Origin of the sequence: Clostridium sp. ATCC 25772 (genome assembly GCF_001573875.1) — a bacterium.
Taxonomy (GTDB): Bacteria; Bacillota; Clostridia; order Clostridiales; family Clostridiaceae; genus Clostridium_J; species Clostridium_J senegalense.
This window is the reverse complement of the sequence record NZ_LFRG01000024.1, coordinates 1-55,195: the sequence shown is the minus strand read 5'-3', so window position 1 is coordinate 55,195 and position 55,195 is coordinate 1. Positions and strand designations below refer to the sequence as shown.

Here is a 55,195-nt window from a genome sequence, read left to right as displayed (position 1 = left end):
AAGTCATTAAAAATAGCTTAAGAATCTGTTTTTTTATTCAACTGTAAAATTATTCAAGTAAAAACGCACTATTATAGAAAATACTTACATCCACAGGCACAAGGCACAGTGGTTTTACTCATTGCTCTATAAATTTTCATAATAAAAAAAACCTTCATCACTTAAATGAAAGTTTTTTAGAAATCAATATTCTATTTTTTACATTAAATAATAAATAGCATCAGAAAAGCTCAAATTTTCTGGTGACCAATTTCTTTTAGGACAATCTACAATTTTATATGGTACTTTTAATTCATCTATAAATTCTTTAAAATCCTCATCAAACCAAGGTGGCGTCCACGCACCTGACCTACAAATGTGTAATGAAGGAACATAAATGTCCTTTTCTAAGTCATCTATATCTATAAAATTAACATTGTATTTATTTTTTATTTCCTTGAAACATTCTGGTTTTTCTGTAGTATACGGACTATATATAATATTTGCTTTATTAATTATATTATTTTTTAAAAGTTTTCCTAACCAATTTGCACAATTAACTTCAAAATTAAGCGAAGATAGTCCACCATACCCTAAATCAGAATGAGCATCAAAAAGATACACCTCATTACAATCATATTTTTTAGCTATGTCATAAGACAACACATGGGAATCAGAAATGTAAACCTTTAAATTTTTATCGAATTTAAAATTTCTTTTTATTTTATTCCAAAAAATATTTGCATTTCTAGAAAGCCCAAATGATTTTTCAATACTTTTGCCTCTATTTCTGCATTGAATATAACGCTTGTACCATAAATTTATAATATTCCTATTATTCTCAATATACGAACCCCAATTTTCCTTCTGAGTATAAACAAAATAATCCCAATCAACTGATAACAAACATTTTTTCATTATAATATACCCCCTCCTCAATAACAAAATATATAAACATAATATGAGATTGAAATATTGAGGTGTATATACTCTTCCTAACTATTATTTTAATACTTTACAAATTATAGTCAAAGTTACCAAATCAAGATTAAGCTTAATAAATAGTTATATATATGGAACAACCTATAAAGCAGTATCTTTCTTTAGAAAAGCTATTCTTTCTTTTATATTACTATGCTTTGCAGATATCTTCCTTCTCCTTCTTTAAACTTCGGAGTTGCCACAAACTCATTTTTAACTAAATACTCATTAGTATAACCAAATATTTGATGCCACAATTCATTACCAATATCTTTAATTGAAACCTTATGTTTTATTGAAGTTAACTTGTCCATGCTTCTTTTTAATTCCATAAAAATTTTTTCAACACAAGGTAATATATCTAAAAGAATTATCTCCCCTATTCTCTGAATAATATCTCTTTCACTGTTTAAAAACACTGGCACATCTATATTTAAATATCCATTATCTTTATCTAGATTTAAATAATTTAACTCTATTAAAAAATTTGCTAATTTTCTTTCATTATTATTTAAATCAACATATTTTCTATTGTTTGTAAATATATTTTTTATTAAGCTACCACACTCTTTAGTAATTATATTATTAAAATCATCTAGAATATCCATATATGCGATATTTAAACTGTGAAATTCAATTCCTTCCTCAATACTTTTAGGAATCATTCTAAAATATCTATACATATCCTTTCTAAAACCATTTCCATCACCAAAACTATTAAATAAAACATCATCAGCCCTATAATTATTACTACTACATAACAATTTATTACTATGATATTCTATTTTTTCACTTTTTTCATATGCAACTATAATGTAATCTCTTTCCCCTGGTTGTGATTTTGATACAGAAAAAATATTTTTATTTGCAAAAAATTCAAAAGCCACTCCATCAAAAATCTCATCACAAATTATATGATATAGAACTCTTTCCACTGAATTAGACTTAATACAATTTAACTTTAAAATTTCATTTTCAATTTTATCACTTAAACTTATTACTCTATCTCCAATAATTTTTCCTACATCTTTTAAAAACACATCTAATATTTTTATATCCTCTTCTAAAAATACAGGAAAATTAATACTATATCCTCTATTTCTTTCATCTATAGCTCTAATTTTCTTTAGACTTAAAATTATATTTTCAACCTTTTCAACATTAATTTTTAATCTATTGCTAATTTTAAACATATCCATAGAATAAGGTTCAGACGCTGATATTATATATAATATTTCTGCTGCATATTTCTTATTGCATACATAAGAAGGGTTAAATTCATCAAATTTCCCCTCATCACCAAAATAATAAAACTCTAACTTTTTATTTACCATAATTAATCCTCCATTAAAACATAGTTTATTATTATTTTTCTTAACATTTATATCCTTTTGTATATTTAATTTCCCTACCTACATTTAAATCTATCAAATATTCGAATTATAATTTTACTACATATTAATCCTAAAATTATTCCACCTAATATATCTGTAGGATAATGAACATATAAATATAACCTTGAAAAAGCTATTAAAATTGCTATAGCAAAAAGTTCAAATGTATAATTCTTAAAATATCTATATAGTACTCCTACTACAGCAAAGGAAGATGTAGTATGTCCTGATGGAAAAGAATATGACAATGGTTTTTTAATTAAAAGATTTATAGGTGATATATCTACACATGGTCTTGGACGCTTAATTATATGTTTTAATATTCCTTCTCCTAATATTGTACTTAATATTAAAGCTCCTAATGCCATAAGACCTATATTTCTATACTTTTTATTTATAATTAATAAGCAAGAAATTACAATCCATATCATACCCAAATTACCTAAAGACGTTATTATAACCATAATTTTATCCATAATATGTACATGCATATTATCTTTTATATAATTCAGAATTAAATTATCAACCTTTTGTATGAAAAATATAATATTCATAATTAAAGTCATTTCATTCCTCCATCAATTACAGTTTAATTTATTTATATTATATAAAAAATAAAGACACTCTCTAATCAGTGTCTTTTAATAAATTATATTTAAGTATATCTATATATTATATAGCTATCATCATATATAATTTTTTATAACTTTATATTTTATACAATTTTTATCCATCTATCCTCAAAACACTTTTCCATAAATTCCGGTTTAGATAAATATGTTCTTAGTGTATCCCTTGTATATTCTGTATTATATTTTTCATTTTTATTATTTGCTAAAGATGAGTAACCTGTACCTCGTTGTAAATAATCTGATGTAGCTACTCTATATAACTTTTCTTCTTCTAATTCTCCATTTTTTAGTATTATTCTTATAATATTTTTCCCATCGTGAGCTATTACTGCACCTGATACATGCAATCTTCCTAGGTATTTACCTCTAAACCCTGCTCCCTTTCCATCTAACATACATATTTCTGATTTAAGAGATTGTTCCAGTGCTTCTTTTATATATTTCCCCTTAATTTCCATGTAAGTTGGATTTAATGGTGATGGACTTATTTCTAAAAGTTTTTTTTCTGAAACTGCACCCCTTTTTATTCCACCATTTATTATTCCACTATTTATTATGCTAAGATCACATGGTATTACATCTCTTAGACCATCTGCTAAAAGATTTGTTATGGGATTTTCATTAACTACATCATGCCAAACGTCTCTATTTATTTCATAAAGAGCCCCTCTTAAGTTTTCAACCGCTAGATCATATTCGACCTTAAGTTGGTCTTTAATTTCACTATCTTCTATTTCATTTATGATTTCTATATTTTGTCCATCAAATTCTTTTATAACATTGTCTTCAATATCTATATCTAAAACTCCTAAGTGGGTTCCATAGCAACCTGATTGATGAACTATTGTTTTATTTAATTTTTCTACTTTATCCATTAAAATATGACTATGTCCACCAATTATAATATCTATGCCTTCAATACTTTCGCAAAACTCTCTATCTTCTCTCATTCCTGCATGACTTAATAATATACATATATCATAATTTCCTTTGTTATCTTTAATTTCTTTTTTTATCTCATCTTTTTGACTTGAAGCATATAAATTATTTAATTCAAAAAATCCATTATATTCAGGTGTTACACCTATTATTAAAAATTTTACATTGCCTTTATTAACTATAATACTTCGCTTTAACCCTTTAATATTTTCTTTATTATATTTATACAAATTACTAGATAAAAAAGATACAGAAGTGGAACCAATCATAGTTTCCATGATTTCTATCCCTGAAAACCCCTCATTATTTCCAACTGAAATGGCATCATATCCTGCCGTTTCTAACAACCTTGATCCAGCTTCACCATTTGTACCTTGAAGTTCAATCCTCATAAAATCATTAAAATCTCCTGCATCTAAAAGTAGTGTATTTTCATCCCTTAGCTCTTTGATTTTAGTTACAGCCTTAGAGAAATTCTCAAATCTACTATGAATATCATTAGTGTGCAATATTCGTACTCTCATAAGATCCCCCTTAAATTTCAAATTATCTATTATGCTCAAACTACTCATTTACTAAAAAATATTACTATCACAATTAATCCTCTAATTTTTTTAACATCTTAAATTACTTTATAACACATATATAGATTTTCGTTCATTATAATTTTTCTACAAATTTTTCCCAAATCCTTTGTATTTTTATATTTTGTTTCATTATTTATATATATCACTTTAAAGTGCAAAATTTAAAACATATAAAAAAACAGTGTTTTAAATGCTTAAATCACTGTTTTTCTATTTAATATATTAAATTTATTTTCTACTTCCATAAACTAAATGAAAATGTAAATGCTTAGAATCTTGATATTTTCCTAAGTTCATTATAACTCTACATGCACCCTCTTCATCTACAACCTCTGCTGCAACTTTTTTTACTACACTTAATAATTCTAACAACAAATCATCTTCATTATCAGTAAGTGTAATTAATGATGATATATGCCTTTTAGGTATAACAACTATATGTTTCTCATATGCTGGCTTAGTATGATAATATGCTAATACATTCTCTGTTTCATACACTTTCTTAACTTCTATTTTATTACTCAATACTTGTTCACAATAAAAATCATTTCCCAATTATCTTCCCCCCATTTTTAAGTTATTTAATGCAAAATAAATTTGTTATTTTAAGTATTTCTACAATTGTTTAATAATACCTGTTATTTTCTATACTTATTATTTTTCATATACTTATTTAAAATTTTGTTATATGTAATTTATTTGATAAAATATACATAACTTATATTGATTTATAAAAAAATTGGAGGTTTAAAGATTTGTTATGATAACTAAAAAACAAAGTAATATATTTAAAGTAGTTACTACAGTGATAGCTTTAGCTTTATATATTTTTCTAAAAATAAAAACTTCTTTTAACCCTGTAATAGGTATTCTTATACCAGTATACTCATATTTTTTAATAATTTATTTTCTCAATAAAAAACATAAGACTTCATAACTATATTAATTTGAATTTTACATTTTATAAAATATATTATACTGTATAGTTTTTAATTTATTTTTTTAAATTAACGTATAAAATTCATATAAATATTATTGTTTTAACTCTATTTCCATTTCTAAAATAGAAAGTTCACTTTCATCTATAATTTCCACTGAAATTTTGTTCACTACTGTATTGAAAACTTCTTGTATATTACAAGTCTCTTTATATGCATTTTCTAAACTCTTCTTATTGTTAAAGCTACCAATAGTCATATGTGGTATAAATTCAACGTTATTTAACCACTCAGGTTTATGCTCTTTTAATATATTTTTATATAAATTATTATGAATCCCTATTAAATCTTCTTTACCGTCTATCACTTTTAAAAATAAATAATTCCCTGATTTATCCTGAACTTTAACTATTCCATATAAACTAATTTTAAAAGCTTTTGTCTCCTTTAATGTTTCTAATAGATAATTTTTTAATTCTTCTGTATTTAGATAACTTTCAAAAGGAAATACTAAAGTTATATGTGGTCTAACCTTATGATATAATGGATCATATACTTTTCTAATTTTATTAATAGCATCTACATTTTCAAACTCTGGAAATATCAATATACATCTTTTTTTCAAAACTATCCCCTTCTATCTATATACTATACATCCCTTTTTTTCTAACTCATCTAACCATTCTATTTCTTCTAATTCTCTATTCCATCTCAAATCTAATCTTTCTAAGTTTTCTATGTTTAGCAACTCTTTGGGTAATTTTTTTAATTTATTTCCTCTTAAATCTAATTCTAATAAATTTTCCATTTTACCTATATCTTTAGGTAAAATATTAATATTGTTATTTCTAAGATTTAAACGTCTCATTTTCTTGCACATACCAATCTCTTCTGGTATCTCTTTTAACATATTATTACTTAAATCTAAAACTCTTAAAAACTTTAAATTTCCAATAGAGTTTGGTATATATTTTAGTTTATTTTCTTTTAAATGAATCTCTTTTAAATTTGTCATATCACCAATAGAATCTGGTAAATCTTCTAATTTATTATCAATTAATCTTAATTCTATTAAATTTACTAAATTTCCAATATTATTAGGAATACTTTTTAACAGGTTTTCACTTGCATTTAAGTATTTTAACTTATGCAAAGTAAAAATTTCTGTAGGTATTTCTACAATTCTATTTCCATGTATATATAAATAATCTTCTAGTTCAGTTAAATATTTAAATTCTATAGGTATTTCAGTTATTTCATTATATCCTAAATCTAGCATCTTTAATTTTGATAATTTTTTTATATTTGCGCTTATACAATTTATTTTATTCACTGATATATTTAAAACCTGTAAATTTTTCATTTGAAAAATTTCATCTGGAATAATATCTATATTATTATCATAAAGACTTAATTCTTTTAACTCATCAAATTTATATTCTATATTAGGTAATTTTTTTAATCCTAAACTATTTAAATTTACTTTCATATTTTTCTCCAATCTATTAAAAACATTTTTATCAAATGAATACTTTTCACATTAATCCAAATCACATAATTGTATTATATAGTTGCTAAAAAATCGATAATGATTTTAAATCATCATCGATTTTTATTTAAATAATTATTTACTAATTTATTTATTTCTTAAACTATCATATAAAATTCTACTACTATTTGAAAAATTTATTTTTTATTAATTCAAAAATAGCAGGAAGCAATGAAATCATAATTATAGCTATAATCACTATGGAAAAATTCTTTTCTACAAAAGGTATGTTTCCAAAAGAATAACCTATTAACGATATTCCACTTACCCAAACTATTCCCCCTATTGCATTAAAGGTTATAAATTTTTTATAATCCATTTTTCCTACACCAGCAACAAAAGGTGCAAATGTACGTATAATGGGCATAAACCTTGCTAATATTATTGTTTTTCCACCATAAGTTTCATAAAACTTATTTGTTTTATCTATATATTCCTTTTTCAAAAATTTATTATCATCTTTTAATACTTTAGGCCCTAGATATCTTCCTATATGATAATTTACAGTATCACCTAAAATTGCTGCTAGTCCTAAAAATATAATTAATATTACTATATTTAAATTACCTAACGCAGCAAAAGCTCCTGCAGCAAATAAAAGATAATCTCCTGGCAAAAAAGGAATTATAACTAATCCTGTTTCACAAAATATTATTATAAATAATATTAAATATATAAATAATCCATATTCACCTATAAAGGCTCCTAAAAATTTATCAATATGTAAAAATACATAAAAGAAATTACTTATTAAATCCATTACTTATACTCCTTATCATAGCTATAACTTATTTAATTATTTTTCCTTCTAATTTTAAATATAAATTAGCTACTTTTTTACTAAGAAATTTTGAATATAAATAGTTAGTAATAAAAACTAATATGTATGCTCCAATAACATCTAAAGGATAGTGATGACCAACATAAAGTCTAGATACTCCTACAATACATGATAAAGTTATAAGAATAACACCATAAACTTTACTATATTTATTTATACCTAAAGCTATACTCATTGTAAAAGTTGAATGATCACTAGGGAAAGATGCGTTAGGACTATGTGGAAATAATAAGTTTACATCATGTGAAACAAATGGTCTAGGATGGTAATAAACTATTCCTATCATGGCACTTAAAAATAAATTTAACACTGTAAAAACGCCTGTATTGATTGCAATAGTTCTAGTATTTTTATCTTTTTTAATAAATCCATAAATATACAAAACTAGAAGTGCTATAGCAAAAATTATAGGTACATATTTTGAAAATATTATCATAATATTATCCATAAGCTTGCTTTTACCAGCTAACTGATTTACTAAATCAAAGAGCTTAAAATTCATAAAAATCACCTCAATTTTTCTTTAGTTAATTTTATAGGGCTTAAAATTTAAATTTTAATCTTATCTTATACCCCCTATGCTTATTAACTATTTAAGTTTAAATTTATAAAAATGTCAATATAATTTTTATTTCTTATCATTTTTAGGCTTAACTAAACTACCTGTTTACATTTCACCTTGAAAATAAATCATTCCTGTTATCACTAAAAGTTCATTACATATTCTTTTTCTTTCACCATATGTTACCATAGTGTTCAAAGAAAATATATTAACTTTAAAAACTGTCTTTAATTTCAATCGAATATTTAAATTTCACTATAAAAATTAACATTAAAAATTTATAATCATTTATATTTTTTAATATAAATAGTATAAGTTAGTAATTTTTTAAATTGAGGAGGATATGATTTTGGAATCAAATCAATCTATAACTGCTAGAGGGGTTCTTAAGTTCATTATTCCATCATTATTAGGAATTTTTCTTTTTATGATACCTATACCTTTTAATGTACAAATAACCATACCTGTAGCAATATTTGCAAAGGTTATAACTACAAACCTTGAATTATATTTACCCACGATTGCTGCTATAATAATATGTTCCAGTGTATTATTTACTATCTATGCTAAAATTGCAAAGCCTAAATTTTTAGAAAAAAATAAATTTCTTAAAGGATTATTTAATGTAAAACCTATATGGTTTTGGATTAGAATAATAGGTATGACCTTAGTTGTATTAACATTATTTGAACTAGGTCCTGAATGGATTTTCTCTGAAAATACTGGTGGATTACTTCTAAATAGCCTACTCCCTGTACTGTTTGCTGTATTTTTATTTGCAGGTCTACTGCTACCACTTCTATTAAACTTTGGCCTACTTGAGTTTGTTGGAACCTTACTTACAAAAATAATGAGACCTATCTTTAATCTTCCTGGACGTTCATCAATAGATTGTATAACCTCATGGTTAGGTGATGGTACTATAGGTGTGTTGCTTACAAGTAAGCAATATGAAGAAGGGTATTATACCAAAAGAGAAGCAGCTGTTATAGGTACTACTTTTTCAGCAGTTTCTATAACCTTTAGTTTAGTTGTATTGCAAACTGTAGGATTAGAAGAATATTTTCTTCCATACTACCTAACTATTTGTTTAGCAGGAATAGTTGCTGCTATTATACTACCAAGAATACCTCCACTATCAAGAAAGGAAGACACTTATTGCACTCCTCCAAAGGATAAAGGAGAGGTTATTCCAAACGGATATAGTAAATCTCAATGGGGTTTAAGATTAGCAGTTCAAAAAGCTAAAAGTAATAATATAAAAGATATATTTAAAGAAGGAACTCAAAATGTTTTAGAAATGTGGCTTGGCGTTATGCCTGTAGTTATGGCTATTGGAACAATTGCTGTAATTATTGCAGAATATACATCTGTTTTCAAATTTTTAGGATTGCCATTCTATCCAATACTTAAATTATTCCAAGTACCTGAAGCCTTAAGTGCTTCTCAAACATTTGTAGTTGGCTTTGCAGATATGTTTTTACCTTCAGTTATAGCTGCTGCCACAATAGAAAGTGAAATGACAAAATTTATAGTAGCTGCTGTATCTGTAACACAACTTATATATATGTCAGAAGTAGGTGGACTTTTAATAGGTTCTAAAATTCCTGTTAACATGAAAGACTTGTTGATTCTTTTTATAGAACGTACTTTAGTCACACTCCCTGTCATTGTAATTGTAGCTCACATATTATTTTAAACTTATAAACAAAAGGATATATTAAGGCATTAACTTGCTTTAATATATCCTACATTTTAAATATGTAAGTTAACCCATCTATAAATTTTAAATACTATCTAATGAAAATCACCTTCAACTAAATCAAGAATTTCATAAATCTCAGGATATTTAAATAACCTTCCTTCTTCAAGCATTTCTTTAAACTCATTAACTGTAATCCACTTAGCTTCAGCAACTTCATTTTCTTGTAAAACTAACTCTTCTAAATCAATATCTTTTCTTACTAAATATAAATCCCAAATTAAATCTGTTCTAAAAATTCTTCGCATAAATTCCACTTCATCTTCAGAAATTTTTATTCCTAATTCTTCGTTGACTTCACGAATACACCCATCTATAGAATTTTCTCCTGATATCATTCTTCCTGTTGTTAATCCCCACACCCCTGGTAGTATCTCACAACTGTTAGAACGTTTTTGTACTAATATTTTAGAATCTGAATTTATAATCCATGCCTCCATAGCTAAATGATACTCACCACTGTTTAATTTTTCCCCTTTTTCTTTTACTTTTCCTGTTTTATAACCATCTTTATCATATATATCCCAAACTTCCACAATTACCCCTCCTAATTCTAACTTTATATTCTCTCTACTACCTTACAGGGATTCCCATAGGCAACACAATTACTTGAAATAGATTTAGTTACTACACTTCCAGCCCCAATAACTGTATTATCGCCAATAGTAACTCCTGGACAAATAATCGCTCCTCCTCCAATCCAAGAATTATTACCTATACTTACTGGTTTGGTAAATGTTGTATATGCTGCTTCATTTGAAGAATTTGTTTTAATTCTTTCTAATGGATTTATAGGATGAGTTGCCGTATATATTTGAACAGTTGGCCCAATAAGAACATTTTCTCCGATTGTTATAAAGTTATCATCTATAAAAACACAATTATAATTAATAAATGTATTCTTTCCAATAGATATATTTTTTCCATAATCACAGGAAAAATATTTTTCTATCCAAACCCCATCCCCTACAAATTTAAATAAATTCTTTAAAACATTAAATTTAAATTCCGCCTCTGTAGATGAAGCATTATTAAACTCTTCTAAAAGATTTTTAGCATTATGATACATACCAATAAGTTCAGAATCCCTTGAATCATAAATCTCTCCTGCCAACATTTTTTCTCTTTCAGTTAACATAACTCATATATTCCCTTCTTATTTAATAACTTATTTTTTAAAACTTACAATATTTCCAGCTTGTTTTCCTATATTATACAATTTTTTTGTTTTACTATCAAAAATTCATTCCAAACTATAACTTTTCCTTTAACTAAAAAAATCAAGGCTTAACCTTGATTTTTTCTATATTGTTATACTTTTTTAAGCGCCATTTTAACACCAAAATAAATCAGTAAAACTCCGACAATTATATTTAATATTTGAATTACATATGCTGGTAAAAATATTTTCGTAAAAGTACCTAATACTACAACTAACGTTAAAAAACTTAATGTAGCCATTAAAGCACCAATTCCAAAAATATAAATATCTTTTCTTTTCATATTTTCTTCAATAATTTTAGTAGAAAATACCCCTGCCCAAAATACTATTGTAAGTGGATTAGATGCAGTAAGTATTATAGATTTTAAAAATACGCTATTTGAATTTCCTGCCCCTTGAAGACTTAAGCTTGGTATAAAGTTAATACCAAATTGACCTAAAACTGTACTTAATCCAAAAATAATTAGTATAATTGCTCCAAAAATTTTCAGTCCTACTTTTACTTTCCTTTTTTCTATTATAGATGCTATTCCTAAAATAGCCGCAAAAATATAAAGACCATCAACTATAGTAACACCTAACACTCCAGTTTCTGCTACGTAAAAACCTTTTAATGAAGCCATCTGCAATATAAAAATACAAACAGGGCCTATTGCTAACTGCAATAACATTCCAAATTTTAAACCTTTTAAAAACATCCTATAACTCCTTTTAGGCATATAAGCTAATTTATTCAAACTTAATGCTTAAAAACAAATGAATAAATTATCCTTTATTAATTAAATAAATATGCCTTAAACATTAATATCTTCTTTTAGTGATGATAGAGTGATTATTGTATTTGATTGAACTACACCTTTTATTTTTTTTAGTTTATTAGATATAAAATTTTCTAAAACGTTGGTATCTTCTACAAGTATTTTTAGCAAATAATCATATTTACCGACAACGTGATGACATTCTAATACAGAATTATATTTAACTATAGCTTTTCTAAATCCTTCTATATTTTCAGTTTTATCAATATTAACAAAAATAAATGCTAAAAGTTTATAATTAATTTTATCTCTATTAATCCTTACTGTGTATTTCTCAATTATACCGGCAGATTCTATTTTTCTTATTCTTTCTGATACAGCTGGTACAGAAAGCTTCACTCTTTTACTTATCTCTGAAGTAGTTGATCTACTATTTTCTTTTAATATATTAATAATTTCGAAATCAATAGCATCTATGATTAATCACCCCTAACTTTTCTAAAGTAATTTTATTTTATAATATTAAATTAATATAAGTAAATATTTTTGAAAAAATCAATAAATTTTTAAGTAAAATATAACTTTTAGTTTAAATTTTTAATTTGTAATATTACATATACGTCTAATACTTTAAATTATTAAAGTGTTTTTTAGCAAATATTCAAAAAAAGCACATGGAATAAACATATTAAACCATGTGCTCTTTATTGTTAGGTATATTCAATTATCATATATATTATTTAATTATTTCTTTTTTTATCCCTCTTTTTAATGTGCTTTCGTAGTCAATGAATTCATAAATATCTTCATCAAATGCATCACTAAATTTTTTAAGTTCTTTTAAATTTAAGCTTTCTATTGTAGTACAATATTCTTCGCAATAAAGTACTATCTCACCTATTATTCTATGAGCATCCCTAAATGGAATTCCTTTAGTAACTAAATAGTCTGCACCTTCTGTAGCATTTAAAAAACCTTTTTTAACTGCATTTTTAGTAACTTCTTCATTTACTTTTAAACTTGAAAGCATTCCACTCATTATTTTAAGACAACTTATAACATTGTTAGTACCGCTAAAAAATCCTTCTTTATCTTCTTGCATATCTTTATTATAAGCTAAAGGTATACCTTTCATAGTAGTAAGTAATGCCATTAAGTTTCCATAAACACCACCAGTTTTGCCTCTAATTAATTCTGCTGCATCTGGGTTTTTCTTTTGAGGCATTATAGAACTTCCTGTAGAAAATTCATCACTAATCTCTATAAAATCAAACTCTTTACTGCTCCAAATTATAATCTCTTCACTCAATCTACTTAAATGCATCATTATTATTGAACATGCACTTAAAATTTCAATAGCAAAATCCCTATCACTAACTCCATCTAAAAAATTATCTACTGGCTTTTTAAAACCTAATTCCTTTGCAGTAAAATCTCTATCTGTATTATAAGTAGTACCTGCTAATGCACAACAACCTAATGGGCTTTCATCCATTACTTCTATTGCATTTAGCATCCTTTTTTCGTCTCTTACAAGCATATTATAATATGCCATAATATGATACTTAAAAGTAACTACTTGAGCTCTTTGAAGATGAGTATATCCTGGCATAAGTACATTATTTTCATCACCAAGTTCTACTATGGCTTCTTTAAGATTCACAATTTCTTCTATAATTTCTTTAGCTCTATCTTTTGCATAAAGCCTAAAGTCTAATGCAACTTGATCATTTCTACTTCTTGCAGTATGAAGCTTTTTGCCTATTTCTCCAATTCTTGAAATTAAGTTCATTTCCACAAAACTATGAATGTCTTCATATTCTCCTTCAATTAAAAGTTTTCCTTCATCAATATCTTTTAAAATAGAAATTAGCCCTTTAATTATTTCATCTTTTTCTTCATCAGTTAAAATGTTACATTTCGCTAACATCTTTACATGTGCTATGCTACCTTGTATATCATATTTATATAGCTTTTTGTCAAATCTTAATGAACTATTAAAATCTTCCATAAGCTTGCTTTCTTTCTCTTTAAATCTTCCTCCCCACAGCTTCATATAAGATCTCCTCCAATTCAAAATTTTTATTTCTTTAATGCTTTTATTCTTGATGGAAGACTAAATAATCTTATAAATCCGCCGGCATCCTTATGACTATATAAATCACTTTCACCAAAAGAAGATATGCCTTTATCATAAAGTGCATTTTCTGTAAACACTCCTGCATTTGTTACATTACCTTTATATAATTTTACTTTAACTGTACCTGTAACATTTTCTTGTGTTTTCTCTACAAAAGCATCTAAAGATTCCCTTAAAGTAGTAAACCACAATCCATCATAAACAAGCTCTCCATATTTTAAAGCTAATCCTTGTTTATAGTGATATGTTATTTTATCTAAAGTCAATCTTTCAAGTTCTCTGTGCGCCTCATAAAGAATTGTTCCACCAGGGGTTTCATATACACCTCTAGATTTCATTCCAACAAGTCTATTTTCAACTATATCAATTATACCTATACCATTTTCTGAACCAAACTTATTTAAAGTAGTTATTAAATTCACTCCATTTAACTCTACTCCGTCTACTTTTTTAGGCTCACCCTTTTCAAAGTAAATTTCTACATAAGTAGGTTCATCTTTTGCATTTTCTGGTGCTGTTATTGAAGAGTATAACTCCAACTTATGCTGATTTTCTGGATCTTCTAAATCGCCACCTTCATGACTAATATGCCATAAATTTTTATCAACAGAATATATTTTCTCTTTTGTTACAGGCACGTCTACACCTTTGCTTAAAGCATAATCTATAGCATCTTCTCTTGAAGAAATATCCCACATTCTCCAAGGTGCTATAATTTCTATAAGTGGATCACAGGATGCAATTGCTACTTCAAATCTAACTTGGTCATTTCCTTTTCCCGTACATCCATGACATATGTATTTTGCACCCTCCATTTTTGCTATTTCTACTAATCTCTTAGCCATAAGTGGTCTTGCAAGAGAAGTTCCAAGAAGATATTTATCCTCATAAACTGCTCCAGCTTTTAATGCTTTATATACATATTCCTTCACAAATTCTTCTCTTACATCTTCTATATAAACCTTCTTGGCACCAGTTCTTATTGCTTTTTTCTCCACTTCTTTCATATCATCATCTTGTCCAACATCTACACATACCGCTATAACTTCTAAATCATAATTTTCTTGTAACCAAGGAATTATGATTGATGTATCTAACCCTCCTGAGTATGCTAATATCACTTTTTCTTTATTCATAAATTAATCCCCCTTATTTTTAGTCAAAATTTTATATCTTTATTTTTTATTTTTAGCAATTATAGAAATGCACTCTATAACTTAAATTTATATATTATTTTTTGTTATCAGTTGAGAAAAATAAGTACAAATATAGTTAGTTGAGAATTAAAAATCATTGATGAAACTGAACATCAGTTTCTTAATTGTAAAAATACGTTGAGAATTACTAGGAGCAAAGTAAGTAGTAATAACCATAACTGTTCACTATTCACTCTTAACTAAAATAATCTGTTAGTCATTAAAAATAAACTTTAATACTCCTGTCCTTCTTGTCACGGCTGTAAACTTTGGATATAACTTCAGTTAATTTCATATCCTAAATTCAACTTTTATTTTCTCAATTGATAATATAAATCTAATAAATTAATTTAAACTGGAACTTGTTTCCCTATATTACTTTCTTTAAAAATTCTTTTGTTCTTTCCTCTTTTGGAGAAGTAAAAATCTCACTTGGTTTACCTTCCTCTATAATTTTCCCACCATCCATAAATATCACTCTATGTCCTACATCTTTAGCAAAACTCATCTCGTGAGTTACTACTACCATAGTCATACCTTCACTTGCTAAATCTTTCATAACATTTAAAACTTCACCAACTAATTCTGGATCTAATGCAGAAGTTGGTTCATCAAAAAGCATTATATCTGGTTCCATAGCAAGTGCTCTGGCTATTGCTACCCTTTGTTTTTGACCACCTGAAAGTTTTGATGGATAATAATCCATTTTATTTTCTAATCCAACCTTTTTTAATAAATTTTCTGCTTTTACTCTTACCTCATTTTTTTCTTGTTTTTTTACTATAATAGGCGCTTCCATAACGTTTTCTAATGCCGTCTTATGTGGAAACAAATTAAAATTTTGAAATACCATCCCCATTTTAGTAGTTACTTTTCTTAACAAATGTTTATTTTTCTCATTCAATTCTTCATTTTCTATTATTATCTTACCTTCATCTATAGTTTCTAGATGGTTTAAGCATCTTAAAAAAGTACTTTTTCCTGACCCTGAAGCTCCAATTATAACGAGAACTTCTCCTTTTTTAACCTTTATATTTAAATTTTCGAATACTGTTAATTCCCCAAATTTTTTAGTAATGTTTATACCTTCTATCATATACATAGTCATTCCCCCCAATTAATATTTAGCTAGTTTTTTCTCCCATTTGGAGAACATACCTGTAAATATCGTAGTTAAAACTAAATAAATACATGCTGCAATAAAAAATGGTTCTATTGGTCTAAAATTAGATGAATATATCTGCTGTGCAGTTCTCATCAATTCTTCCATAGCTATGATAGAAACTAATGAAGTATCCTTTAAAATCGTTATAAATTCATTACCTACCGGCGGTATTATAACTTTAAAAGTTTGTGGAAGTACTACTCGCTTCATAGTTTGGCCATAAGTAAATCCTAAAACCTTACAAGCCTCAAACTGTCCCTTATCAACAGCTAAAATGCCACCTCTAATTATTTCTGACATATAAGCTCCTGAATTTAAACTTAAACCAATTATAGCCGCTGACATAGGTTCTAATTTTATTCCTAAAAAAGGTAACCCATAGTATAAAAAGAATAATTGCAATAGCATAGGTGTACCCCTAACTATCCATGTATAAAATGAAGCTAAGGAATATATTAATTTGTTCTTTGACATTTTTAATAATGACACTGCTATCCCAATTAAAGTTCCTAAAACTACAGAAATTATTGTTAAGAATATAGTCATACCTGTTGATTGTAGTAGTATAGGAAATATCTGCTTTAGTATATCAATATCCATAGCTTCTTCACCCCCTCTTTATCTTAAGTATTTTTTTAAAGCTAATTATTTATAAAAATCATAGCCAAACCATTTCTCTGACAGTTTGGATAAAGTACCATCTGCCTTTAATTCATCAAGTGCCTTTTGGACTTGATCTTTTAAATCTGTATCTTCTTTTCTAAACCCAGCACCTACATTTTCCTCTGAAAGCTTAGCATCAAGAAGAATTAAATCCCCATCTCTTTGGGTTAGATAATATCCTCCAACTTGTCCATCTGCTATAACTGCATCAAGTCTTCCAATAGATAAATCATTAAAAGCTTCTGTTATCCCATCATATTTCTTAATTTCTTTTAACCCATCAATTTTTTGTGCAGCCATATCACCAGTAGTTCCTAGTTGCACTCCTATAACCTTATCCTTTAAGTCTTCTACATCATTTATAGATGCATTATCCTTTTTTACAATTAACTTTTGTCCCCCTACTATGTACGGCTGTGAAAAATCAATTTCTTTTTTTCTTTCATCAGTTATAGTCATTGTTGAAAGTATCATGTCATATTTTTTAGCTTTAAATGATAAAATAATTCCCTTCCAGTCATTATTTATAAACTCTGCTTCAACCCCAAGTTTTTTAGCTATCTCATTTCCTAAGTCAACATCAAACCCTACTAAGTTATGATTTTCATCCCTAAATTCCATAGGCGGATATGTATCATTAAGCCCAATTAATAACTTACCTTCTTCTTTAACCTTTTCTAAAGAATTAATATTTTCATCTCTAACTTTTTCATTGCCACATCCAACAAAAGCAAAAAAACTTATTAATATAATTCCAATCAACATAAGAATTTTCTTCATAGTATCATCTCCTTTCCCTTAAATTTTTGTTATTATAGATAATACATCCTTTCTCATAATTATGCAAGTATATTTTTATATTTTTTTAAAATATTTTTCCTTTTGTCTTTAAAAGCCTTTAAATAAAGGATTCTTTTAAAAGCAAAAACCATACATTAAACTCATTTTTTCTATTTTTATTCTACATCTGCATATTTATTCATGTATATACATCGCTTCATTTTTATTTTTATTTTATTTTTTAAAACAAAAGGCTATCTTAAAATAGATTTTTAACTCTATTTCAAGATAGCCTTTTGTTTATTTAATAAGTATTATTTAGAACAATACACCTTATTATTTATATATTATTATATTAAGATTTAGTTAATGTAATAATTATTTTTCTTATTATAGTTTTTATAATCAAGAAATTATATATCTAAGTTTTATCACTTATTATTCAAGAACCAACCTCTTGTATTATTAGCAATTTTAACAAGTGTTAGCATTATAGGCACTTCTGTTAGAACACCTACCACTGTAGCAAGAGTCGCTCCAGATTTAAGCCCAAATAGTGATATTGCCACTGCAACTGCTAGTTCAAAGAAATTACTTGCACCAATCATACCTGCCGGAGCAGCAACACTATGAGGAAGTTTCCATAACTTTGCCCAACCATAAGCAATAGTAAAAATTAAAAATGTTTGAATTGTTAACGGTACTGCAATTAACAATATGTGAAGTGGATTATTTAATATAATTTCTCCTTGGAATGAAAAAATTATAATTAAAGTTAAAAGTAATCCGATAATAGTTATATTATCAAATTTCTTTAAAAATATATTATTAAAATATTCTATTCCCTTATTTCTTACAACATATTTTCTTGTCAAATATCCTGCTGTAAGTGGTATGACAACAAATAGTATTGTTGATAAGATTAATGTTCCATAAGGTACTGTAACATCACTTACCCCTAATAAAAATGCTACAATAGGTGCAAATGCTATTAATATAATTAAATCATTTACAGCTACTTGAACTAATGTATATGCAGGATCCCCTTTAGTAAGATAACTCCACACAAATACCATAGCTGTACATGGTGCTGCTCCTAACAATACTGCACCTGCTAAATACTCTGTAGCAAGATTTTCTGGAATAAATCCCTTAAATACAACTTTCAAGAAAAAAGCTGCTATAAAATACATGGTAAATGGTTTTATAAGCCAGTTAGTAACACATGTAACCACTAATCCCTTAGGTTTTTTAGTTACATCAACTATACTATTAAAATCAATTTTCAACATCATTGGGTATATCATAAGCCAAATTAAAATAGCTACTGGTATAGATACATTATAATATTCAAATTTATTTAATGTCTCAGGTATAACAGGAATAAATTGACCTATAAGTATTCCTACTACAATACAAAGTGCCACCCATATAGTAAGATATCTTTCAAAAAATCCTATACCTTTATTCTTTTCTTGTGACATCTTTTTTCCTCCTATACTTCATTATTTTTAATTTTTTCAACTAAGCCTTTAACTTTCTTTTCTATATCTTTTGCAGTTTTAATAAACTCCTCATCACCTTTTCCTGTAGGATCTTCTAATCCCCAATCCTCCACATGCTTTCCAGGTAAATATGGACATTGTACATTACATCCCATTTTTATAACTATGTCTACCTGTGGCAAGTCAGCTAAAAGCTTAGACTTTTGAGATATATTCATATCTATATCATATAAATCCTTTATTATTCTTACAGCATCTTCATTAATATTTTGTACTAATTCTGTTCCTGCTGAATAACTTTCAAAAAACTCATAACCATATAACTTACCTAAAGCTTCAGCCATTTGTGACCTGCAAGAATTATGAACACATATAAAAGCTACTTTCTTTTTCATTAATTTTTCCTCCTATAATTTTAGTCATACTTACATTTGCATTTAGATTTTTCTTTACAAATACATTCATCAGTATCTGTTATAAGATTCATAAGAAATAAAATAAGCTTATTACAGTTAGAATTATTAAGAGCATAATAACTCCATAATCCATCTTTTCTAGATTGTACAATTCCACAATCTATCAACACCTTCATATGGTGTGAAAGTGTTGGCTGTGTAAAATCAAAATGTTCCAATATATCACAAGCACACATTTCTCCACAGGATAATATATCAATTATTTTTAATCTATTAGCCTCTGATAATGCCTTTATTATTTTTGCATTTTCATCATAACATTTCAAATGTTTTTCACCCCTTTATATTTATAGTTATCTATATACATATATTAAACTTTCATTTTTCTTTTGTCAATACAGCATTCTAGCCTTTGAATTTATTACATACATTTATTTATATCTATATGTTTATATTTTCATAAAATGTACAAACTAACATTTTTCGCTTTTCCATAGACTCCAAAAACCAATTTCTATAAATCCAATATTTTTATAAATTTTACCTGCTATTGGATTATCATAAAACAAACATACTGTTTTCCCTTCTAAAAGTAAATCTATACACAATTTAGAAACTAAAGCCGTTGCATATCCACACCCTCTATAATCTATATGTGTACAAACCCCAACAATCATTGCAGAATAACTGTTTTCAGCTGTAGTTTCAGCGCTACACACAACTTTATTTTTGTTATTTAATAAGTAATATCCTCTTCCTGTCTTATCAATAAATTTTTTTTGAAATCTTTTAACATCTTCTATAATTTTTCCATCATTTATAATTTCATGAAGTTCCAAAATTTTCACTGCATCTTTCACTTCAATTTTTATTGCTTTTTTTAATAATTCACCTTTATACAAATTATCATTTTTATCTAATTTTGCAAAATACATATTTCGCTTTTCCTTTGCATTTATATATTTACCAAACTTCTCTACAGCTTTTCTTTCTCCACCTAACAATTTAAAATTATATTTTTTTATAATTTTAGAAAACCCTAAGACATCAAATTCTTCTTTAGAATAAATAGTAAAATCTTCATAAAATCTCATCAAGACAGCTATTAATTTATAATTCTCATCAAATTCTACCCAATACTCTAGAAAATCTTTATTAAGCCCATAATTCTCTAGATCACCTATCATAAATAAATTCAACTCTTTTTTCACTTTAAGAAAATTTAATAACTCTATATTATGTGAATCATCTAACTTTAAAATCATATCTTCCCCTCCATTTTTTCAATATATGGCTTATTTCAATTTTTTTCTTTATATACCTTCTATAAATTTATTTGAGTAAGCTCTTATTTAAATTTATTACTTTTCAACACTATAATTTTGGAATTTTAGGCTTAAATTTACGCTTATACTCATTCTCCTATAGTGCATCAGTATAATATAATATTTTTCTCAAATAATACTTTAAGATAATTAAACTACATGTAAATACTTTTTTTTAAAGAGTATAATTATTATAATCGTTATATATTAAATTTAAGATAGGAGGATATTCTATGAACAAATTAAATAATTTTATTAATATTTTAGCAGGAAGTTTTGATAACTCTGAACAATTTAAAGAATTGGAAAGTAGAGGAATTACAAATTTTCCATTTGCCAAACATGTAAATACTATATGCAATGATAAAATAACAAATCTCCCTAAAGATTTTCAGGGTATTTTTCTTGTAGAAGAAAGTTATTATACTTCCGATGGAAAAACCCATTCATCTCCTCATTTATTTCTATTTACAGAAGAAAATGAAGGAATTAAATTAACTTCTTATGAACTTCCAAAAGGATATGATAAAAATACTTTTACATATACACAATTAGAATCAATAGATTATAATAGTTTAAAAATATCAGAAAAATTCACACCAGCAATATATACTTTGAAAGACAATGTATGGGAAGGTGGAAGTGTAAGCATGTTCTCTCCAGTTCTTAAATTTACACTATTTGAACGCTTTTCAGAAGGAACATTAGAAGTATCTGAATCAATGGAGGTTAACGGGAAAAGAACCTTCGGATATGACCAACCAATTATATATAAAAAAATTCATAAGTAAAGATATAAATGAAGACATCTGTCTAACAAAAGGCATATGTCTTTTTTATTTTAGAAGGAAAAAACGTAAATGATATTGAATCTAAAAAATAAAGCATACAGTTTTTTTATTTTATTGTGGATTGTAAAAATTTAAAATTATATATTAAGTAGGTGATATAAATGTTTTTTTATATTTTAATTATAATATTATGTACTCTTATTTTCTGTTTATTAAATGGCCTTATTTCTATATTTAATAATAGATTTGAGAATAAATTTGTTTATTTTGTATTTGGTGAAGAAGTTTTAACCACCTTTTTTGAAAAGGAAAAAATTTCTACTAAGTTATACAAGAAAATTAAATTTTGGGCTTTAATAGAATCATTAATAACAATAGCTATTTCTTTTATATTCATATTGATATTTAAAGAAAATTCGTTGATTACTCTTAAATATATTTTAATTATCACATTGTTTTTAACTAAATTTACTATTAATAAACTTGTTTTAAATATAATAAAGCAAAATTAAAATGAACCCTTCAAAATAGATACCTCTTTCAATTATGGTATATATTTTAGGGTTCATTCTATTTTAATTGTATTTTTCTACATATTTCAAACTTATTTTAAGTCGGATTAGTTATATTTTATATTTTATTTACATATAAGAAATAAAAAAACTTTATTAATCATAGTTCTTTTACAAACATTTATTGTAAAATATGTTATTATTAGTATAGCTATATTATTTATAGTATAGCTAATTCTACACTCATATGAGGGGGTATATAGATGATATTTAAAAAACCAAAATTAAATTTAAAATCTAATTTAGTTAGTTGTAAGGAGGTTTTTTAAAAACATCGCCTCAACACAAATCAATCTACTAATACATTTCTTTTTAATATCTATTTCTCTTATATTTAAATTTTTATACCTTTTAATAAAATTATTAGTCCATTGCGATACTTCCACTAAATGCTGAACATATTCTTCAACATTTATCCAAGGTATCGTAATGGTATCAAATAATTTTAATAATGAAAGGGGCGTTATATAATGCTAAAAAGATTTAAAATTAGAGAATCAGTAAGCAAAAAAAAGAAATGTAGACGCCTTACAAAAGAAAAAATATTTATTTATATGATTTATAACAAATCATACAGAAATACAAAAGAAAGATTAGAATATACTAGGTTAAAGTATATTCTTAGTGTTTTTCTGGTCAGTGTTGTATCGATGTTTTTCTGGTATAGATTTACTAACAGCACACATATAATTAATAAAATCATAGAACTTGCAATAGTTACCATAACAGTTCTAGGACATAGTCAAGAAAACATCAAATCAACAAAAAACACAACAGCCCTAAAGAAATTAATCAAACATATAATAAATATGATTAATCAATATCTTTAGGACTTAATCTTTATTGGTAGAAGTAGTCTGGCCACTACTTCTACTTAAATTATTAGCTATTTTATTTATTCTATTCACTTAATACATATTAATTTCACCATTACTATCATAACAATTTTTATAAAAAATGTAAATAACATACTAAATTTCTTTATTTTTTTATTTTACACCATATAATCAACATTTATTATAATAAATTCTATTTTAAATATATTACAATGTATTTTAAAATATGCCTATTTAAAATATTTATTATTTTATTTTTTTAAAAAACTTGTACTTTGAGAGTAAAGTGTTTAATTTTATTTATCTTTTTACATATATATTATTGAAAATACTTTGGTGTTGTTTTATTTATTACTTCTTCTATAATATGAAGAAAGTCTTCAGTTATATCTCTTCTTTTAAACCTAAAATATAATGCTGATAAAAATCCCTTGTGATTACACATTAAATTATGATCATCTGGATAAACATTTGTCTTCTCCATATTTTCAAAACTTTTTATCCACTTTATAATTTTTTCATTTGATATTTCTTCTCTTTCTATTATATTAATAACCGTTGTTACTAATCTTTCTTCTTCGTTATTTGTATAAACATAGTAATTTATACAAATCTTTTTTCTTATACTTTCTAATATCTCTATTAAATTTTTCTCATTTATTTCTTTGCATTTTACAAGTTCAGCAAGTGCATCTGCGGTATGTGCTGCGGTGTGCGCCCATCCTTTATCTATTACGTATCCCCTTACATCTTTTTCTTCGTTTAAATATTTAATTACCTTTTTATATATTCTTATTATTTCTTCATCATTAAAAATTTTACATTCATTATTGTGACTATATACAATACAATCTATAATCAATACACTAAATGACCTATTAAAAACAGAATCATCTCCAACTTTACCAATATTATAAAATAAATGTTTTTCACTTAACACTAATTCTAATATATCCTTTACTTCTTTATCTGTTAACTTCTTTTCTACAATCATATTACAAAGAAGCTCTAATATAAGATTATCCCTTAATTCCGCATCTATTGACCCTATATTTTCTAAACATTTAAGCGCTAAATCATAGTTGTTTACTTTTTCAGGAATAATCCAATCATTATCTCTTATATTTTTTAACTGTTCTTTTAATTCAATAACACCTTCCATAACGCTCCCCCTACCATATATGTTATTTTTTACTATTTTTTTAATTATAGCATATATCCTCTTTATTTCATCCAATTGAGTATTAATTACCTACTATTCTTCCTAAAATAAGTCATTTAATTGTTCTTGAGATAAATCACTAATAACTGCTAAACTATATAAGAAGGAGGATTTTTATATGGCATATTTTGAATACAAAGGGAAAAAAATTTACTACGAAGAAAAAGGTGAAGGTACACCATTAGTTTTATTACATGGTAATACAGCTTCTTCAAAAATGTTTTCTCACATTATAGATTTATACACTGACAAATATAGGGTTATTTCAATTGATTTTCTAGGGCATGGAAATTCGGAAAGATTGAAAGAGTTTCCAATAGAGCTTTGGTTTGATGAAGCCATGCAAACAATCTCACTATTAGAATTTTTGTCATGTGATAAAGCTAATCTATTAGGAACAAGTGGAGGTGCATGGGTTGCAATAAATGTTGCTTTAGAAAGACCTGATTTAGTCAAAAAAGTAATTGCGGACAGTTTTGATGGAAAATCACTTACTTCAAATTTTGCAGATAGATTATTAGAACAACGTACACTATCCAAAAAAAATGAAATGGCAAGAGAGTTCTATTGCTTATGCCAAGGTCAAGATTGGGAAGGTGTTGTTGATAATGACACACACTCTTTATTAAAATTTGCACATGAGAATATTAGTCTGTTTCATAAATCATTATCTGAATTACAGGTACCATTATTGCTTACAGGTAGTAACAATGATGATATGATTAGGAATGATTTTGAGATTGAATATACTAATATCTTACAAGAAATTTCTCAAGGAGAAAAATATATATTTCAGGAAGGATTTCACCCATCTGTTATATCTAATGGAGAAGAATTTGCAAAAATAGCTAAAGCATTTTTGGATAAAATATAAAGTATCTTGTTTTGTCATTCGGCAAATTTTATAAGGTTATACTTAATTTTTGTATTAGTTTAAAGTAAAGTCATAAAACTTTAATTGAAAAGTAGTACCAATAGAGTGTTGGTACTACTTAAATTTGCTTATAAAAAAATAATATTGACATCAATAATTAGGCAACTTCGTGACCTCATTCATTACCTTTTTAAGCTAACTTATTTTATGTTCAGTGAGAAGAATAAATTTTCAAACTTCCTTATTGTTTCTGATACTTTCGGCAAAATCTTTTTATTCTTGGTGCTTGACATACAATAAAACTAATACTATTATCTTACTAAGAGATAAATGTTATTTTCTACTCTTTAATATTTATAAAAATTTGCCTACCAGTAATTTAACTCATAAAAGACTTTTTCACAGAAAAAATTTTGCACTACATTATAGAGAATTTTTTTCTATAGCTTTATTTATAAATAACAATATTTTTTAACGTTCACTTCAATATATAGGTGAATTAACCATTTTAATTACAAAATATCATTGACAAATTTTTTCTTATATATAAAATTAGAAGCTGTTTCATTGATAAAATAAGCAACTGCAATTCCAAATAATGATAAGTTAAAATAAATTGATAAAATTAACATTATTATTAATGTACACAAGTTTACCAATGCAGTAGTGTATAAAACAAACCTACTCTCTCCAACAGCTTGTAAAGCACTCTGATATACATAAGCTCCTGATGAACAAATATTCGCTATAAGAAAATAAATTATAAACTTAGAAACAATATCTAATGCTTGAACATTGTTACTTATTAATCTTGCAAAAAATAATTTTTGATTTACCAAGACAATTGCAATCACACAATATGCTAACGTAGATATCCTGTTTGCATATTTAGGATAATTAAATATTTCCTTATTATTTTTCTTACTATTACTAATGCTAGTAAGACTTATGACAGCGGATCCATATATATATTTAAAAATAAATAAAAAACCTAACAAAGCTTCTATAATAGCAAGAGCTGCATATTCTAATTTTCCAACACGAATAATAATCATATTTACACCTATAGTAAATAAAGATCCATCTATTATTTCTTGAAGTATTAAAACTATCGATTCCTTAACATGAAGACCTATATTCCTGAAATATTCTTTAATTGGATTTCTGAAATATTGCAAATTAATATTTGCCGATAATATATATATTAGTAAATTGACAGTTAATGCTATAACAGTAGACCAACCAGCCATAGATACCCCTAACTTTGGAACTCCCCATTTACCCAACACAAAGAAGTAATCTATAACAAGGTTTATAATTGAGGCTGTCGTACTACCTAAAAGAATCCATTTTGTATTATTCTTAACTTTAAAAAAAGTGCCAAAAGCAAATAGTAACAGTTGCAACACTACATATAGACTCATAGGATTTGCATATAATACAGCTTGTTTTAAAGATTCTCCATCTAAATCATACAATAAATTTAAAATTTTTCTGTTTCCAATGAGCATAATCAATGCAAAAAAAATACCAATTATTAAACTAAGCATTACTGATGTGAAAAATTCGAAATAAAATCCTTTTTTATCATCTTCCCCTAATCTTTTCCCCAACTTTATATTTAATGCAATAGTTATAGCACCCAAGACTCCAGCAATCATCGAAAGCGTAGATGATACTAGAGCTACAGCGTTAAAAGATTCTGTAGAAAGTCTAGCAACAATAGCAGTATCTGATACACCCATAAAATAACTGGCTATAAACTGTATAAGTAACGGAAAAGCAAATTTATTTAAATTCTTTACCATACTGTTTTTCACAGTATCAATCATATGCTTTTTCATAATATCAACCCTATATTGTTAATTAAATCATTCACTAATATATACTTAAAAAAGGGTGTATTTGAAGTTAACTCAAATTTTAGTTCTTTATATTCTTTAAAAGTAATATCATATTTTTTATAAAAAAGAATATAACCTTCCTGTTCTGATAATTCTTTGTAAATGATAAAAAATATTTCAGCAGCTATGGTGTTTAAGGAATAAAACTCTAATGCATTCGGATCAAAAACCACCCACTCTGAATTTCCAGAATACATTGGTTCTCTTCTAAATATAAAATTCTTTTTTCCTTCTATTACAAAACTATCCGTATCTATCATAAACTATACCTCCAAATTATAAAAACACGATGTATCGGAACCCAAAAGATTCCCCTCACTATTGTATGCACTAGATTTATATACTCCTCCACACCACTCCATACCACATTGTAATTCAAAGTGACAATCATTAAATATTTGAAAAGGTCAAATTTTAATAACTGTCACCTATATTTATACTTTTAGCTTCAATTTAAACACTAAAAAATCTAAACCAATTTTTCTGATACTAATTTTAATGCTAATTTACTTTTAATTTATTACTACATTATGTGATAATAAAGATTTTAAATAAGCTATTCATTGAAAATTGATTTAGAAACTCTTATAGATTTTTGTTTGATTTTTTTGACCTAATCCAAGGACGGATTAGCCGGTGCACCAGACAAGGACGTCGCTTCTCCGGGTAGTCATAAAAATCAGATAAAAATCTATTTAGAGTTTCTTTGAAATCTTCATAGACTAGCATTTTAAATTTTTTCATTATTACTTTTTATCATTATAATTTTGGAACTTTTTTGTCTTAGCTTTATGCCTATGCTTATAAACCTATATCATTTCTACATTGACTTATATACCAATCTGATGTTTCATTAAGATCTATTTCTTCTCTAAAATAATAAAATTTATCATTAACACATTCTTTTAATATTTCTCCAAGTGGTGAAATAATCATTGTAGGACAATGTTGATTTACATGGGCATTATTAGCACTTATTAAAAATCTTTGATTTTCTGCAGCTCTGCTAACAAGGTGACTTCTCCACACTGAAATGCCTTTTCCTTGTACAGCATTGGTTAAGTATATAAATATGTCCGCTTTATGTTTTGCAAGCCATCTCCACTGTTCTGGAAAACGAATTTCTCTGCAAAGTTGTATTCCTAAATTTATAGTTTTTTCTCCAATTTTAATTGGATAAACTTCCAACTTATCTCCTTCTTTAAAATACCCTCTTTCATGAAAAGCCAAATTTAACTTTTTATATATAAAATCTGGATTATTATAAGAGTAACCTATTGCAGCATTGCACCATGTGTCATTTTCAAAAACACAGGAACCAAATACTAAATGTACCCTTTTTTTAATAACTTCATCTTTTAATAACTTCATTGCATTTTTAAGTTCTTTTACATTTATATTTTTAAGAAAGTTAACATCATCACTATATCCCGATAACGCTCCTTCTGGTAATATAACTAAATCATCCTCTTTTGATTTTTCTAATACTGACATTATGTATCCTAAGTTTTCATTTATATTAAAGCTTATAGGAAATTGTGTAACAAGTACTGAAATCTTCATAACTAGCCCCCTAAATATTAAATATAATATATATCTATTTCTATAATGTATTATTTAAGTCCTTTTAATGTTTATGACATTTCATTTTTTTATATTAAATTTTAAAGGAAGCCATCTCTGACTTCCTTTAATTAATGTAATTTAAACTAATAATTATTAAACTCTTATTTAATAGTCTTATAACAGAACAATTTTAACAAATTGGAATATAAAACTTAATTGTTGCTCCACTAATTATACAATTTATAATCTGTATTTTTTAATGATACAAGTAGTATCTATTGTTCTCATAAGTACATAAATTGAGTTATAAACAATTGTTTAAATATCAGAACCTTCACTCTCGTCTAGCACTAATGATTTTTTAACCATGTAGAGATGATGTTCATGAAAAAGATACTTTTCCAAATCAGACAATGAAACCCATAGTATTAGTTCTTTCTCTACCGGTAAAGTTACTTTTTTTAATAGATCACATTTATAAAATATCCCGATATTATGCTGAGACCATTTTGGATATTTTTCTGAAACCCAATGCTTTTCAGCAACACCTATAAAATCATTTACCTTAACTCGGTATCCCGTTTCTTCTAGTGCTTCTCTGCAAATTGTTTGTATTGGATCTTCACCTAGTTCAATTTTCCCTCCCACCAAATAAAGATTATTGTCTTTATCCTTTACTACTAAAAACTTTCCATCTGAATTTTGAATAATTCCGTAGGCACCTTTTCGCTTCCTATATTCAAGATTATGGTTTATTTTCCCAAAGTTTTTCATTGAAACACCATCCATTCAACTAAGTATATTACATTTTACTTTTACAATGTAACTCCTTTTAATCCATACATTAAGCTGATAATATTTACATTGTAATTAAATAAGTACTTCATTAAAAATAGATTTAGAAGCTCTTATAGATTTTTATTTGATTTTTTTGCCCTAATCTAAGAACAGACTTTATCATTTTTCTAAATAACATTTTAAATTTTTCCATCTTCATCTATATTATAATATCCACCAATATATACATTGGCTTTTATAACAATTAACAATGGAACATATTTATATAATGTACTTGGCACAAATTTATTTTTATATTCTATAGCAATTACTATTCCATCATTCATTTTATTTCTAAATATATTTAAATCCATTTTTGAGTTCATAAACCCATTCCCTTTTGTGCCTATTAACTAACCCCTAAAGCCTTGAATACAGCATCAATAGGGTCAGAATAAAATATAGGCTGAACCTTTATTAATAAATCTGGCGGAACTGTTTGAAATTCAACTACTGCTGATGCAGGGATTAGCACCTTTTTTGCACCTGCATCTACACAAACTTGTAGGCAATTTGCAAATTCTTCTACTTTCATTATTGTTCCACCATAATTCATATTACCTAATACAACCATAGATTCTTGAACTGGCTTTTCTAATGAAGCTGAACAAAGCCCTATAAACTGTGCAATGGCAAGTTCATTAGTAAGTCCAATTCCTTGTAAATCACTTATATGCATTAAGAAATCTTTAGTTTTAGTGCTTATTGATGCACTTATATTTTTGCTATTTGCAGTAAAGTACCTAAAAGCAGTATCTAAGCTTTCTTTTGCTTCCCTATCAGAACCTACCCCTGCTTTTTCAAACTTACCACTTCCAGACACAACTTGATTTTCTATTTTATATACACCTATCATTGAGGATGAATGTCCTACAGTATATATGTGTCCTGGTTTCCCTAATCCTTCTGGGATTAGTTTTCCACCACCTTGTTCAGGAACTGATACATATTCTTCTTGCATAGTTTCTGTATCTATGTAAGAGAAATTAACATCATAAAACTCCATTCCACCTATCTTCTTTAACTGCTCTTTTACTCTTCTTCTACCTATAAGAGCATACTTTAAAATTTCTTCTAATTCTTCTTTTGTAAACTCTCCATTAGGATATATCAGTTTTACTAATCCTGATACTGTTTTTCTAACAGCTATAACATCTCTTTGGTTTAAATTATTACCAAGCCTAAAGTATTTATTGATAGAATCAGTAAATGAACGCTTCCTCATTTCTCTAAAAAACTCTGATACATAATCTGCTATAAAACCATACCTATCAGTTAAAAGCTCTGGCCTCATTTTAGGAATTTCCCATCCTGGTAAATAATAGTGCATCCTATCAAAGAAAGCTGAATCATTAGCCATTTCTTCTGGGAATGGAGCAAATAAATGTGATGTCTTTATTAAAGAATCAACACTTTGATTAATATTCCCTACAAAAACCATAGATGCTGAAGCATTTTTTTCTTCTTTTCCCCTTGCAAAAGAACCTGATGCCATATAATCCTTCATTATTTGAATACCATCTTTATCTTTAAATCTTATTCCTGCTACTTCATCAAATGCAACAGTATCCCAAAGTCCAACAAGTCCAACTTTTCTTGTAGACATATTGTAAAAAAGATTAGCTACTGTACTTTGTCCTCCTGATACAAGTATACTGTTAGGTGATAGCTCTTTATATACATGTGATTTTCCTGTTCCCCTTGGTCCAAGTTCACATAAGTTATAATTATTTTCAACAAGTGGAACAAGTCTCTCAAGCATATGCCATTTCACTTCATAAGTCAATTGAGTGCTTTCCATTCCTGTAGAGCGAATTAATATGTCTATCCATTCATCTTTAGTAAAATGCTTTCTCCCTTCTAATATCTCCTCTAAATCCATATTAGGCATCTGTATTGGCTTTAAACTTGATATACTAAAAGGACTCTTTAATTTTACCTCTTCATCAAAGAAGTATTCCATCTTTAATATGCACCATATTCCCCCTTCAAGAAGCTTTTCAAATTCCTTAACATAAAAAGGTGCAATAGGAACATTCTTTAATCCTAAATTAGAAAATTCAGCCTCATAAGTATCTATCTTTTCATTTAATTTAACTGTAACCTTATCAATAATAGTATATTGACTCAGCTCTCTAATCTTAGATTTAACTTTTTCAGCTTCATCAGGTCTAACATAGTTATCAGATAAAATCTTCTTTACTCTTTCAATTCCTTCTTGTAAGCTGTCATCATCATCTGTTGCACAATACATTCCAAGTAAATATTCAAGTACATAAACAGGGACATTATATCCCTGTTTCATTGATTTTGTTAAATCTTTTCTTACAGCTCTACCTGAAAAATACTCATTAAGTTTTTTATCTAAATCTAACGATATTTCTTCATTTCCCATATATATTCTACACCTCTTTTACTTTTAAAAATCAAAATCACTTGCTATCCCTAAGCTTATTGTAAAAGGTATTTCCTCTAAAACCACTCCTGATTCTGTATCTTTGATTAGAAGATAATATTTTTTATTCTTATCGTAATTAATAGGTTTTAAAGTTAATTTAGTCTTTATAATTCTTTCTTCTGGTCTATCCTTGGTTAAATCAGCTATTATATTTTCTATATTTGATATAATGTTTTTATCATTATCAATCATATAAACTTCTAACCCAACTTGAGTTACTTCTTCACTAATTCTTTCAGTTTGGAAGAAGTTTAAGGTAAATATACTATTAGTTATTTTTCTTACTTCATTTGTAAGTTTAACTTTTACCTTTTCAGCTTTTATGCTATTTTTATAAGAGCTTCTTATATTTTTAAAAGCTACAACTGGAACAACTAATTCCTGAAGAGTTGCCCCTCCATGCACAAATTTAGCTCCTTCTCCTTGAACTTTAAATCGTATATGTGATTTAGGCATATATGAAAATACATCTTTATTTTTTAAAATGTATAACATATCTACTTTTATAAGATTATCATTTTCTGCATCTTCTTTTGATATAAAACTTCTTCTATTTCTATCAATAAAAGATATATTTTCTTTTGAAATCTTATCACTTTCCTCTAAATCACTTCTTTGATATATAAAACCATGGTCTGATGTTATCAATACATTTATACCACCAAGCCAATCAGTTATCTTATGAACTAAATCCATTATCTCATCAACTGCTTTTTGCACTGCTTCGAAAGTATATATTTCTGTAGCTCCTTTATCAGCAGTAGCATCAATTGTGTCATGATAAAAATAGACAAGTTTATGTCCTTTTAATTCTTCTATAAATTCAGTTTTGTTCTTTGGTAGTTTTTGAAAATCTACTGCTATACTATTATCAAAAGTATTATTAAGTATTTTATTTCTATTTTCTAAACCACTACTATCAATATTATCTACAAATACTCTTCCATCCTCTTTTAATTCAATTTCCTTATGAGGAAGAAGAGATGCCATTCCAAGTTTTGTTATGGATGGAATAGTAGAAAGATTACTATAAATATGAGTAGAATTAATAACTTTTTCATTTAACTTTTCTGCAATTTCTACTCCAACTTCATATCTTAATGCATCTGAAACAATAACAAATACTCTGTCTCCTTTTGAAAGCATAGGATTCACATATGTTTTATAGAACTCTCTTTGATTAATAATACCAGGTATAGACCACTCTTTTCTCATACCTTCATTTATAGAAGATGTCCAATTGGTACCCATTGCAGTCAAATACCAATTTACATATAGGTTTTCAGCTAAATTTTTTAGTCTATTTATTACATTACTTTCTGGTTGCAAATCATAAAAATAATAGAACTTTCTATAATAAGTATCCATTTTATAATATTCATTTGCATACTCTTTGAACAACTTATCATTACTTTTAGGTACTATGCCTAAATTATAAGTCTTGTAAAATCTATACATCTCTACTACATTTAATAACGCTTCATAAATTCCTTTATAATTCTTATAGAAATGTTTTGTTCTTCTACCTTTTATCAATTCAATAAATATCTCATAGTCCTCTATCTTATTCTCTAAAGAACTTACTATATACTTAATTATTGCCCTATCAAAGACTTTTAGTATATCTACCCCTTTATAATCATCTATATCTAATTCTTCAATAATATCAGCTATCTTGGTTTCTTCTTCATACATTTCTGATAGCTCATCATACTTTTCATAATCTACTCTATGATTTTGGAAGTGGTCTACAAAAATAATACAATTAGGCTTATTCTTTCCAATAAAATCACTTATTCTACTTAACTTATCTTCATTTATGAAGCTACATAAAGCAGTAGATATTAAGTATATAAACAATTTCTTTAATGATTTTTCTTTAGCTTCATACCCATATCTAAGCGAAACATATTTCCAAAATGCCTTATCTATATTGTATTTTTCAAAAGCTATATAAAATTTATTTTCACTCTCTATCAATGATTCTATAAGCACCGCTTTTAAAACTTCTTCAAAATCCATACTCTTAGAATTGCTTAAAGCTCCTAAAATAGATAGTTCCAACTGCTCCTGATTGCCTATTTTTTCTACATATTTACTAAACTTTTTTCTTCTTTCAACTGCATTAAAAAACTCTTTATAAGCTATAAATTCTTTTCTAATAAAAACATCTATATTAAGATCCTTCATTATGAGTGAAGATTTATCTGCATAAAATTGCGAAGAATAAAGCATAGTATCAAGCATCCAATTATCTCTATCATCTGTAATCTTTATAGTATTATATATTAGAAAATTAGATTCTGTATCCTCCTCTTCTAACAAATACTTAGTATAAAAATTATTCTTATCTTCCAATCTATGAACTCTAACGCCTTCAATATTTATTTCATCTATTATATCTTCAAATTCTTTTTCATAATCATTCCAAAAAACTATTTTTCTCTTTTCATAAGACTTTAGTGGTTCATTAAACTCTTCTTTTAAAGCATCTATAATATCAATATTAGCCATTTTTTACGCTCCTTTTTACTAATACACAAAAATAATCCCTGTTATAATTATAACCTTTATAACAGGGATTATATATATACTCTTTACAAGAAACTTTAAAATTTTTTATGTCTCTTATTTAATGATATATACTCATTTATTACATTATTATGTTATATTTTGCTTAACAATCCCTTAAATTTTTCATAGTTTACTTTTACCCCATCATCTAAATCCATTTCTATTTGCATATCTGCCATATGATGTAAAACTTCATCATATTTCTTTAACTCATCTATTTGTTTATCAATAGCTGTAAGCTTTTTCTTAGCATCATTCTTTTCTTTAGTGCTATAATCGCCATCTATTACATCTGATAAAGATTTTCTCTCTGTATCAAGTCTATCTTGAAGCTCATGTAAATAATCTGTTCTTATTCTTGATAAAGTTGTTTTATCATATCTATGCATATAAATTAAACAATTAAAAGCTTTTTGTTTTCCTGATGTAAATAACCAATATATAGGTCTCTTTTTATATGTTTGAACATGGTCTTTAAAGAAATCATTAAGGAAATATCTTCTTATAGTATCTTTTGCTGTTTCATTACTCTTCTTACCAAGTGTTTCAGCAATAAAATTAAGATTTTCTGACAAACTTTCTTCTCCAAAAGTAACTTTAACGAACTCTACAAATTTAGCTACTATATCATCTTCAAAATAACTATCTGAAAGTATTGGTATAATATTATCCTCATCAGCTTTAAATGTTTTATATTTTAAATAATCAAACTCTCCTCCAGCATAAACAAGACCTTCTTGGTCTAATGAATATCTACCAAGCATACAGCCAACTCCATAAGATATAAAAGATTTAATATCTCTTTCTCTATCAGCTCTTCTTAAAGTAACATCTTTATCTTCGACCTCTGGATTCATTTCATCTTGAAGTCCATATATGTCTATAAAAATTTTATTTATTTTTTCTTCATTTTGCTTTAGTTGATAAAATTGCTTTTCAGCAAATTCACACCAATTATTAAAAACTTTTTCAATTTTATTATCATCTCTGTGTTTTAATAATATATGTTTTTTAAAATCCCATGAAGATTCAAAAGAATCCCAATCTTGTTTTGATAAATCAATCATTTTTAATATTATATTATTAAATCTTTCATTATTATAAATATTTTCATAATTATATAATGGAAGTCTTACTACATCAGCTATTTGAAGATTAATTGTTGGATTTAGTATCTTTAACATATGCTGAGCAGGTTTTGAATTTAAGCATCCTAATATAAATAATCTCTTATCATCATCTGCAAAAACTCCTGGTCCACCTGAATCATATAAGCACCCTTCCGGAATCCATCTCATACTAAATGGTCCACTTGTTATATACGAAAAACCAACTGATGGCCTAAAGTAATAACTCATATTAACAATTGTTCTTGTATATGATTTATTAATAGTTTTTGCAAATTCGATAACATCCTCTCCATTATTGTACCAGTTAATTAAATACTCCATATATCCATACCATTTTCTGTATCCCCCTCCTTTGCTATATGGAAACCATTTGCATTTAGATTTGTAAGCCTCCTTATCATTTTTAGCATATCTATAAAACTTTTCAAAAGATACTTCTGGCCAATATCTAAGAAATCTATCATTATCAGATGTTGTCATTCCCCTCTTAACTTCTGAAAATTCACCCAATGGCAACCCTTTTTTAAATGCTTCTAATATTTTTTTACTTGCCCAATAAGCAATTGGATTACCTGGAATAAAGAAATACTCGTTTGTCCTTGTAGTATATCTGTATGATACATCTTCATTTTTAATTGCTTCAAGAGTTTTTACTGGTTGTATATCACTTCCTTTAAACTCAGATAACCTAATATACTCTCCAGATACATCAATATTACAATTTCTCATTGTAAATGTACAAATAGGTACTGTAGCTTCTTCAAAAGCAGAGTATTCAAGCTGGATTAAGCTTGTTATACTTTTATTTTTAATAATTAGCTCTCTTAATTTTTCATATGTAGATATAAACATCCAAACAAATGGTGTCATGAATCCTAATTGACCGGATTTTGATACTTTCATAAATGCATACTCCATAAATCCTGAAAATAAATCTGCTTTAGTTTGTGAATAGTTTATTTTCATAAAGTCTATTAAAGTAGAATTCATGTATTTATTCCCCATATACGGTGGGTTAGTTACTAAAACATCGTATATTTTAATCATTATGTTAGATTGCTTTATTAATTTTTCTAACAACTCATCTACTTGTTTATTCTTTGAAGCCTGATACTCTATTTTTTCTACTGGATTATTTAATATATAATTCCATCTCTGTTCTAAAAACACTCCATCAAACTCTTCTACTTTTATAAGTGAACCATATATTTTAGCATTTTTAAATTGCCCTATAAAGGCTTTTACTTTATCATAATTCTCTCCTGAAGCTTCCCCTGCTATATACTCTATATCCATATCATTTAAATTGTTAGTTTCTTGTATAGATGCTATATTAATCTTTATTTTTTCTCTTTCTATACTTCTAAGAAGTCTATTATTATACTTCATTCCTTTCATAATAACAGCAAAACAAGCAAGTTGGTAAGCTCTATCATCTATATCAAGCCCATAAAGGTTATTTTCTATGATAAGCCTTGGTATTTCTCTATTCATATATCCACATTTTTCATATATTTGATATAGTACATCAAACATATAAACTAATATATGGCCTGAACCACAAGCAGGGTCAAAACATTTAATATCCTCTACCTTTAGTTCTTTATTTATATAAGACGCTAACTTTTTTTCAAAATCTGCTTCCGGATTAGGATTTTTAAGATAGAATTCCCATTCTTTCTTTAATTCATTATGCTCTGGATGAGATTCAACCCAATACCTTCCCAATGAGTTTTGAACCATATATCTAACTATCCAATCAGGTGTAAATAACTGAGTAGCAAATGGTATCTCTTCTTTTTTATATTTATTTTTAGCCTTTATAACTCTATCTTTTTCCTCTGAATTATAATACTGATAAAGCCACCCTATAATCTCTACCTCTTCCCAATCACTTTCTGGTATGAGATTAGTGTCTGTAAGTCTTCTAATAAAAGCACCTTCATTTAAAAGACCATCTGGGAGCAATAACTCAGTATAGTGTCCTATCTTTTCAAACATAAATGGAAGAATTATATTTAAAGAATTACATTGAACTATTATCATATACTTAAACAATGCTTCCATATCATTATTTAATTTCATTTCATATATCTTTTGCTTATCTACTTTTAGGTCTACATTACTTGCTTCTTTTATTAAGTCAGGCTCAACACTTCCTGGCGTGATAGATGATAAAGGCCTAACCCTTGTAGGCATATAATTATTTACTTCCATAAATCTTAACGCTGTAAATCTATTGAACCAAGTATAAGCAACTTCTTCAATTACACTACTATATCCATCCTCACCTTTTTCATTTATATCTTCTATTTTTTTTATAAGCTTTTCTCTTTGTAATTTTTCCTCTTTGCTAAGCGGCCTTCCATTAATAACAATAGAATCACTACTCACTATTTTTGAATTTTTTATACTATCTTTTTCTATACCATATTGACGAGCCTTAACTTTTATTTTATCTATTAACTCATTTCTTGCTTCTACTGCAAAACTTTTCAGTGTATTTTTATCCATATCTTAATCCTCCATATCAAGGAAATAGGAGATAAAATTTGTATCTCCTATCTGCTTTTTACTCAATCTCTATTTCTTTATCTTCTTTTATTATTGATGTAAGTCTGTTTTTAAGCTCTCTTATATACACTTCAATATCAGATTCTGTTTTTAAGGATTTAATATCTACCAATTTAGAAACCGCTACTTTTTCAACCTTTTTAGGTTTTATTTCTGGTGTTTTAATCTCTTCTTTAGTTTCTTTTACTATATTTTTCTTTGCTTCTTCCTCTAACTTCTTCTTATATGCTAATATTTCATTATCTATTTGTCTCTCGAAATATTCTCTTTTATTTAAACTTATAGTTATAGAAGCATCTAATCTATAAATGTCTTTATAATTTTCTATGTCATCAAGTTGCTTATCATAAAACATTTTTATAGTTTCTGATAGATTAGTTCCAACTCCATATTGATTTGACTTTAATAAGCAATAATCATAATCATTTTTTATTTTTTCTTTAGCTGTTCCTTTTTTATTTTCAATTATTAAATTAAATCCTTTTTCTATATTAGAAGATATATCTAATATGTTTCTTATCTTTTTATATGGTATTGGGTCATTTAATATTTCGTTTAACTTAGCAACTTCATCTAATAAGTCTTTTTCTAAATAATCTTTATTATCTTCACATTTTTTAGCAATATCTAATCCTTTATCAAATATCTCTTTTTGACTTTGGAAGAAATCTATTGGATATACTAAATCCTCTACCCAATCAAGTAGTTCATCTTCTTTATTTTTTATTTCTGTAAAAAATCCTAAATTATCTCTATGCTCAGTAATTTCTTTGAATATATTAAGACCTTTTTGAAATAAGCTCTTTCCTGGATATTTTTTACCTTCATACTTATTTAAATGTGAATTAATTTCTTCTACCTTTTTACTTATTTTTTCTTTGATTGCTATTACTATAGAATCTTCGTCATCTGGTAAACTAATGCTTCCAAATACATCTAAACATATAGTTTTCACTCTTCTAATAAGAGCTTCATCTACTTTTATTTTTTTGTTAATTATAACTTTGTCAAAATTTGCTGTTTTTGTTAACGTATCTACTACTTTATTTGATTTTTCAGGGTCTAAAAATTCGCCATTAAATATAATATTGATGTTTTGTTTCTTTAAAAGCTTTGAGACTATACCTGCAATATCTATTTCGTTCCATCCATATGGAGCATCGCTAAATCTGTTTAAAATTATTTTCATCCTTACTTGTTGATGGTTTTCTTCTTGAAAACAAATAAAGTCAAAAATTTCTTTCTCTGCTAAAGCATTATCATATTCTTCCACTGCATTAAATCCTAATTGTTCTGTATTATTGATAAGTAAAGCCCTTATCTCAGCTTCATCTGATATATTAACACTTATATATCCTAATTTATTAAATACACTATTTGTTAAAAGATTAAATCCTGCGCTTATTTTCTCTCTTGGTGAATTTCCTTTTATATGTGCTTTTTCACCATTTACATAATAATTACCTTGAACAAGTGCTTTTTCTAATAAATCTTTAACTCTGCTTTTTCTTAGTCTCATTTCACCTTGCTTAATTGTAATTATTGCCTGTTTATTCTCTGGAAGTGTACTTACATTTTTCTTTTTAATATATGATTCTATCTTTAAAGCTTCTCTTAGTTCCTCTATAATTTCATTTTCATCTGAAAGTTTAATCACCATTTCTTTATCAGTAAAAGACTTTAACATAAGTTCTTCATCACTTTTATAAAAACTATCGCATAATGATGTCAATATGTTTATGCTTAATTTGCCTGTTTGAGTTCCAATTCCTATATCATCTAATTTCTTATTAAATGCAAAGGAATAATTTTTTGAATACTTATATTTAGGGTCATCATATATACCACTGAATATATCTTTTATAATCTCTTTTCTTAAAGTTTCATCTTCTATTGTTTCGCCTTCAATTTCCCTATTAACATCTTGCTCATCATCTGTTAAGAATATATAATTATCCCCATTTTTTTGTATAAGGGTTTGTGACTGAAGCTTTCTTAAGCACTTTTTTAAATCTTCTTTCAGCTGTAGTTTATCTTCATCTACATTGCTTAACATTAATGTAGCTATATTTTCTAAATTTGAAGGTATCTCATCGCTTAAATATTTAATCATGAATAATAACTTTAACACTTGTATATTCATTGGATTATCTTCAAGTTCTGGATTCTTTGATGCTCTTTCTATAACTCTTGAAATCGAAGGATTTAAAAACTCTTCAATTGTATTGTAGAAAGCATGAAAAGGTACTAATATACCATCTTTTTCATCTGCATATTTTAAAACTGATTCTTTAAATGCAGAAATCATTGACCTTTCTCCCTCTGATAAGTGCTTACCTGAGCTACCATGTTTTCTTACTTGTTCAAATACACTTTGAAGTATCTTAAATTGATATGGTATGAAAGGATATACTTCTATAAACTCCTTTTCATCTTCATAACTTAAAAGGTCTTTTCTTGCATTTTCAAAATTTATTAAATTCTTTAACATAGCATTTTTTTCTCTATATAAATCTTTTAATAATAATATAGCATCTTCATCTTTTTCCAGAATACGCTTCTTTATAACCTCGTCAACAGAAATAGATGACATACTAAGTCTTGTGTCAAATCTTCCTTGTATTTTTGAAAAGTCATTTCCTTTTACTTTTATAAGAGAATCTATACTTTCTTGTGATGTAACCATTATCCAAACTTTACCTTTGCAGTATGTCCCTAAATCCTCTGCTACTGTTTGAAGGTTTAACATTAAATCTTTATTATCACCTATATACTGACCAATTTCGTCTACAAGAAATATTAAATGAAAGTTTTTACCTCTACTATCTATGTATTCTCTAACTTGTTTTGCAAACTTTTCAATACTTATTTCATAATTGTTTACACCATCTCTTACATATTCATTTGCACTTTCTAACGAAATATTTAAAACATTTGATATAGCTTGTGCAACATAATCTTTATCTAAAAGAAAAGCGTTTCTTCTTTGTATCCACTCTTTTCCTCTTATATTCATAAATTCTGTTTTAAACTGCTCATAAACACCATCTTTAATTAATTGTTCTTCCATATAAGCAACACCTGGAATTTCACTGCAAAGATTTCTATGTTCATTAAATACCTTAACAAAAATTCTAAGTATAGCATCTTCTTTATTTTTATTATTAATAGGATTCTTCGAATCTATATTAAATAAAATAGCTTCAGTATCAATTTTTGATATTCTTTCCATTTCAGCAAAAAGCATTTCATCTTTGACTTTATCCTTAAAAAATTCAATAGGTTTTTTACCATGTATGCTTTCATTATCTAATAAATATGATAATATTTTTAGAAAATGTGATTTACCACTTCCAAAGAATCCTGAAATCCAAACTCCCATTTCATCAGTTGTTCCATTTATACCTTTACTATAGTTTTCATAAAACTTATTTAAATGTTTTGCTACCTCTTTAGTTACTACATACTCATCTAATTCCTGATATATCTTCTTTGTATCTGTTTCTGATGCTTTAATAACTCCACTAATTTCACGAGTAATATCTTTTTCAAACATATTTCTTATAAGCATTTTCTTTCCCCCTTCTTTCATCTATACCAATGGAAACGCCCTATAATAGTTTTCATCTTTAAATTTTTTAAATAGTTTTAAATCTTGCCCACTATATTCTCCTGGATAAAACATAACTAATGGTTTCTTTTTTAAATATTGTTGTAAGTTGTTGAGAATATTATGAGAACGCATAAATGGATATACTTTTCCTATTCCAGTTAAAAATATTATATCAGAGCCTTCAGACATTTCTTGTATCATCTTGCAATAAACATCAGAATTTACAAAAGTAGCAACAGCTTCTAATATATATTCTTTTCCCTCTCTGGTTTCAAGGTCAATTATTTGCTGAAAATCACCTTCTTGCTTTAAAAAGCCTACTAACATTTTATACAAATCAAATTCTATTATTTTTCTATTAGAATTTGATTTATTGAACTCTTTTATTATATATTTGATATATTCTCTAACCATTAACTCTTCTTTAGGTTCATAATCAAAAACATAATATCCTATTTCATTTCCAAGACCTTTTCCCTTTATAAAGTTCTCAGAATTTAATTCATTTATTATTTGTTCAAGCCTATATCCTAATGACATTTTTTCCAAGTAATTCACCTCTATTCTATATACTCTCCCATTGCCTTTATATATGATTTTTCACCTATACTGATTAAATAATCTTTAACCTCTACAGGTATCAATAATCTATTTATTTTTCCTGTTTTAATATCTTCTATCATACCTGCTTCTGATAAAATTTTAAAAATCACTTGTTTTAACTTAGCAATAGTTTGCTCACTCCATCCTGATACTAAATCACTCTGCTCAGCCTTTGCTGTGAAAAATATATTAATATCTTTTTTTTCTATAAAACCATAATTATATTCTATTTTTTCTCTTATAACCTCATCCATAAATTCAAAAAACAATCTATCATTTTTCATTATAGTATATAGATTTATAATAACTCCATATCCAAGAGGGTCTTCAAGTAACATATTAAGTAAATTATCATCTATTGAGTTCACTCTTTTGATTAAAGGACTTAATCTTCTGCTTATACTTGATTTAAATTTATATTGAAATAAATTTTCTTCTAACACTCTTTTCCTTATTTCTTTATCTGAAAAGCCTTCTTTTTTTAACTTGGCTACTACTTTAAATTCATATAATAAAAATGATTCTCCTGTTAATTTAGCACTATACTCCATATTTTCGTTCATAATATTCACTTCCTTATCTCATATATTCTAACATATTTTTTAATTAAATAAGAGTTGTATTAATATTGAGCATTTAAGTTAATAAGTCATTTTAATGACTTTGGTATTTTAAGTAATTCTTTTTTGCAACAAATATTTTATCATTTCTTTTTCAATATAATATTAAATAAATTCTTCTTAATTTAAGAGTTAAAAACTTAGAAAAGTATATTTATTATGGCATTTACACTATACTTATTGATTCTGAAACTAGAATGTATGCAATAGATAAACAGCCTTAAGAAGATCTAAATACGATAGCGAAGCTAAATCTGGAAAAGGTACTCGTCTTGGTTTTTATAAAGGTTATAAACTATATTATATTGCAACTGTAACTGTAACTGATATTATAGTACCTTTAATCTTTGATTTGACTACTGCTAATATTTATGATAATTAAGTTAAAAATTTACTTTATGAAGCTAAAATTTATAATCCATTCTTAATACTTGCAGATACAGCATACGACTCAACATCATGGTTCGAAATAACTAATAAATTAGATTTAAACTTGTTAACAGATATAAATATGCGTGAATCTAAAGATATTCAATCATTTAATGATGTTAGATACAGCAATGCCTTGTTTTTATAGTCTCCTATAGGAACAAAATTATATAAAAATAGATTGAAAATAGAACAATTATTTTCTGTATTAAAAGGATTATATAATTTGGAAAGCCCAAGACTGTATGGGCGTGACCGATACAAACGTCATATAAAATGAGTTTTATTAACTTACTCAGTAGACGAATTTAATAAAAAACAGCAAGGAATAACAACTAGAAAATATCCTTGGAATATATAATTCTCAATAATATTTTCTTAAATATTAATTTGTAAAAATTAGTTATTCAACAACCTAATAATATATAAAAAGTGATAAAAAATATAGAAAAAAAGTCTCTTCTTTGTTATGGTTAATTTGCAATAAAAACTCAACAAAGAAGAGACTTATATGTATATTTTATTAGAAAAATCACTAAATTTCACTAGGAAAATTAAAATAAATTTTGAATATGGAGATTTAACCTCAGATGCTGGTCTTATATTATACAAAGAATTTGATGAAAGGATTGGTTTTAGTAAAACTATTCAGGAAAATTTTTATGTTAAAGATAGTTCAGCAAATGCTATGATTCATAAAAATGAAGATATTACTATTCAAAGAATATACAAAGAATTGCGGGATATACAACTGATGATAATGTTGATGAATTAAGGTTCGGTGCCACATTTACCAATATGCTAGAAAAAAAGGCACTGGCCCCTCATCCTACTATGTCAAGGTTTAATAATAGAGTCTCTGCCGAAACATTAAAGAGTTCCCAACATATAAATGAGTTGTTGCAAGATAAAAATTACACTATTAAAATACCTGAACATATCATTTTTGATATAGATTCTACAAATTTTCAAGCATATGGTGATTAGTATGACTCAGATTATAATTCTCACTATGCCTCTAATGGAATCACCCATTGCTTATGTTTAATAGACTAACTGTTATTTAATTTAAGCGGAGTTTAGGTGTATTATATCACAAAAATATAAAAAAGAATAAATGTATACACTTTCACATATTAATACATTTATTCTTTAAATTAATTACATCTTAATTTCTTTTTCTGCTTTAATATACTCTGTTAATCTCCTAATACAATATAATGGTAGCGGTAATGATGCGTGACTATCATAAGAAATATTCATCCCCCTTAAATCTTGGGTTAACTTAGAAATAAAATCTTTTTCTTCTTCATTTTCTGTCCCCTGAATATTAATTTCATATAATGAAGGTCTCTTTAAAGGTTTATTAGGAATACTACACTTAGTTGCATTTTTTATAACAGTGTCTGTTTCAATTCTTCTTCCAACTAAATAGTATGTTGAATTACAACTTTTAAATATTCCTGAATTTTTATTTATATTATATTTTTTATCATAAATAAAATATTCTGGTATTTCATCACTATTGTTTATTCTAATAAGTCTTAAATATTCCTTATTGGGTATTCTTAACAATTCTAAATTAAGAAAATTATCATTCTTAGCAAATTTCCATAATCCGTTACGTAAATTACAGTCTACAAATACATATACCATTTGTTTATTTTCTAATATTTCCGATAAATTTTCTTGAATCCATTCATCAATTTCCTGCATTACTTCTTTTTGTTTACCACTTATACTAGATTTATTAATAAAATTATTATTTATAGAAAAAATATATTCTTCTATACTCATCCACTTATTTACACCAAAAACATTTATGTAAATTTGACCCTTTATAATTTTGCTCATAGCAACAATTTTTTCTCTACTACCACCATATATTTTTGAAATACCTATCAGTATGTCCTCTTGTTTTATATTTTTTTCTTTGTATATCATACTTTCAATAAATCCTGCTGCTGATAATAAATCTTTTACAGAATTAATTATAATATCTATTAAAACTTCATCTAACTTACATGAATAATTTATAAATTGAGTTAACACTTTTCTATTTTTAAAAGCTGATCTTATAAGTTGTTTTGAATCTCTATCCTTGTAATTTTCATCCTCATGGTAGTTAGGAATATCAATAAATGCTAATCTCAAAACTTCTTTTTCTCCATCACCTATTACATCTTCTAACTCCTTCATTCGCTGAACCCTGTTTTCATTTTCATATAACTCTCTAGTAAATTCATTAGATATTAAAGTAAAATCAATTTCATATCCATCTGAAGATTTATAAATATTTTCTTCTATATGATCTAATCTCAGTAAGAGAGCCATAATAGATATAACCTTACTATATAACTCGCAATCAGCTGTAGCAATGTATACTAAAATTTTTTTAAATTTTTTATTAAATAAATAAGGCTCTTTATTTATTGGTTTTTGCTCATTTAAATATTTATGACAATTATAAAGTTCCAATTCTTCTTTAGTAACCTTATAAAATTTATTAGATTTATATTTACTTAAAAATGTTATAGGATCTCTTAAATTTAAACTAGGTAACTTTTCTTTTAATAAATAAAGCATTTCATTTCTTTCTGGCAATCCTGCTCCTAATTGTGTTTTAAAACTTTTTTTATTTTTGTTAATTACAAGAGCTATGCATTCTTGTTTTTCATCATTAAATTTATCTGTTTGGGCTAGTATATCCTTCAAGTCTATATCCATTAATCTTATATATAACATATCTGCTGTTTCTTCAATATTATACAAATTCTCTTTGCTTCGCTTTAAACTAACTTTATTAAATAATATATCTTTATCAAAATAATATTCATTCTCTTTGTATATATAAATAGATGTTGCCTCTGTGCCTTTAATAAAGGTTTGATTTCCTTTTATTAAAGGTCTATAATCCCATATTCTTACATGTAGGTAAAAATTTAAGGTTAATCCTACATTTTCTATAGTTTTTTTCAAACTAGCAGTAATATAATATGAAAATGGAGTATATATCTTCCTATTAAGTTTTATAGGCATTGTCATCATTGTTGTCTCATTTTCCCCAATTACTCTATTAAATTTCAATTCTTTTTCTAAGCTATTAAATTTAAAAGAATTCTGAGCTAATTTATATATATAATATTCAGGTATCAGTCTATACTTAATTGAAGTTTCTTCTTTTATTATAGATTTAAGAGAAATTTCTTCATTAAAATACCATCTTTCTGAAAATGTTTCATCTAGTTCTATTCCCATTCTTAATTTGTATTCTTCTTTTAACCATTCTGCAACTTTACACTTTAGAAGATTTAAATCAAATTCTTCTATTGAATAAAACCAAATTCCATTATTTTTATTTATATCATATAAACTATTATTGGAAAAAATTATTTTATCAAACAAGCTTATGGCTACTTTAAATATTGTTCTATAAGCCACACTACATTTTTTATCTGATGACAACTTTCTAATAACATTTTCTACACTATTAGGTAACTTAAAAACTTTCAAATTTATATCATCTACACTTTTATCATCTATAATAAAAGAAAACAATTGCAAATCTTTCATTTAATTATTCCTCCCACCTATTTTCACAATAAAATTCTTCATTTATTTCATATATTGATTTTTCTAAAGCCATATAAAAATTATTGTATAAAGCATTTATAACCTTATCATTTTTATATTTTGACAATATATCATACCAACTATGGAATATGCTATTACTAACACTAACCTCCTCTCCTAAAACAATTGCATTACAAAATGCTGCATCACAAAAATATACGTTACAACTATTGCCATTTCTTTGCATTCTACCAATTGCTTGTTTTATTGGAATTAACATAAACCAAGCCATTATTTCTCTTTCCCTTGGTTTTAATTTTTTCCAATAACTAATTTCAACAATTTTATTAAACTCAATAAAGCATTCTTTTCTAAAGTTTTTTATTCTTTCTGAGTAGTTATTATAATTCAATACCATTGACTCTTTTATTTCATTAACATAATGATGTAACATTTGTATATAAGATGAAAAATCTCCTGGAACCATATATGGTCTTATAAGAAAAAACATACTTCCAAAATAAGAATCGCCTACATTATTTAAAATATTATATCCTCTTGATATTATTGTGAGTGGTGCTACACATATATCAGCATTATTAGTTATTTCTTCAAATATTTCTAATGAATCTTTAGTCATAGAATTTAGAGTTTCATCCATCTTATCTGATAAAATTTTATAATTTAATTTATTGAATCTAAGTATTTCTCCAACTACTTGGCAATCACTATAGCTATTTACTATAATTAAAACCTTTCTACCATTAAGATTTTGTAATTCATATTTGATTTCTTTTATTATTTTCTTAGATATTTTTATTAAATTTTCTTCTCTTTTTTCATCTCTTGATATTCCTGAAACTCTTAAATATTCTTTCTCACTAACTTTAGGCAAAAATTTCATGTTAATTTTCCCCTCTGGTTTTCCATATAATAATATATCAGGTCTTTTCTTTAAATTATAATGAGCAGATCCTGGTGAATAACTAGTTCCTGATAAACATATAACTGCTGGTCCCTCTAATCCTATTTCTTCCTTAGAATAAGCCCAATTTTCTAATAAACTTCTACCTACTCCATCATACCTAATAATATCTATAGTTATTCCTTTGGTATAAGCTATTTTATATCCGTAAATAATTCCTAAACATGGTTCTGTAACTAAATGACTTAATCCTCTATTTAAAGTATTAAATCCTTCAACATATTTAACTTCGTTATCTGCTAAAAATTTCATATAAGGATATTCATTACTTATAATTTTTAATAAATAATCTACTTGTACTAAAAATATTAAGAAACCTATCTGCTCAATAAACCTCTCTTCATCTCGTTTTCTTCCTTTATCTGTATCTGGTATTTTTACTTTAAATCTTTTCATTATATTTTTTATATTATTTTTCAATTCTTCTTCTGGATACTTATGTTCTGCTAAATGTATAGCTTCAATTTTATTGTATAACTCATTTAGTTCATGAGTTATTATATTTTCTGAAATATTAAATGCATCCGTAAACTTTACATATTCATATAAAAACTCTATAAACTTATTATTTATTTCTTCTTTTTCTAGAACACCTTTTATACTTTTAAATAACTCTATAGGTGTGAACATTTTATTCATCGCATAACTTTTTATTTTTTGATACTTCGCCATTACTCTTCCAGTAGTAGTTAATACAGATTCTAATTTAGTAACATTTTTTATATATTTATATTTATTTAATCTATCTAAAGCTTTACCATCTTCTTTAAGTTTATTTTTTAAAAGTATAAATTCCTCTAATATACTATTTTCTCCATAGTTTAATTTTACAGTTGGCATAAGCTGGCCATCTAATATACTTTGTACTCCGTCTGCTTCGTCTACTATAATCATATCTAATAAATCATAAAACATTTCATATATACTTCTATCAAATTTATCTATAAATTTAGGAATTGAAGCCTTTATTAAGCTATGTGGAGTAGTTACTATAACTTGAGCATCTTTTAACCTACGAATTCTTTCCATATGTCCACACATATTAGAATATGGACAACATACTTTTTCATTATTTTCATACAACTTATTACAAGGAAAATTTATATTTTCTTCAAAATCATTAGCAACAGCTTTAATTATACAGTTGCCTGATAAAATTTTTATAATGTCATCATTTTCAACTTCATCTCCTTCTCCTTCTTTTATCTTGGAATAATAATTTATAAGATGTTTCATTTCTGTTGTTGAGCCAATAATGGGAACTGCATTTATTCCTAATTCCTTAAGCGTTTTAACTGTGCTTATAACATTGCTAACTGAATCTTCAATAACACCTATTTTAAGATTACATTCTTTAACTCCCCAAAATATTTGAGCATATTTATAAGTTGATTTTCCTGCTCCTAAAGCTCCTACTATATGTATTAATCCTTTAATCTGTATTTTTTTACTATTATTTAATATATCAAGTTTAATTGGAGGTCTATCTTTAAAATTTTCTCCCATCATTTTCAAAATATTATTCCAATCAAATTCTTTATCTATATTTATATGTTTCTTATATCTATATTCTTCAAAAGGTTCTATATTGTTTTTTCCTGTTTCGTATACTATTGCTTTAAATTTTTTTCTACTATTAATGCTTTGTTTTGCTTCTGAACTAATATATTCTACTTCTTCTTCTCCAAATATAATCTCTCTTTCCTTTAAAGAATTTAATTCTTTAAGATAATTATCATATTGTTGTTCTCTATTATTTTCATAATTTGCAACTATTCTAACTAAATAACCAGCTTTATTTATATCAAATATCCTCAATTGTTTTGGAACTTCTAAATATAAATTTTTAATATTTCTCCATTTTGTTTGACTACTAAATGCATGGTTGTTTTTTCTAAGTTTAAATATATATTCAACTATTTCGTTATCTTCACTTTCTATCTTAAAATCGTAAAAATATTTAGTATACACACTCCATCCTTCATCTACCATTAATTCATTTTTTATTAAACTTAATATATACAATCTTATTTCAAATTCTATAAACTCTTTTATTGATATGTTATCTATATTATATTTCTTAAATAGATTTTTAAAATTTGTAATCAAATTATTCATAAACTTCTCCTAATAATTCCTTAATTTTGCTTACTAAATGCTTTTCTTGAATTACTTTAAGCTTAATATCCTCATTTGAAAACAAGTCCTTAAGTTCTCCTATATAATTCTTATTCTCTTTAATTTTATATAACTTAACTCTATGATTAGGAATAACTAAAAAAGTTGTTTCTGAATTATTATATCTAAATTTATTTATATCTGAATTTTTTTTCATATTATTTAATAATTTTAAAGGAGATACTTGGTCCTTAACATCTAAATTTATAACTTTAGAACCATTAGAAACTCTTATATCAAATTTATCTATCTCTGGATATAATATTGTTTCATATTTTTTAAACTTATTTTTTATAGTGCTATAAATTCGTTCTTCCCCTATACTCGGTAATAATATATATCTATATATACCCGAATGAAGTTTTATCATTTTATTGCTAAACTCTTTTTCAACCATATTTAAATTAAAAGATTTTATATAATAGTTGCATATATTACTGCATTCTCCACTACTGTCATTTGCAAAATCTACTGGCTTACCACATATGGAACATGTATACATGAAGCCCCTTAATTCATTAGCCTTTTCATACATGTTTTTTAAATATGTAATTAATCTAGCTGGAAATCTATTCATAATATAAGAATCGAACTCATTTCTTTCTATGATATAATTTTTACATATAAAGCTTCTTACTTCCCTATAGATGTCATCCCAATATTGAAAGTCTTCTTTACTCCCATTTCTACATATCATCAATATTTCATACATAATTTTTTGAACTTTTTCTTCATCATTTTTTTCATTAGTTATACTTAATATATCTTCATTAAATTCTCCTATGTAATTTATAAAAGGTTTGTCATTTAAATTTTCACTAATATAATAATTTATAGGTTTATTTTTTATAAAATAAATAAAATCTGATATGTTAGTAGGAAAATTACCTAATCCTTTGCTTATCATATTTTTAGTTAATAATTGAATTGCTTTATTAAATCTGTTTATCTTTTTTTCTAAATCTATTTCTTCAAAAGTATCTTTAATTGCATAAACTAAAGTAATATTTTCTCCAGTCATAATAACCTCCATATATAAAATTTTCACTTATATTATATCCATTTAGTTTTCAATAATTAATATAACTATAATTTTAGAAACAAAAAAACACCTTTTTCTAGGTGTTTTTGTATAAATTATTAATTTCCTCAAGTTCTTTAATTATTTTTTCTCTTAAATATATAGGTTCTAAAACTTCTATATCTTTTCCTTGCTTTAAAATCCATCTTAATAACCCTTTATTTATACCAACTTTTCGTACCAAAATAAATTTATTTTCATATTCTAAATCTTTTCTTATGCTAGATTTTATCCCAAACTTTTCTACAACAGAATTTAACAAGCTTTTATCTACCCTTAACTTAATTGTATCAATATTCTCACATGTAAACATATCAAAATTAAGTATACTATACATTTCCATAGGTATCTTTTCATTATTTGAATGGCATTCCTTTAATTCTATGTTACAAATTCTATCAACCCTATAATGTTTTTTTACATTGTCTTCTAAAGCAATTAAATAATATCTATCCTGATCATAATAAATTTCTTTAGGAATACCTTTATAAATTTTGTCTTTTAGAACAAATTTTTTGTTTTCATTATATTTGCCATATCTAAATGTTATCTTCTTACTTTCATTTATAGAATCATGCAGTAAATTAAGATTTTCTATAATATTTACCTTATCACTAACACATTCATTAGATTTTACTATACTTTTTAATTTTTTTACATCCCTTTCTGATATGATATTACCAAACTTTGATATTATATTAGACTTTTGTCTTAAAGTTAAAAATTTATTTGCTGACATTGAGTCTACTAGCAATCTAATCTCTGAAAAATCAAATTCTCTTCTACATAATCTATAAAGTGCAGTATTATGTCTTCCATTAGTTTTCTGTATATCATAATTTAAAGATATTAAAGTTTCTATATCTTTAAATATAGTATTTCTAGTTATTTTACTCATATTATAATATTTTTCTAAGAATCTCTGTATATCTTTTATAGTTATACTATCTTCTTCATTTGTTTTTCTTTTTAATATATCTAATACTGCTATTATTCTTAATCTATCCATAAAAATCACCTTAAAAATAAACTATCAATCTAAAAATTCTTTAAAATCTTTATAAAAACTATAACATAACTTCCTAATTTATACCAATTTTGTTCTAAAGGGATATGTTTCATTATAATATATCCCTTAATTGAAGCCTTACATTTTAGATAATAAAAATTATAGCAACTTCTTTTCCTTTAGAATTCAACTACCACCCGCTTAAATCAGGTGTTTTGTAATTGTTGCTGAAGCAGCTTAAAATGATTTATCTTTCTTCTGTAACTCATCTATTTCTTGAGTTTCTATATATTCAATTCTAATTTCATCTGTCACATTACCACTACTTTCTACAAAATATCCTCCTGTCAGTATTTCTATTTCATTATTTTTACATACTTGTATTATCAGTTCTTGTTTCCTTTCTCCTATTTGCCCACCTAAAACCTTTTTTCTATACTTTTTTCCACCCTTTAAATAGTTTTACTTACCTACTAGTTAATTAAAATATCGGATCTATATAATTCTTGAATTGCAATTCATCTCCAATTAGTTTTTGAAATTTTCTTATAAATTCTTCTTCATCATTAGTATAGTTTACTTTGTATGTATTTCCACTAATTTGGAATTCAATCCTTTCTATGTAAGGCTCAAACTTCCTGTTATACGATGCTTTATATGTTACTTCAAACTCTGACTGTTCTAAAACGTAAAAAATAATAATAATGTTATATAATACCTCTTCATTAAATACATCTAAAATTTCACATTTTATATCAACATCATTATAATCATAACAACCTTGATAAGAACTTATTAGGTCAATAGCCAGCAGATATTCTTCTCCTTCTACATAATCTTCATCAAAAAATAATTCTTCAACTGATTCTTTATTGGTTGCTAAATATTCAGAAATTTCATCACTATTTTCTTCTATAAAATTGATTGTATCATCTAAAACGTCTTCTACACATTTTAGATCACGAAATTCTTTTATCAACTGGACTTGTACTTTATATTTTAATTCCTGTTTTTTACGCATTTCTTGTAACTTACTACATTCCTGCAATTTTATAATTGACATTTTATTATGAGTTGCATTTGTAATTTGATCAATCATCTCTATCTTTAATGTAGAATCCTGAAAATCTTTATGATCATTTGTTAAAAATATCAACTGTGAATCCACATGAAGCGATAATTTAATTATTTCATTCCATATAAATTGATCATTATATCTATCTTCTGGTTTCTTTTTATCTTTCTTACCCCACCAATTTTTATCAGTATTATCACAAAACGATATTATTTTTTTCTTTTCTTCTTTTGATAAAGTATATTCATTTCTTAAATTAACTTCTATAAATTTTTTTATCCGAGAATAATTCTCATACAGTTTATCTTTATCCCTATAGTAATTAATTTTTTGCGCCAAACTACCATTACTATCTCTAAATTCAATTAATACTATATTTATATCTTGTAATAAATTATCCGCCTTCGGTAAATTGTAATATTCAAGAAGTTTATTTATAATTATTGTTGTATCATAAATAAACTTGTCGAATCTTTGCCTATACAATATTTTATTTAAAAATAGTTGGTTATTATTCTTTTGATTTAGTAACTCTTCTTTCTTCATCAAGAATTCATTTAATTCTTTACTTTCTATGTTGTATTTTTTTCGTATGTCCATCAAGTTATCAAATATTTTTTTTAGATAATTATTTTTAAACTCATTTTCTTTACCTTCTAATAATAAATTGCAGTCATAATTTTTTTTTGCTTTCTCATATCCTTTATTGTATATCTTTATTTCCTGAAAAAACTCTTCACGTACTGTCATTGGAATAAAAGTTTTTCCTTCTATATACCTTAAAAATTCATCTAATACATTCTTCTCTTCGCTCAACAAATCAATTAATATATTGGTATCTAATATAACCATTTCTTGCTTCATACAACACCACCCTACTTATAATTACATTTCATCAAAAATACACCATTGAACATTATATCACTTTTTTTACAATTCATTCTATTAATTCAGAGAAGTTTTGCATCTGATTTCCATCTATAATTTGAAGGACTGGAAGTCCACAAGCCGTTAGTCTGGATTTTTAAGTATAACTCTCCCTTTACCCCATAATATATACTGAAGTTATTTCCAACGCCTTTCAGCAATATTTAATTTAAATACTTTATCAAGTTGTATCTAAAAAATATCCATTTTTACTTTTATACATATATAAATGATACTATAAGAATGATTCTTTCCATAGTTAGTTGAATTTAGACTTACTTTAATATATTATTGTAGATATTCTATATTTTGAAAGTAGGTTTTATGATGGATAAATTTATTAAACTTTTAGATTATTAATGTCAATATTTTTTTGTATGATTGTGCCAATATTCTTATGTACAGTTTTGCTAATTAGTTTTATTAGATA

Annotated in this window: 44 protein-coding genes; 5 read left to right on the top strand and 39 right to left on the bottom strand. The window is 26.0% G+C overall.

Going from position 1 to position 55,195, the window contains the following annotated elements:
• Positions 1 to 198: 198 nt before the first annotated feature.
• The 9 genes from AZI32_RS10460 to AZI32_RS10420 form a co-directional block, all read right to left on the bottom strand.
• Entirely contained in the window at positions 199 to 897 is a 699-nt protein-coding gene (locus AZI32_RS10460) for a hypothetical protein (RefSeq protein WP_061995784.1), read from the bottom strand.
• Between the two features lie 206 nt (positions 898 to 1,103).
• Positions 1,104 to 2,294 carry a hypothetical protein gene (locus AZI32_RS10455; RefSeq protein ID WP_061995783.1) on the bottom strand — a complete coding sequence of 397 codons (1,191 nt, stop codon included), beginning with the start codon at positions 2,292 to 2,294 and terminating at the stop codon, positions 1,104 to 1,106.
• A gap of 74 nt (positions 2,295 to 2,368) precedes the next feature.
• Positions 2,369 to 2,920 (bottom strand): phosphatase PAP2 family protein, encoded by a 552-nt coding sequence (locus tag AZI32_RS10450; RefSeq protein ID WP_157450889.1) that lies wholly within the window; start codon positions 2,918 to 2,920, stop codon positions 2,369 to 2,371.
• Between the two features lie 149 nt (positions 2,921 to 3,069).
• Positions 3,070 to 4,449, bottom strand: a complete 1,380-nt coding sequence (locus AZI32_RS10445) for a 5'-nucleotidase C-terminal domain-containing protein (protein WP_061995782.1) — start codon at positions 4,447 to 4,449, stop codon at positions 3,070 to 3,072.
• 291 nt (positions 4,450 to 4,740) lie between these two features.
• Positions 4,741 to 5,067, bottom strand: a complete 327-nt coding sequence (locus AZI32_RS10440; protein ID WP_061995781.1) for an HIT domain-containing protein — start codon at positions 5,065 to 5,067, stop codon at positions 4,741 to 4,743.
• 477 nt (positions 5,068 to 5,544) lie between these two features.
• Positions 5,545 to 6,075, bottom strand: a complete 531-nt coding sequence (locus AZI32_RS10435) for a 2'-5' RNA ligase family protein (RefSeq protein WP_061995780.1) — start codon at positions 6,073 to 6,075, stop codon at positions 5,545 to 5,547.
• A gap of 12 nt (positions 6,076 to 6,087) precedes the next feature.
• On the bottom strand, positions 6,088 to 6,939 hold the full coding sequence (locus AZI32_RS10430) for a leucine-rich repeat domain-containing protein (RefSeq protein ID WP_207710464.1): 852 nt from the start codon (positions 6,937 to 6,939) through the stop codon (positions 6,088 to 6,090).
• A 184-nt stretch (positions 6,940 to 7,123) separates the two neighbouring features.
• Positions 7,124 to 7,759, bottom strand: coding sequence for a DedA family protein (locus AZI32_RS10425; RefSeq protein ID WP_061995778.1), 636 nt, complete (start codon positions 7,757 to 7,759; stop codon positions 7,124 to 7,126).
• Positions 7,760 to 7,787: 28 nt separating this feature from the next.
• The gene (locus AZI32_RS10420; protein WP_061995777.1) at positions 7,788 to 8,342 is read right to left on the bottom strand and encodes an undecaprenyl-diphosphatase; all 555 of its coding nucleotides are present in this window, start codon (positions 8,340 to 8,342) and stop codon (positions 7,788 to 7,790) included.
• A 409-nt stretch (positions 8,343 to 8,751) separates the two neighbouring features.
• Between AZI32_RS10420 and AZI32_RS10415 the strand changes: the two genes are divergently transcribed.
• The gene (locus AZI32_RS10415; protein WP_242865294.1) at positions 8,752 to 10,101 is read left to right on the top strand and encodes a YjiH family protein; all 1,350 of its coding nucleotides are present in this window, start codon (positions 8,752 to 8,754) and stop codon (positions 10,099 to 10,101) included.
• A gap of 98 nt (positions 10,102 to 10,199) precedes the next feature.
• On the opposite strand, the gene AZI32_RS10410 is transcribed toward AZI32_RS10415, so the two are convergent.
• The 13 genes from AZI32_RS10410 to AZI32_RS10350 all read right to left on the bottom strand — a co-directional run bounded on the left by AZI32_RS10410 (position 10,200) and on the right by AZI32_RS10350 (position 21,274).
• A complete protein-coding gene (locus tag AZI32_RS10410) occupies positions 10,200 to 10,700 on the bottom strand; it encodes an NUDIX domain-containing protein (protein ID WP_061995775.1) in 501 nt (166 codons plus the stop codon).
• Positions 10,701 to 10,723: 23 nt separating this feature from the next.
• The gene (locus tag AZI32_RS10405; protein ID WP_061995774.1) at positions 10,724 to 11,302 is read right to left on the bottom strand and encodes a sugar O-acetyltransferase; all 579 of its coding nucleotides are present in this window, start codon (positions 11,300 to 11,302) and stop codon (positions 10,724 to 10,726) included.
• 173 nt (positions 11,303 to 11,475) lie between these two features.
• Positions 11,476 to 12,084, bottom strand: coding sequence for a LysE family transporter (locus AZI32_RS10400; RefSeq protein WP_061995773.1), 609 nt, complete (start codon positions 12,082 to 12,084; stop codon positions 11,476 to 11,478).
• A 96-nt stretch (positions 12,085 to 12,180) separates the two neighbouring features.
• Positions 12,181 to 12,612, bottom strand: coding sequence for an Lrp/AsnC family transcriptional regulator (locus AZI32_RS10395; RefSeq protein WP_345968958.1), 432 nt, complete (start codon positions 12,610 to 12,612; stop codon positions 12,181 to 12,183).
• 268 nt (positions 12,613 to 12,880) lie between these two features.
• The gene (gene argH / locus AZI32_RS10390) at positions 12,881 to 14,200 is read right to left on the bottom strand and encodes an argininosuccinate lyase (RefSeq protein WP_061995771.1); all 1,320 of its coding nucleotides are present in this window, start codon (positions 14,198 to 14,200) and stop codon (positions 12,881 to 12,883) included.
• Positions 14,201 to 14,226: 26 nt separating this feature from the next.
• Entirely contained in the window at positions 14,227 to 15,420 is a 1,194-nt protein-coding gene (locus AZI32_RS10385; protein ID WP_061995770.1) for an argininosuccinate synthase, read from the bottom strand.
• Positions 15,421 to 15,850: 430 nt separating this feature from the next.
• The gene (locus tag AZI32_RS10380; protein WP_061995769.1) at positions 15,851 to 16,582 is read right to left on the bottom strand and encodes an amino acid ABC transporter ATP-binding protein; all 732 of its coding nucleotides are present in this window, start codon (positions 16,580 to 16,582) and stop codon (positions 15,851 to 15,853) included.
• A 15-nt stretch (positions 16,583 to 16,597) separates the two neighbouring features.
• Positions 16,598 to 17,245, bottom strand: coding sequence for an amino acid ABC transporter permease (locus tag AZI32_RS10375; RefSeq protein WP_061995768.1), 648 nt, complete (start codon positions 17,243 to 17,245; stop codon positions 16,598 to 16,600).
• 45 nt (positions 17,246 to 17,290) lie between these two features.
• Positions 17,291 to 18,088 (bottom strand): ABC transporter substrate-binding protein, encoded by a 798-nt coding sequence (locus AZI32_RS10370; RefSeq protein ID WP_061995767.1) that lies wholly within the window; start codon positions 18,086 to 18,088, stop codon positions 17,291 to 17,293.
• Between the two features lie 431 nt (positions 18,089 to 18,519).
• Entirely contained in the window at positions 18,520 to 19,572 is a 1,053-nt protein-coding gene (gene arsB / locus AZI32_RS10365; protein WP_061995766.1) for an ACR3 family arsenite efflux transporter, read from the bottom strand.
• An 11-nt stretch (positions 19,573 to 19,583) separates the two neighbouring features.
• The gene (locus tag AZI32_RS10360; protein WP_061995765.1) at positions 19,584 to 19,988 is read right to left on the bottom strand and encodes an arsenate reductase ArsC; all 405 of its coding nucleotides are present in this window, start codon (positions 19,986 to 19,988) and stop codon (positions 19,584 to 19,586) included.
• A 20-nt stretch (positions 19,989 to 20,008) separates the two neighbouring features.
• Complete coding sequence (locus AZI32_RS10355) at positions 20,009 to 20,335, bottom strand: metalloregulator ArsR/SmtB family transcription factor (RefSeq protein ID WP_010295008.1); 327 nt, start codon at positions 20,333 to 20,335, stop codon at positions 20,009 to 20,011.
• 147 nt (positions 20,336 to 20,482) lie between these two features.
• On the bottom strand, positions 20,483 to 21,274 hold the full coding sequence (locus tag AZI32_RS10350) for a GNAT family N-acetyltransferase (protein WP_061995764.1): 792 nt from the start codon (positions 21,272 to 21,274) through the stop codon (positions 20,483 to 20,485).
• 293 nt (positions 21,275 to 21,567) lie between these two features.
• Here AZI32_RS10350 and AZI32_RS10345 point away from each other — a divergent pair, with 293 nt between their 5' ends.
• Both AZI32_RS10345 and AZI32_RS10335 read left to right on the top strand, forming a co-directional pair.
• Positions 21,568 to 22,125 carry a hypothetical protein gene (locus AZI32_RS10345; RefSeq protein WP_061995763.1) on the top strand — a complete coding sequence of 186 codons (558 nt, stop codon included), beginning with the start codon at positions 21,568 to 21,570 and terminating at the stop codon, positions 22,123 to 22,125.
• Positions 22,126 to 23,167: 1,042 nt separating this feature from the next.
• Complete coding sequence (locus AZI32_RS10335; protein ID WP_061995761.1) at positions 23,168 to 23,527, top strand: hypothetical protein; 360 nt, start codon at positions 23,168 to 23,170, stop codon at positions 23,525 to 23,527.
• 325 nt (positions 23,528 to 23,852) lie between these two features.
• On the opposite strand, the gene AZI32_RS10330 is transcribed toward AZI32_RS10335, so the two are convergent.
• The gene (locus tag AZI32_RS10330) at positions 23,853 to 24,695 is read right to left on the bottom strand and encodes a DUF2785 domain-containing protein (RefSeq protein ID WP_061995760.1); all 843 of its coding nucleotides are present in this window, start codon (positions 24,693 to 24,695) and stop codon (positions 23,853 to 23,855) included.
• A 178-nt stretch (positions 24,696 to 24,873) separates the two neighbouring features.
• On the opposite strand from AZI32_RS10330, the gene AZI32_RS10325 reads away from it, so the two are divergent.
• A complete protein-coding gene (locus AZI32_RS10325) occupies positions 24,874 to 25,629 on the top strand; it encodes an alpha/beta hydrolase (RefSeq protein ID WP_061995759.1) in 756 nt (251 codons plus the stop codon).
• 512 nt (positions 25,630 to 26,141) lie between these two features.
• Here AZI32_RS10325 and AZI32_RS10320 read toward each other — a convergent pair.
• The 11 genes from AZI32_RS10320 to AZI32_RS10270 all read right to left on the bottom strand — a co-directional run bounded on the left by AZI32_RS10320 (position 26,142) and on the right by AZI32_RS10270 (position 43,451).
• The gene (locus AZI32_RS10320; protein ID WP_061995758.1) at positions 26,142 to 27,473 is read right to left on the bottom strand and encodes an MATE family efflux transporter; all 1,332 of its coding nucleotides are present in this window, start codon (positions 27,471 to 27,473) and stop codon (positions 26,142 to 26,144) included.
• Positions 27,470 to 27,793 (bottom strand): hypothetical protein, encoded by a 324-nt coding sequence (locus tag AZI32_RS10315; protein WP_061995757.1) that lies wholly within the window; start codon positions 27,791 to 27,793, stop codon positions 27,470 to 27,472. Before AZI32_RS10315 ends, AZI32_RS10320 begins: the two co-directional genes overlap by 4 nt.
• A 541-nt stretch (positions 27,794 to 28,334) precedes the next feature.
• The gene (locus AZI32_RS10310) at positions 28,335 to 29,096 is read right to left on the bottom strand and encodes a carbon-nitrogen hydrolase family protein (protein WP_061995756.1); all 762 of its coding nucleotides are present in this window, start codon (positions 29,094 to 29,096) and stop codon (positions 28,335 to 28,337) included.
• A 321-nt stretch (positions 29,097 to 29,417) separates the two neighbouring features.
• The gene (locus tag AZI32_RS10305) at positions 29,418 to 29,873 is read right to left on the bottom strand and encodes an NUDIX domain-containing protein (protein WP_061995755.1); all 456 of its coding nucleotides are present in this window, start codon (positions 29,871 to 29,873) and stop codon (positions 29,418 to 29,420) included.
• A gap of 203 nt (positions 29,874 to 30,076) precedes the next feature.
• Positions 30,077 to 30,262, bottom strand: coding sequence for a hypothetical protein (locus tag AZI32_RS10300; RefSeq protein WP_061995754.1), 186 nt, complete (start codon positions 30,260 to 30,262; stop codon positions 30,077 to 30,079).
• A 23-nt stretch (positions 30,263 to 30,285) separates the two neighbouring features.
• Complete coding sequence (gene brxL / locus AZI32_RS10295) at positions 30,286 to 32,331, bottom strand: protease Lon-related BREX system protein BrxL (RefSeq protein WP_061995753.1); 2,046 nt, start codon at positions 32,329 to 32,331, stop codon at positions 30,286 to 30,288.
• Positions 32,332 to 32,355: 24 nt separating this feature from the next.
• Complete coding sequence (pglZ, locus tag AZI32_RS10290; protein ID WP_061995752.1) at positions 32,356 to 34,908, bottom strand: BREX-1 system phosphatase PglZ type A; 2,553 nt, start codon at positions 34,906 to 34,908, stop codon at positions 32,356 to 32,358.
• A gap of 152 nt (positions 34,909 to 35,060) precedes the next feature.
• On the bottom strand, positions 35,061 to 38,612 hold the full coding sequence (gene pglX / locus AZI32_RS10285) for a BREX-1 system adenine-specific DNA-methyltransferase PglX (protein ID WP_061995751.1): 3,552 nt from the start codon (positions 38,610 to 38,612) through the stop codon (positions 35,061 to 35,063).
• Positions 38,613 to 38,670: 58 nt separating this feature from the next.
• Positions 38,671 to 42,243 carry a BREX system P-loop protein BrxC gene (gene brxC, locus AZI32_RS10280; RefSeq protein WP_061995750.1) on the bottom strand — a complete coding sequence of 1,191 codons (3,573 nt, stop codon included), beginning with the start codon at positions 42,241 to 42,243 and terminating at the stop codon, positions 38,671 to 38,673.
• Between the two features lie 21 nt (positions 42,244 to 42,264).
• On the bottom strand, positions 42,265 to 42,825 hold the full coding sequence (locus AZI32_RS10275) for a DUF1788 domain-containing protein (protein WP_061995785.1): 561 nt from the start codon (positions 42,823 to 42,825) through the stop codon (positions 42,265 to 42,267).
• Positions 42,826 to 42,845: 20 nt separating this feature from the next.
• Positions 42,846 to 43,451, bottom strand: a complete 606-nt coding sequence (locus AZI32_RS10270; protein WP_061995749.1) for a DUF1819 family protein — start codon at positions 43,449 to 43,451, stop codon at positions 42,846 to 42,848.
• Between the two features lie 997 nt (positions 43,452 to 44,448).
• Between AZI32_RS10270 and AZI32_RS10265 the strand changes: the two genes are divergently transcribed.
• Complete coding sequence (locus AZI32_RS10265; RefSeq protein ID WP_061995748.1) at positions 44,449 to 44,712, top strand: transposase; 264 nt, start codon at positions 44,449 to 44,451, stop codon at positions 44,710 to 44,712.
• A gap of 386 nt (positions 44,713 to 45,098) precedes the next feature.
• Here the strand turns inward: AZI32_RS10265 and AZI32_RS10255 are convergent, their stop codons facing one another.
• The 5 genes from AZI32_RS10255 to AZI32_RS10235 form a co-directional block, all read right to left on the bottom strand.
• The gene (locus tag AZI32_RS10255; RefSeq protein ID WP_061995746.1) at positions 45,099 to 47,510 is read right to left on the bottom strand and encodes a DUF3962 domain-containing protein; all 2,412 of its coding nucleotides are present in this window, start codon (positions 47,508 to 47,510) and stop codon (positions 45,099 to 45,101) included.
• A 4-nt stretch (positions 47,511 to 47,514) separates the two neighbouring features.
• Positions 47,515 to 50,613 carry a hypothetical protein gene (locus AZI32_RS10250; RefSeq protein WP_061995745.1) on the bottom strand — a complete coding sequence of 1,033 codons (3,099 nt, stop codon included), beginning with the start codon at positions 50,611 to 50,613 and terminating at the stop codon, positions 47,515 to 47,517.
• A complete protein-coding gene (locus AZI32_RS10245) occupies positions 50,606 to 51,694 on the bottom strand; it encodes a hypothetical protein (protein ID WP_061995744.1) in 1,089 nt (362 codons plus the stop codon). Before AZI32_RS10245 ends, AZI32_RS10250 begins: the two co-directional genes overlap by 8 nt.
• Positions 51,695 to 51,791: 97 nt before the next feature.
• Complete coding sequence (locus AZI32_RS10240; protein WP_061995743.1) at positions 51,792 to 52,763, bottom strand: WYL domain-containing protein; 972 nt, start codon at positions 52,761 to 52,763, stop codon at positions 51,792 to 51,794.
• 481 nt (positions 52,764 to 53,244) lie between these two features.
• On the bottom strand, positions 53,245 to 54,702 hold the full coding sequence (locus tag AZI32_RS10235; protein ID WP_061995742.1) for a hypothetical protein: 1,458 nt from the start codon (positions 54,700 to 54,702) through the stop codon (positions 53,245 to 53,247).
• Positions 54,703 to 55,195: the final 493 nt, after the last annotated feature.

Excerpts from the sequence above, each read along its gene's own strand:
- AZI32_RS10255 (WP_061995746.1), bottom strand. The coding sequence starts at position 47,510 with ATGAAAGATTTGCAATTGTTTTCTTTTATTATAGATGATAAAAGTGTA.
- AZI32_RS10305 (WP_061995755.1), bottom strand. The coding sequence starts at position 29,873 with ATGAAAAACTTTGGGAAAATAAACCATAATCTTGAATATAGGAAGCGA.
- AZI32_RS10320 (WP_061995758.1), bottom strand. The coding sequence starts at position 27,473 with ATGAAAAAGCATATGATTGATACTGTGAAAAACAGTATGGTAAAGAAT.
- AZI32_RS10400 (WP_061995773.1), bottom strand. The coding sequence starts at position 12,084 with ATGTTTTTAAAAGGTTTAAAATTTGGAATGTTATTGCAGTTAGCAATA.
- AZI32_RS10445 (WP_061995782.1), bottom strand. The coding sequence starts at position 4,449 with ATGAGAGTACGAATATTGCACACTAATGATATTCATAGTAGATTTGAG.
- AZI32_RS10455 (WP_061995783.1), bottom strand. The coding sequence starts at position 2,294 with ATGGTAAATAAAAAGTTAGAGTTTTATTATTTTGGTGATGAGGGGAAA.
- AZI32_RS10315 (WP_061995757.1), bottom strand. The coding sequence starts at position 27,793 with ATGATAGATACGGATAGTTTTGTAATAGAAGGAAAAAAGAATTTTATA.
- AZI32_RS10420 (WP_061995777.1), bottom strand. The coding sequence starts at position 8,342 with ATGAATTTTAAGCTCTTTGATTTAGTAAATCAGTTAGCTGGTAAAAGC.
- AZI32_RS10330 (WP_061995760.1), bottom strand. The coding sequence starts at position 24,695 with ATGGAAGGTGTTATTGAATTAAAAGAACAGTTAAAAAATATAAGAGAT.
- brxC (WP_061995750.1), bottom strand. The coding sequence starts at position 42,243 with ATGCTTATAAGAAATATGTTTGAAAAAGATATTACTCGTGAAATTAGT.
- AZI32_RS10350 (WP_061995764.1), bottom strand. The coding sequence starts at position 21,274 with ATGATTTTAAAGTTAGATGATTCACATAATATAGAGTTATTAAATTTT.
- AZI32_RS10380 (WP_061995769.1), bottom strand. The coding sequence starts at position 16,582 with ATGTATATGATAGAAGGTATAAACATTACTAAAAAATTTGGGGAATTA.
- AZI32_RS10270 (WP_061995749.1), bottom strand. The coding sequence starts at position 43,451 with ATGAACGAAAATATGGAGTATAGTGCTAAATTAACAGGAGAATCATTT.
- AZI32_RS10370 (WP_061995767.1), bottom strand. The coding sequence starts at position 18,088 with ATGAAGAAAATTCTTATGTTGATTGGAATTATATTAATAAGTTTTTTT.
- AZI32_RS10360 (WP_061995765.1), bottom strand. The coding sequence starts at position 19,988 with ATGAAAAAGAAAGTAGCTTTTATATGTGTTCATAATTCTTGCAGGTCA.
- pglZ (WP_061995752.1), bottom strand. The coding sequence starts at position 34,908 with ATGGCTAATATTGATATTATAGATGCTTTAAAAGAAGAGTTTAATGAA.
- AZI32_RS10265 (WP_061995748.1), top strand. The coding sequence starts at position 44,449 with ATGTATATTTTATTAGAAAAATCACTAAATTTCACTAGGAAAATTAAA.
- AZI32_RS10345 (WP_061995763.1), top strand. The coding sequence starts at position 21,568 with ATGAACAAATTAAATAATTTTATTAATATTTTAGCAGGAAGTTTTGAT.
- AZI32_RS10275 (WP_061995785.1), bottom strand. The coding sequence starts at position 42,825 with ATGTCATTAGGATATAGGCTTGAACAAATAATAAATGAATTAAATTCT.
- AZI32_RS10425 (WP_061995778.1), bottom strand. The coding sequence starts at position 7,759 with ATGGATTTAATAAGTAATTTCTTTTATGTATTTTTACATATTGATAAA.
- AZI32_RS10430 (WP_207710464.1), bottom strand. The coding sequence starts at position 6,939 with ATGAAAGTAAATTTAAATAGTTTAGGATTAAAAAAATTACCTAATATA.
- AZI32_RS10245 (WP_061995744.1), bottom strand. The coding sequence starts at position 51,694 with ATGACTGGAGAAAATATTACTTTAGTTTATGCAATTAAAGATACTTTT.
- AZI32_RS10460 (WP_061995784.1), bottom strand. The coding sequence starts at position 897 with ATGAAAAAATGTTTGTTATCAGTTGATTGGGATTATTTTGTTTATACT.
- AZI32_RS10375 (WP_061995768.1), bottom strand. The coding sequence starts at position 17,245 with ATGGATATTGATATACTAAAGCAGATATTTCCTATACTACTACAATCA.
- AZI32_RS10450 (WP_157450889.1), bottom strand. The coding sequence starts at position 2,920 with ATGACTTTAATTATGAATATTATATTTTTCATACAAAAGGTTGATAAT.
- arsB (WP_061995766.1), bottom strand. The coding sequence starts at position 19,572 with ATGTCACAAGAAAAGAATAAAGGTATAGGATTTTTTGAAAGATATCTT.
- AZI32_RS10235 (WP_061995742.1), bottom strand. The coding sequence starts at position 54,702 with ATGAAGCAAGAAATGGTTATATTAGATACCAATATATTAATTGATTTG.
- AZI32_RS10310 (WP_061995756.1), bottom strand. The coding sequence starts at position 29,096 with ATGAAGATTTCAGTACTTGTTACACAATTTCCTATAAGCTTTAATATA.
- pglX (WP_061995751.1), bottom strand. The coding sequence starts at position 38,612 with ATGGATAAAAATACACTGAAAAGTTTTGCAGTAGAAGCAAGAAATGAG.
- AZI32_RS10240 (WP_061995743.1), bottom strand. The coding sequence starts at position 52,763 with ATGGATAGATTAAGAATAATAGCAGTATTAGATATATTAAAAAGAAAA.
- AZI32_RS10385 (WP_061995770.1), bottom strand. The coding sequence starts at position 15,420 with ATGAATAAAGAAAAAGTGATATTAGCATACTCAGGAGGGTTAGATACA.
- AZI32_RS10335 (WP_061995761.1), top strand. The coding sequence starts at position 23,168 with ATGCTAAAAAGATTTAAAATTAGAGAATCAGTAAGCAAAAAAAAGAAA.
- brxL (WP_061995753.1), bottom strand. The coding sequence starts at position 32,331 with ATGGGAAATGAAGAAATATCGTTAGATTTAGATAAAAAACTTAATGAG.
- argH (WP_061995771.1), bottom strand. The coding sequence starts at position 14,200 with ATGAAGCTGTGGGGAGGAAGATTTAAAGAGAAAGAAAGCAAGCTTATG.
- AZI32_RS10300 (WP_061995754.1), bottom strand. The coding sequence starts at position 30,262 with ATGAACTCAAAAATGGATTTAAATATATTTAGAAATAAAATGAATGAT.
- AZI32_RS10405 (WP_061995774.1), bottom strand. The coding sequence starts at position 11,302 with ATGTTAACTGAAAGAGAAAAAATGTTGGCAGGAGAGATTTATGATTCA.
- AZI32_RS10250 (WP_061995745.1), bottom strand. The coding sequence starts at position 50,613 with ATGAATAATTTGATTACAAATTTTAAAAATCTATTTAAGAAATATAAT.
- AZI32_RS10325 (WP_061995759.1), top strand. The coding sequence starts at position 24,874 with ATGGCATATTTTGAATACAAAGGGAAAAAAATTTACTACGAAGAAAAA.